This window comes from Proteus hauseri, assembly GCF_004116975.1.
In the GTDB taxonomy this organism is placed as follows: domain Bacteria; phylum Pseudomonadota; class Gammaproteobacteria; order Enterobacterales; family Enterobacteriaceae; genus Proteus; species Proteus hauseri.
The window spans coordinates 3229601-3287271 of sequence record NZ_CP026364.1 but is presented as its reverse complement, the minus strand read 5'-3'; the positions used below and the strand labels follow the sequence as shown (position 1 = coordinate 3287271).

The window sequence follows — 57671 nt, the reverse complement described above, 5'->3', positions numbered from 1 at the left end:
CAAATATACTTTCTGATGCTATGCTGATATTTAATGAGGATTTAGTCAGTGCAGAAACCCCAAAAGAAAAGCTCCAAAAAGAAAGTGAAAATGGTTGTTTAAAAAACCAAGGTACCAAGCGCAGCATAAACAAAAGTTGCAACAGTCCATAGCCTAATAACATTTTGGCAAAAAAATCGATATGGTTATTATTGATAGCTAAATAAGCACTGCAGGCAACAAATGCAGGCGCTAATTGAATTCCAAATGATAAACGTAATTTTTCATCCATCAAGCCATCACTTCTTATTCTTTTTAATATTGCAGGTTCTAAACTTAACCAAGAAAACACACCTGCACCAAAAAAGAGGATCCCCAAATCATTGAAACCAAATACTCCACATGCCATAGCACAGATGAAGTTATTAGCGACTGTAGGTAAATATAAAACGGGTGTTGTGGCTGCTTTAGGATATTCACCTTTCCACTGATAGCCAACTAACCAGCAGGCATAGAATAACTGTGCAATAGCCCCTACACTAAAAAGGATTAATGGCATAACAGAAAAATATGGATTTAATCCTATCGCAACTAAAACGGTCGTAGCAGGCAATAAACTAAAAAATCCGCCGGCGACAGGATGTTTTACCTCATCAATAATACTTTGTTTATTGCCGATGAATTTAATAATAAAAAACAATACTAAAACAAGCCAAATAGCACAACCAGTGCCAATAAACCCTTCGCCAATATAAGAAGGATAGCCATACTCTTGAGCTGCATATCGCCAAGCCATGCCTGTTCCAATCATACCCAACACAACACCAAAATAACCTGAGGTAAATTGTGCCGAAAGGGATTTTATTTTATTTATTAAGATCATATTGCTATTTTCACCCTAATTATGATTATAAAAATCAGTTACTAGACAAATCAATATCAAATAATAATACAATTTATCAAATTTATTTTGATAAAGCGCATTTAAAATATATGTTTAGTATTGTCATTTTAAGATTCTTTCACCCTTTGCTTCCCGATTATTCTGATGCCAGTAATAATACGATAGATATATCGTTATATTGTCCTTTGTTTTGGAGTTTATAAAAATGAATATCATGGCAAAAAAGTTGAGTTCACTTATCGTCGTTTTTGTAGTTCTTTTCTCTATAACTGGTTGCTCTAATATGAGCAAACGTGATCGTAATACAGCAATTGGTGCTGGTGCAGGCGCAGTGGGTGGCGCTATTTTAACTGACGGTAGCGCTTTAGGTACTATCGGTGGTGGTGTATTAGGTGGTGTTATCGGTCATCAAGTCGGTAAAAAATAACCCTATTTTCCATTTTTCTTGTGCTATGCTGGGTTTATATCACTATAAGCCCAGCATCGAACTATAAAATTAGGTAGAAACTATATAATTCATTTAGTGATTCACAATCCGTATTGTTGCAACATTACTCTTATGTTACTTCTGCTTTCTTTTATCGCCAACAATTGCTATCGTCGCGATAAGTTATCTCTTTATTATGATGATATTTTTACGCAGTAAATCTAGAGTTCATAAATATCAACTAAAAAACATATTTGTTTCCCAGTTAAAAACAGATCAATATCTTAATATTGAAGATAAAAATATTTTTCATTAGTAAAGAACCCTATTTTTAGACTGATTTATTGCAAAGCTTTTTTTTCAACTTGACTCTTTTTATCGATACCTTTCTACTTTCATTATTATAACGATTGAGGGTAATTAAATGATTATATTTATTACAGGTGCTTCTGCTGGTTTTGGTGAAGCTATCGCTCGACACTTTATTAGTCATGGTCATAAAGTCATTGGTACTGCGCGTCGTCTTGAAAAATTACAACATTTGCATAAAGAGCTTGGCGAGCAATTTTATCCTTTACAACTCGATGTTACTGATAAAAAAGCTGTGGCTGAAATCTATTCACATCTACCGGAAAAATGGCAATCTATAGATGTATTAGTTAATAACGCGGGTTTAGCGTTAGGCTTAAATACTGCTGATAAAGCCAGTCTTGATGATTGGGATACCATGATCGATACTAATAATAAAGGTCTAGTTCATGTCACTCGCGCAATTTTGCCTTTAATGGTAGAGAAAAACCAAGGTCACATTATTAATATTAGTTCAACCGCTGCATCTTGGCCTTATATGGGGGGAAATGTTTATGGTGCAACAAAGGCTTTTGTTAAACAATTTAGCTTAGGATTGCGCGCAGATCTTCAGGGCAAGAAAGTTCGTGTAACTGATATTGAGCCAGGCCTTGTGGGCGGTACAGAATTTTCATTAGTTCGCTTTAAAGGTGATGCCAATAAAGTTGAGCAAACTTATTCTGGTGCAAACGCATTAACACCAGAAGATATCGCAGAAGCCGTTTATTGGACGGCTACATTACCCGCTCATGTTAATATTAATACATTAGAAATGATGCCAGTAAGCCAGTCTTTTGCTGGATTAAGTGTTCATCGGCAAAACTAAGCGCACTGAAAATTCATTTTCTGTTAAGAAATCAGATATAATTATTAGTATAGAATAGTCATTGACACTGTAGCCGCATTTATTTTTAGAGGATATCAATCATGATAAGTATTTTTACCAAGAAAAAAGTAACTGGGACTTTATTGTTCCTCTCTTTATTCTTTGGTTTATCAGTGTCTTCTTTTTCTTCTGTTGCCTCAACAAATGTCACCATCAATGGCAATGGCTATGAAAACTCTTTAGATAAAGAGCAAGCGAGACAATTAAAAGAAGATTGGGATCAAAAACGAGACCTTCGTTCTCAAGTTAATGAGCGTGAAAAAATCGAATTTAATAAGCTAGATAAAGCAATTGATGAACGTGATGCATGTTTGAAAAGTGCCAATATCTATGCATATTGGGAATCAGAGACAAGACGCTGCTTAGATAGCAATACAGGCCGTCCAGTTAACCCATAAACTAAATCTGCGAAACAATGATGTTTTGCAATAAAACAAGGAGTGATTAATATGAAAAAATATCTATTTGCTGCCATGGTATCAATGTTTGCATTCGCACCATTAGCTGCTAATGCAGGTTGTGATGAAGTTGTTGATGCCATCCAACAAAAAATTGTAAACAATGGTGTACCTGCTGCTAACTTTACATTAGTTGTAGTAGAAAATGACCAAGTTGCACAGACTGAAGGTAAAGTCGTAGGTACTTGTGAAAATGACTCTAAAAAGATCATTTACACTCGTCATTAATCATTAAGATTTTTATGACTATATAAAATAACAAAGGGCGCAAATTTTCTTGCGCCCTTTTCAATAATTAAACCTATAGCGAACCTATTGATTCTAAATCTATTAATGCTTTCTGTGCATTGAAATTACAATTTGCTGTCATTTTATATAAGTTATATAAGCTAAAAAATAAAAACACCCAATGTGTTTCTTCATTAGGCGTTTAAAACGTAGCGAGTTATCGTAAAGTTCAGAGGAACAATTTACGCATACCTACCCAACTACTTATTTATAAATTCTTTATATCTAGTAATATGCTATTCAATATTATTGAATTTAGTCTTATCTATTAATTTAAGCTGGTTGAGCAATTTCTAGCTGACTTAAATCAAGATAACAAGAAAGGTCTCTTTCTTCAGGACGTAACAAATAAGGGATTTCACCAATTAGCGGCGCTTGAATATGCTGTGATAATCTTTCAACAATTTTCGCATAATAAGGTAACCCTGGGTTAATTCTATTAGCAACCCAACCAACTAATTTTAAGCCATCGTTTGCAATAGATTGTGCCGTTAAAATTGAGTGGTTAACACAACCAGGTTGAATACCAACAACCAATATAACAGGTATTTGCTCTTTAACGACCCATTCAGAATAAAAAGTTGTATCATCAAGCAAATAGCGCCAACCACCATTGCCTTCAATAACAACACATTCTGCTTTTTGGCTTAATTTATTTAATTCATTCGAAATCTGATTAAAATCAATTTCATTTTTACTTAAATAACAGTTCTCTAGCAAAATAGGATTAATTTCGTCGTAGCGAACTTCAACTGGTGAAGAGTTATGAATAATCTGTGCATCACGATTACGCTCGCCCTCTACCGTTTCATGTGATTCGGTTGCGATAGGTTTAAAACCCACTGCTGTTGACCCGCTGCGATTTAATGATTGAAGAAGTGCTCGGGTTACAACAGTTTTACCTACGTTGGTATCTGTCCCCGTAACAAACAAACGTGTTAACATATAATTTACTTCCGTTATGACAGATAAAATCAGGTTCACAAAAAATGACAGAGATTAGAGTTTAGGGTAACACCGTTTCTTGTGGCTTGAGATAGCTCAATTTTTTGGTTAATTGCTATAAAATAGAGAATTCAGTCATGATCAATTGTCATATTTACGGATATAAAACATTTTTCTTACGTTCTATTATGCTTATTTTATCCTTGCATTAATTCAATTAACAAAGAACCGTTATATAAAGCTTCTTTCACTAATGCAGCTGCAGGTAGCGTACCTTTATTACGAAGCTCAGTTTCTTCAATAATTAATGTCTGTGCATAACGAGGTAATACGTGATTTTGAATATTACGAAGAAGTAAGGGAAAGAATACTGACTTAGCTCGGCAAAGTGGCGAACCAATTAATATTTTATGAGGATTAAAGGTATTTACCATAACAGCAAGAATAAAACCTAAGCGATCAGCAACTAAGTTAATAATCTCTATTGCTTGTGTATCACCCACTAAAATAGCATCGCACAACGATTCAACAGTGATAGGATAACGGTTTAACAGCGAGTCTGGATTTTTTGTCGCTAAAAATTGCGCCTTTTTCAGCAAATAAGGAAGGGCTATTTCAGTTTCTAAACACCCTTTTGCACCGCAATAACAGCTATTTTGAGAGTCGATAACTTTTGTGTGGCCAATTTCTACTGCACTGTGACTATTAGAATGTAGCGTTCTTCCGCTGGTGATCACCCCAGCACCAACGATATCATCGATAACGATTTGTAAAACATCAGTTGTTTTTTTAGCTGCACCATAAAGTGATTCAGCCATTGTCCATGCGGTTACATTATGCTGTAAAAAAACAGAAACACCTGTTTTTTTATGGATTTGTTCAGCGAGAGGAATATCTTTAACACAATAATAAGGTGAACTATGAATAATACCGCTTATTGGATCAACAATTGCATTCATAGTGATACTAATTGCTGTTAAACGCTCAACATATGATTGATAACGTTCAAAAAATTCATCTATTGCACTTAAAAAATGATGTAGGAAATCTTCACTGTAACTTTTAGGAAAATCAAAGGTATCCTCAACGACTAAATGACTATCTAATTCGCGTAAGCTAAATAACAAATTACCGTCATTGATACGAATACAGAGAAAATGCCACCCGTTGCTCTCTAGTTTTAATCCAACAGCGGGCCTACCACGAAAACCTAGGCCAGAAAATTCTGTTTCATGAATAAGATGTGCTTCCACTAATTCCCGGGTAATTTTAGTAATACTTGCAGGTGCGAGCTCAGCTTTTTTAGAAAGGGAAATCCGAGAAATTGGACCATGCTCATCAATTAACCGGAAGACAGCGCCCAGATTAAATTGTTTTACGTGATCAATATGGCTAGGTTGGTTCCCCATTATATGTCATCCTTAATAGAAGCCTTAATTAATTCACAGCTCCAAATAAATCTTTTTATCGATTATGTCGCTAACTTGTGATTGTTGTACAATACTACATAAAAATCGGATCCTAAAACACAGGTGGATCAAGATTTTTGATAATCAAAGATATTTTTCAATAATAATTGTGTCAATCTATTTGCGGCAGCAGGAATTGTTCTTTGTTTATGAGAGACTAACCAAACCTCAGAAAATGCCTGAGAATTTGCAAAACGCAAGTAATGCACACCATCAACTTTCATCCGTGTAAATGATTCAGTTACAATTGATATTCCTAATCCTGCGGCAACTAATCCAAGAATAGTCATTGCTTCCCCAGCCTCTTGAGCTATTGTTGGTGTGATCCCCGATAAACTAAGTAGTTGAATTATTTCATCATAAAGCGCAGTACCGACATCACGTTCAAAAAAGACAAAGGGATATTGGCCAATATCATGAATATTCACGCCCGTTTCTTTATAAGCCAATAGAGGATGGCCTTCATACACAGCCAAAATAAAAGGTTCGCGAAACAATAGCTGGTGGTATAAGGTATCTGGCAACACCGTATTTCGCATAATACCTAAATCAATACGACCTGTGACCAACGGTGGAATTTGTTGTTTTGTATTCATTTGATGCATATGAATACCAACTTCAGGATAGTTTTCTCTAAATTGACGTAAACTTAATGTCACTAAATGCATAAACGGAGTAGTCGAAGTGAATCCTATCGAAATTTCCCCCAACTCACCTTTTTCCATTCGTGATGCTCGCATTGCGGCAGCATTAACTTGCGCTAAGACTTGATAAGACTCCTTTAAAAACATTTGTCCTGCGGGCGTTAAAGAAACTGAACGATTTGTTCTTTCAAGCAATCTCGCGCCAATTTCATTTTCAAGCGCTTGTATTTGTTGACTTAAAGGTGGCTGGGAAATATTTAATCGTTCAGCAGCCTTACCAAAATGTAGTTCTTCAGCTACAGCAATAAAATAACGCAAATGCCTAAGTTCAATATTCACAATCCCTCATCACACAATCAATGATACTTTAAAAGTATTATTCTTAATGATTAATATATTAGACAAAAAAATCAAATATTTCTAACATTGATACAAATCAAATTTAACTAATGGACGCTAAATTAATATGGATACTCAAGAAATAGGTAGAAAAAGCATAAAGCTAGATACCGATATACCACTAAATGCATTGAAAAAGTCCTCTCTCTCTGTTAATCCTAAACATTATATTCAGCGAGATGATGCACTTTATATAAAAGTGACGGTGTCATTTTTTATGGTGGGTCTAGCGACATTTGCCTTGCTCTATTTTGTTCAACCTATTTTGCCTGTGTTATCTGATGAATTTTCAATAAGCCCAGCAACAAGTAGCCTTGCCCTTTCATTATCCACTGCATTAATGGCATGTGGGCTATTAATTACAGGGCCTTTATCTGATGCTTTTGGTCGTAAAAATGTCATGGTGATCGCGCTTTTTTGTGCTGCATTTTTTACTTTATTAAGTGCCACCATGAATAGCTGGACAGGTATTTTGATCAGTCGTGCACTAGTTGGTCTTTCCTTAAGTGGCGTTGCTGCGGTAGCAATGACATATTTAAGTGAAGAAATTCATCCTGCTTATTTAGCGCTATCAATGGGTTTATATATTAGCGGTAATTCAATTGGTGGAATGAGCGGTCGGGTAATAACAGGAGTACTAAGTGATTATTATTCTTGGCGTTTATCTGTTGTTATTTTAGGAATTTTTGCCCTGTTAGCTGCAATTATATTTTGGAGAATATTACCGGCATCGCAGCATTTTAGGCCTTCAACATTAAAACCACGTAACTTACTTATCACCACTAAATTACATTTTAGAGATAAAGGTTTGCCTTTACTGTTTATTGAAGGCGGGTTATTAATGGGCGGTTTTGTCACTTTATTTAACTATATTGGTTATCGTTTATTAGATGCGCCTTATTCCTTAAGCCAAACTACTGTTGGTTTGATTTCTCTGGTTTATCTTAGTGGTACTTATAGTGCTTCTAAAGCTGGATTATTAACAACCAAATATGGTTTAGGCAAAGTGTTTATTGCCGGCATTACCATGATGTTAGTTGGAATACTTATTACATTAGTAGAATCATTACCTATCATTTTTATTGGGATGCTTATTCTTACCACAGGTTTTTTTGCTGCACATGCAGTCGCTAGTAGCTGGGTTGGACGTCGAGCTAAAAGAGGACGAGCTCAAGCATCATCGTTATATTTATTTACTTATTATGCAGGCTCTAGTTTAGCGGGCACTTTAGGTGGCGTATTTTGGGTTAACTTTGGTTGGCTTGGTGTAGGATTATTTATTGCATTTTTAATGTCAGCTGCACTATTAATTGCATTTCATCTGGATAAAGTGGCCCAATGATTCATCTAAAAGATAAATAGCGACTGATAATAGAATTGTTAATTTGCATTACTATTTTTAAATAGTAGACCATGTTCATATCTATAAGAATAACCGACATGCCTATTATCAAATTTTTTATCGCACGGCTCTCCTTTTGGTTTACTTATTTTTATCTAGTTTTAGAAGAAAACTGTCATTATCGAAACTGGGGCGTGACAAATGTATAGTAAAAAACGCTCACGCCAATAATTTGATGATAAAACAAACCAAAATAGAACTAAAAACAACCAAACAAGTAGAACCATAAGAAACATGATGAGAAAAATGCCCTTTTTACCTTATACTGTGTTTATATACAGTAATCGGCTTTTATTGCAATTTATCCCCTACTAAGCAATGTACTTAACTCTGTGGTTAATGTAATATTTAGAATTAAGACTAATTGTATGTTGTAACTAATAAAGGTAAGAATAATGAGTAAGTATGATTTGATAGCACAATTTAATCACTGTTTTAAACAATTGGAAAATGAGATAAATATTTTAAATCAACATCTTAAAACACTTACTTTATTACCTTCTGCTGTTTTCGAATTACCCGATGTGAGCAAAGATGAAGAACATGATGAAATCACGCAAATAACAGTATCTCCCTCTTATAATGAACAAGCACTTGAATTAGCCTTAAAAGTAATTGCGAATTTATTTATTTACGATAATGCCCCACATATTAGCAGCAAACGAGCAGTTCGTTTACCTGGCGCTCTTTGTTTTAGCACCAGTAATAGGGAATTTAAAGCGGTCGATGCCGTGGTTAAGCGTATTAATACACTTAAAAAGCAGTTGTCTTTAATTGTGACAAAAGAGTCTGGTATTTCTAAGGAAGAACGATTTGATTTTGTTCATAATCAATTAAAAGGATTAATTACATTAAATGCCTATCGTACCCTCACCCTACTTTCTGATCCTGATACTGTTCGTTTTGGTTGGGCAAATAAGAATATTATTAAGAATTTAACCCGCAATGAAATACTCGCTCAATTAGAAAAAAGTCGTGAAGCCAATCGCGCTGTTCCACCTTATACTAGCGAGCAATGGGCTGAACGACTTGATAAAGAGATTATTACTCTTTCTCAGCTGCCCGAAACTGCAAAATTAAAAATAAAACGACCAGTAAAAGTGCAACCTATTGCTAGAGTTTGGTATTCAGAAATTCAAAAGCAGGTTCAATATGCCTGTCCTCTACCTTTATTGGTATTTTACATCGATAAAGAGCAAGATTTTAAACCCGTTATTGGTGAGCTTTCTGATTACGATGTAGATAACATTCAAATCCGTCATCGCCCTAAAGCAAAAAGTTTAGAACTTATTATTCCGAGGATGCATTTATATCTTGAAAAATAGAGAGCCAATAGGCTCTTTCTATTTTGGTACTTATTGATATTATTATTTTACAATTAGCTTAATTGAACTGCCTTTAATAATAAGCAATAAATACTCGTGTAAATGAGTAAAATGGCTATCATCAATTTCTAAATTGATTGAAATTTTAATATCAGTCGTTAATAAAAAAATGACTTTTTCTCGACTTAATGTAATTTGCTTTATCGCATTAATTGTTTCGATATCAGATAAATGAGTCATAAACCCAATAGAATTATCAATATCTTCATCTTCTTCATCAAACCTTGAAAGAATTATAAAATGTTCAGGAGATACCGGGTCATCCCCTATTCCAATAATAGTGACATCGTCTTCAATGTAACAATTAACTTCCGTTGCCGTAAAAATAATGTCTTCATTCATATTTATTTATCCTAATATGATCTAAAAATCCCGCCATATTGACGGGATTGAGCATTTGAGCATTCATAGTTAACAAGAGGCTTTGCGCTCTTATTATTTCATGCTACCAACCATATCTTCTGGACGTACCCAGCTATCAAACTCTTCAGCAGTTAGGTAGTTCAGTTTCAATGCAGCTTCTTTCAGCGTTAAGCCTTCTTTATGCGCTTTTTTCGCAATTTCGGCGGCTTTATCGTAACCAATATGCGTATTTAGCGCAGTGACTAACATTAATGATTCATGCAGTAATTTATTGATACGTTCGCGGTTTGGTTCAATACCAATAGCACAGTGTTCATTAAAACTACGCATACCATCAGCAAGTAAACGAACTGATTGTAAGAAGTTATCAATAATCATTGGGCGATAAACGTTCAGTTCAAAGTTACCTGATGCACCACCAATATTGATTGCAACATCATTCCCCATGACTTGGGCACAAAGCATAGTTAATGCTTCACACTGAGTCGGGTTAACTTTACCTGGCATAATTGAACTACCTGGTTCGTTTTCTGGAATAGCGATTTCACCAATACCACAACGAGGGCCAGATGCTAACCAACGTACATCATTAGCAATCTTCATTAGCGAAGAGGCTAAGCCTTTTAATGCACCATGAGCATGAACTAATGCATCACACGTTGCTAATGCTTCAAATTTATTAGGTGCAGTCACAAATGGCTGACCTGATAATTCTGCGATACGTTTAGCAACACGAACAGCATACTCAGGATGTGTATTTAATCCTGTACCTACTGCTGTGCCGCCAAGCGCCAGTTCACAGACATGAGGAACAGAATTATCAATATGTTTAATGCTATTTTCTAGCATCATAGCCCAGCCAGAAATCTCCTGACCTAAAGTTAATGGCGTCGCATCTTGCAGGTGAGTACGGCCAATTTTAACAATATCGTGGAAAGCTTCTGCTTTCTCTTTGAATACTTTCAGCAGTGATTTTAGTTCAGGCAGCAAATCCTGACGTAATGCAATAACAGCAGCGACATGCATGGCTGTTGGGAACACATCATTCGAACTCTGACTTTTATTAACATCATCATTCGGATGGATTTTGCGTTCCATGCCACGGATACCACCAAGTATCTCACTACCACGGTTAGCTAACACTTCATTCATATTCATGTTTGATTGAGTGCCAGAACCGGTCTGCCAGATTGCTAAGGGGAATTCAGTTGGATGCTTACCAGCAAGAACTTCATCTGCGGCGACAATAATTGCATCAGCACGTTCTTTTGGTAATAAGCCTAAATCCATATTAACACCCGCCGCCGCCTTTTTAGTTAAAGCAAGCGCGTGGATAAGTGCAACAGGCATTTTTTCTACTGAAATACGGAAGTGTTCGAGAGAACGCTGCGTTTGTGCTCCCCATAACTGGTCAGCTGGTACTTCGATTTGCCCCATTGAGTCTTTTTCAATGCGAGTGGCTGCCATTTCAATCTCCTTAAGTACACAGAATAATTGATTAATCCCGAATCACTTTATAGTAAATAACTCGGATACAGTTATCATGCCATATATAGAATAATAAATATGAGAGCTAAAGCGAGCTTATGAAATTTATAACAGAATGAAATCTGTTGATTTTTTTGATGAAATACGATTAGCGTACTTATTTCATCTTTCACGTTTTACTCTTTTCGCTATCTTATTTATACCCACACTAATTATATGTTTATATTAAACTGAAGAAATAGCAACCCATCACAATTAAATATCGTTTAAATCTGAAACTGATAAAATCAAGTGTATTTAACTAATATCTTATATTGATTAATGTCCATAATCATTTCGCTTTAAACTCATTACGTTAGCAAGTAACTAAGTAAGTTCTGATTGCGATTTTATTCCACTAAATCTATATTTACAGTTAATATAGATGGCGATGTATATATGCAGATTATCTATATCCAAATTTAGTAATATTTATCACCAATTTATCGGGTTGTTTAAGGGTTACAAAACAGCTTTTATAACGTACATCGCCAGATGTACATTGAGGATGGACTAGAATTATGAAGAAATCGCTTGTCGCTGTTGGTGTCATTGTTGCACTTGGTGTTGTTTGGACCGGTGCATCTTGGTACATGGGCAGCAAAATTGAGAGCCGCTTACAACAAGAAACAGAACGCGCAAATGTTCAGTTGGCTCAACTAGCTAAAGAAAACCAACTAGGCATTGATGTTAAATTAGAAGTTCGTGATTACAAAAAAGGGGTTTTTTCTTCTAATGCGAACTTAGCTGTTGTTATTACAAAAATTTCAGATCCAGATTCAGACCAAGCATCAGACAACAAACCTGAAGAAATCCTGATGGCGACTGATATCGCTCATGGCCCATTCCCTCTTTCTGATCTGGCAAAATTTAACTTAGCACCAAAATTAGCAGCAGTAGATAGTACTCTGGTTAATAACGAAACTACCAAAGAGCTATTTAAACTGACTAAAGATAAATCTATTGTTGGCTCCCATACCTCTTTAGGTTTTGATGGTTCTGCATCAGGTGAAGTAACAATCAGTGCTATCGATTTTGCTGAAGATAAAGACAAAGTTAAAACGACGCCAATTACTATCGCGTTCTCTTCTGATAAAGATGCAACTAAAATTGCAACCTCGATCAAAAGCGATGAAATGATTATAACCAACCGTGATACTGAAGTTTTTACCATTAAAAATATCAATGGTACGATTTCAGGAACTAAAGTTAACAATGACCAATATCTGTTTAACGAGCAATCACTAAAACTTGCTGAAATCTCACATGTTAGTGATGATAAAGCGTCTAATTTCTCGCTAAAAGATATGTCTATCACGACAAAAAGTGATATCAAAGATAAACTGTTCTATGCCTCTCAATCTTATGATTTTAAATCACTCACTATCGGTGGCTTAGAATTTGGTGCAGGTAAACTTGCTTACTCTATTGATAAAGCAAATACAGATGCCATGTTGTTATTAACTAAAGCTTATAACAACTCATTGTTACCTTGGAATAAATACAACTACGACAGTTCAGATATGATTGAACAAGCTGTTCGTGATGTATTAGAAAAAGGTTTAGTTTTCCGTATTGACGATGCTTCTTTAACTAATACTAAAGGCACAACTAAGCTTAATTTTGCCATTGATCTTAATGCCTTTAGCATCAAAGATTTAGATAGCGTAAAAGACCCAGCTGAACTGTTTAATAAACTGTTTAAAAACATCAAATTAAACGTTGATTTATCAATGCCAATGTTAACTGAGTTCCGTAACACAACTCAGTATCTGGATGCGGCTCGTTATCAAGAAACGGCACTGACTGATGCTGATAAAGCAGAAATTCAGAAAGAAACGACTGCGGATATTGAGAAAATCAAAACTGAGTTACAACAAAACATCAATCAGATGTCTCAAGATGAAAAAAATGCATTACCTCTGATGTTGCTTTCTAAAGATGGTAACGCATTAAATCTAAGCCTCGATTATGCAGCTGATAAATTTACCATGAATGGTAAATCTTATAGCTTCAATGAGTTTATGGAAGTGACTCAAGCGCCTCAGATGTTAGGTCTGATTGGTATGCTAATTGGTGCGGGTTCTTCTTATGGTGATTATGATGAATCAGATTATTCAGAATACCCAGAAGCAGAATCTGAAGAAATGACTGAAGATCCAGCCATTCTTGAAGAAGAAGAAATTGTTATTCCTGAGCAACCTGCACAAGCTCAATAATTTTATTTCTTATCAGTTAGTTTGAACTAAAAAAACACCCCATCAGAAAATAATATGATGGGGTGTTTTAATATTCACACCAACGACTTAATTACATCAACACCCACTACAGTCTTTTTTGTGCCCTGCATCATCATTACAACAAGAATCTATTGTTTTATTAATAATTTCAGCAAGTTTATTTACTGTCGATATAATTGCAGGGAGTTGTTCACAAACATAACTACAATTTGGATGCTCTGTGTCAGGATCAGGTAGAACAGGTGGCAGCAAGCTATCACAGAAAATCTCTTGTAAAACTAATACAAAATTGGCAATCCCGGTGGTGTAAATATAAGAACGCCCTCCAGTCTGTGTCGCTAACCGAACGTATTCTTTGGTTATATTGTCTTTTGCTGCCATAGATGGAAAACGGTCAATATTTGTAGGACTATCATCCGGCGTACCTTGATAGGTATGCACCTTAATACCTTCCGTTCTTGCTACTAAAATCGCTTCATTATTTTTAGTGATCGCTGCTTTAGTTAAAACGCCCCCACCGCCTTCCATTCCTTCATCACCTAAAACAAAAATAGCGCGACGAGCACCATCACGCCAATCAAAGAATTTACTGACATCAATAACCGCGCGACATAAATCTTCTTTATTACCCGCGTGATCGCGCCCATCAGCTTCTTTAAATGGCTTTCTCGCCTGTAGTTCACTGGCATCAATACCTTGTGCAATTAAATAATCACTTACCGACTGATCAAATTTAGTACCATCCCAAGTACCTTCAATACCAAGGAATGTAACTCGAAGGCTTGATGGACAAAGTCCTAATGCCTTTTGAATAGCCGCATCAATTTGATTACTTAAATCTGTTGATTCATCAGACATTGAGCCACTAGTATCAATCACAACCACTAAATCTAACGCAATAGAACCATTCCCCGTCACAACTTGGGAGCCATACGTTGTATTTGTTGATGTAGGAGGAATAATTGATGTTTCTGGCAATTTAGCCGTAGATTTACTTGTTATATCATCATTTTTTTCAATTTCATTATCTGAAGTATTATTCATAATAATCCTTTATTTTGTTTAATTAACTATAGATAGTTATTCTTTATAAATAATTAAAATAATTTAAAAAATTTAATGCGCGGATATTATTAATTATTTTTCATTAAATTTAATCCACAATTAATAAAAGAGTTTTTCTTTTTTATATTTAACTATAAATAATTATCTTATTTAGAACCCTGTTTAAAATAAATAACTCATCAAAAATAAAAAATATTATTTATATATTAATAAACAGCTATATTATTTCCAACTTCCCTTCTATCAAACAAACTGATAGCTTACATCAAAAAAAATGATAAATTTATTTATTAGTAAATATTCTGATGTTTCAATTAGATTGATAATAAACGTCAGTTATATTGAAAAATGCAGCCAATAAATAAACCAAAAAATAAATTTAATGATATCTATTTGATAAATATTAATAAAAATAATTAAATTTAGTATTAAAAATAGACAATATTAATTGTATTGATGGTGAATAATATAAAAATAGCTCATAATAATGAGCAACTATTTATTATTACCTCAATTAAAAGAAAATCACTTAAAACGATAGATTTTCATTATTATTATTAAAAAGGAAAATAACGCGTGATTGACACACAGTTGCCTTTAACCGATTTACACCGTCATTTAGATGGAAATATTCGTCCACAAACTATTTTAGATTTAGCGCAACAACATAATATTGCGCTGCCTGCTTATGAATTAGAAGCGTTGCGCCCTCATGTGCAAATTACTAAAAATGAGCCAAGCCTAGTCAGTTTTTTACAGAAACTTGATTGGGGTGTGGCTGTATTAGCTGATTTAGATGCCTGTCAGCGTGTAGCTTATGAAAATGTGGTTGATGTTGTTAATGCGGGAATCGACTACGCAGAATTACGTTTCTCGCCTTATTATATGGCAATGAAACATCAATTACCTGTTGAAGGTGTAGTAGAGGCAATAATTGACGGTGTTCAAAGTGCCTTACAAACTCACAATGTGGATGTTCGTTTAATTGGTATTTTAAGCCGTACTTTTGGTGAAGGTGCTTGCCAACAAGAACTTAGCGGATTACTACAACATCAAGATAAAATTACAGCGCTTGATTTAGCGGGCGATGAACTAGGCTTTCCAGGACACTTATTTTTACCTCATTTTAATCGTGCCCGTGATACTGGTTGGAATATTACTGTTCATGCCGGTGAAGCCGCGGGTGCTGAAAGTATTTGGCATGCAATTAAAGAGCTAGGTGCAACACGTATTGGCCATGGGGTTAAAGCAATTGAGGATCCTCGTTTAATGGATTATTTAGCCGAGCACCAAATTGGAATTGAATCTTGCTTAACCTCAAATATTCAAACCAGTACGATTAGTTCACTGGCAGAACATCCATTAAAAACCTTTTTAGCTCATGGCATTTTGGCGTCATTGAACACAGATGATCCCGCCGTTGAAGGTATTGAATTAAAACACGAATATAACGTTGCAGCACCAGCAGCTGGTTTAACACCAGCGCAAATTCGTCAAACGCAAATTAACGGATTAAAAATGGCGTTTATTAGCCAAGCTGAACGTGAAGCGTTAATTAAAAAAGCAAGTTTGCGTTAATATTTTAAATTAAAAATACTCGCTAAATAAATTCAAACCACTTGTCTAACCGGTGGTTTTTTATTTCTATTTAATAATAAATGGAAAATTTTATCGTTCTTAAGCTAAAATAAAATCTTAATATCTTTTTTAGTTAGGGAATTGATATGTGGAACATTCATCCTACTCGCGGTCAATATCAATTATTATCACAATATTTATCACCGTTAGAAGCCGCAATTGAAGTCGGATTTCTTCAATCAGAAGGAATAGATGCCATTCTGTTAGATGAAAACATTATTTGGAATAATCAAATGTATGCCCAAGCAATGGGTGGTGTAAAATTACTGGTTAATCAAGAAAATTTTTCAATAGCTCAAACTATGCTAAATGAACTTCAGCAAGGAAAACATGCGATTAATGAACAACGAGAACTCTCTACAAGTCATTTAGATACTATTGTAAAAAACAATAAAGAAGATTACTTGAATATGTTTTTTGTTTTTTTAATTTTTTTTGTATTTGGTTTAGCTATTCCGTTTAAATCACAATAGAAGCCTTTATCGAATATACAAGATAAATAAAGTAATCACTTATTTATCATATAAAAAAGCACCGACTTATTTTTAAATCGATGCTCAATAATGAATGTGTCTAATAACAAATATATTGTTTATTATACAGCCACCAGCATAAACCTATTTATTTTCTATTTTTTTGCCTTGATTCGCATAACGCTGGGCTAATACCGCACAAACCATTAATTGAATTTGATGGAATAACATTAATGGTAATAACATAATACCCACTGTTGCCGCAGGAAATAATACATTCGCCATCGGCACACCATTGGCAAGACTTTTTTTAGAGCCGCAGAAAACAATCGTTATTTCATCGGCTTTATTAAAACCAAGCAATCGCGCACTATAAATATTAATCACAATAACTATCGCCAATAGTACACAGCTCACAACCGTAATAGTTAATAGCGACCAACCGTCTATTTTATGCCAAATACCTTCAACAACCGCCTCACTAAATGCCACATAAACCACGAGTAAAATAGAGGAACGATCTGTTCGATTTACTAATTTTTTATGTTTATCGACCCAACGTCCAATTAAAGGGCGAGACAAATGCCCGATAATAAACGGTACCATTAATTGCAGTAAAATAGATTGAATTGCACCCGCAGTATCAAAGTCTTCAGCAGAACCTTGAGTCTGCATTAAAAAACCCACCAGAATGGGTGATAGAAACACACCTAGAATACTTGAAGCTGATGCACTACAAATTGCGGCTGCAACATTACCACCAGCAACAGAAGTAAAAGCTATCGCAGATTGAACCGTTGCAGGCAGTGCACAAAGATATAAAAAACCCATATAAACAGTTGGTGACATCCATTCAGGTACAATGACTTGTAATCCTAATCCCAAGATCGGAAACAGAATAAAAGTACTCGTAAAGACAGTAAGATGTAATCGCCAATGACCTAACCCCGCCAATATTGCTTCTCGAGAAAGCTTGGCACCATGCAAGAAAAACAGCAGCGCTATCGCCCCTGTGGTGAGATATTGAAAAATCACTTTGATATCGCCTTGTGCTGGTAATAGCGTTGCCAGTGTTACCACACAAATCATTATCATTAGAAAAGGATCAAGTTTTAGTTTTTGCCACCAAGACATTAGATTTTGCGCTCCTTTTTACTTATAGCGTAATAGTTTGTTTTAAACGATTAGAAATTTCACCCGCTTCAATCAGGCGCATAATTGCTGTTGCTTGTGCTGGCGTAACCGGATTTTCTTCACCTAATGTAATAGCACGATAAATTTGATCGTAATAAGCAGAATAATGACCAGCAAGTGTAGGAATTGTCGTTGTCGCTAATTCACCTGACTCACCCAATGTAGTGAGTTCACCATCATTAGGATCCATTCCCCAATTATACATTTCTGTAGGTAGGTGGCCGGTTTTTAGCGCATCTTCTTGGGTATCAAGGCCATATTTCACATAACTCCCTTTTGTACCATGAACGGCAAAAATAGGCGTTTGAGCAGCAACAAGCATGGAGGCATGAAGAACAACTTTCAGATTGTCATAGTCTAATAGTGCATGAAAGTAGTCTGCATTTTTAGCATTAGGACGTAATTGAGCAATATCTGCGGTAATCGCTTTAGGTTCACCAAATAAACAAATAGCTTGATCTAAAAGATGAGGGGCTAAGTCATACCAAAGCCCGCCACCAATACCGGCATCTTCTCGCCAACGTTGACGAACAGTGGGTCGAAAGCGATCAAAATGAGCTTCGTAAGCAGTAACATCCCCTAATACTTTATCCGCTAAAAGTTTTTTAACCGTTAAAAATCCTGAATCCCAACGACGATTATGAAAAACAGATAAAAGCTTTCTTGCTTCGGTGGCTTGTTGAGTTAGCTTTTCAGCTTCTCCAAGCGTTAATGTAAAAGGTTTATCGACAACAACATGCTTACCTTTTGCTAATGCCTGAGAAGCAAGTGAATAGTGCGTATCATTAGGTGTTGGAATAACAATCAGGTCTAACGAAGGATCATCAAGTAATGCCTGCGAATTGGCATATACCGTCATATCAGGAAAATCTTGTTTAACTTTATTTTCATCAGAACTTGAAATTGCACTAAGATGCAAACCTTCTGTGGTTGTTATTAATGGCGCATGAAAGGTTTTACTTGCATAGCCATAACCGATGATCCCAACATTAAGTTTATCTGCCATTACCCCATCCTATTTTTTATTTTGTATTGCTTCTTCTGTTAACTAAAAATCACTTTACCTTTTACAGCTAAATAAATAATAACAAAGTTTGTGATAATATCGCGTTTAGTTGCTTGTACCCAAATAGAGATATTTAATTAATGAAATTAAAACCTAAGTTAAATTCTGATTATAGTCCGTCATCAAGAGCGCCTATCACTGGATGGTTACTTGCGCCCTTGGCTTATATGCTCTTATCGATTATAGGCTCAGGGTTGATGTCTGTACTGTATGTGATGAAATATTTTTCAGACTTTTCGATTCTCCACCAGCTTCCTATCCACTTAATGTCTAGCTGGTATCTTTCTGCTTTAACGACTTGGGTGATGTTTGCCTTTACCCTTTATTTAATTAGGCAATTTTTTTATCGCGCAAAGAATTTCCCTCGCTTATTTATTATCTGGTTGATGATAAATCTGCTGCTCGCAATTAAAAGTTTTGGTTTTGCGCCTGTTGATGATCAACTTGCCGTAAAATCGCTTTTATGGTCTGTGGCATCGACGGTCTGTTTTGTTCCTTACATTAAGTACTCCAAGCGTGTTCGTGAGACTTTCACACAAGATCGATAACTTCATACATTTCAGCTTGATATTATACTCGCCCGTTTAGCCTCTTTATTTTATGAGGCTTTTTCTCCATTTTTAACAATTTTGGCATAGCAATGACTGATTACTTGCTTCTATTCGTTGGCACCGTATTGGTAAACAACTTTGTACTGGTCAAATTCCTTGGTTTATGCCCATTTATGGGTGTATCAAAAAAATTAGAAACCGCCATAGGAATGGGATTTGCAACAACCTTTGTTATGACATTGGCCTCGATTAGCTCCTGGCTAATGGATAACTTTATTTTAGTCCCGTTAGACTTACTCTATTTACGCACACTCAGTTTTATTCTAGTGATTGCTGTTGTTGTACAGTTCACTGAAATGGTTGTTAGAAAAACCAGCCCAACGTTATATCGCCTATTGGGGATTTTCTTACCTTTAATTACGACAAACTGCGCTGTATTAGGGGTTGCCTTACTCAATATCAATCAAGCGCACACCTTTATGCAATCGGCAGTTTATGGTTTTGGTGCAGCGGTGGGTTTCTCATTAGTCATGGTATTATTTGCTGCTATTCGAGAAAGACTTGCTGTTGCCAATATTCCTGCACCGTTTAAGGGATCATCTATTGGTTTAATTACTGCTGGTTTAATGTCTCTCGCCTTTATGGGTTTTAGTGGTTTGGTGAAACTGTAATGAACTCTTTATGGATAGCAATTGGTATACTTGGTGCACTAGGCCTTATCTTTGGTCTTATTTTGGGATATTCCGCTCGTCGTTTTAAAGTGGAAGAAGATCCTATTGTTGAACGTATCGATGCCATTTTACCACAAAGCCAATGTGGGCAATGTGGACACCCGGGGTGTCGCCCTTATGCTGATGCAGTAGCTAACAATGGTGAAATGATTAATCGTTGTGCGCCGGGCGGCGAGCAAGTGATGTTAAAAATAGCCGAACTCATGGGCGTCGATCCTCAGCCACTTGATGGCGATGAAGAAGCATTAAATCCAATTAGAAAAGTTGCGCTGATTGATGAAGACAATTGCATAGGATGCACTAAGTGTATTCAGGCTTGCCCTGTCGATGCCATTGTTGGAGCCACACGCGCCATGCACACGGTGATTGAAGATTTATGTACAGGATGTGATTTATGCATACCGCCATGTCCTACCGACTGCATAACGTTAGTTCCAGTAAAAGTCACAACATCAAACTGGAAATGGGATTTAAACACTATTCCGGTTAAAAATATTCCTGTAGAACCAGAAGAAACACCCGAAGATGAACCGTCGTTAAAGACGGAGGATAATGCTCATGTTTAATCTCTTTTCACTATTTAAAAAAGATAAAATCTGGGATTTTAAAGGCGGTATTCATCCTCCTGAAATGAAATTGCAATCAAGCCGCACACCTATGCGCGTAGCACAGCTTCCTGATGAAGTGATTATTCCTATTCATCAGCATTTAGGTGTTCCGGGACAAGTTTGCGTTAATATTGGTGATCACGTATTAAAAGGCCAACCTTTGACTAAAGGTGTTGGTAGAACCTTACCTGTCCATGCTTCTATTTCTGGCACTATTACGGCTATTGAACCCTTTCCTAGTACACACCCTTCTGGCTTACCTGAAATTGCGGTAAGAATAAAATCTGATGGTAAAGATGAGTGGCGTGAAAAATTACCAATAGCTAATTACCACTCACAAAGTAGAGAAGCATTATTAAATCGCATTCATGACGCAGGTATTGCAGGATTAGGTGGTGCAGGTTTTCCTACGGCATCAAAACTCAAGGGAGCTGGTGATTTAGTTAAAACCTTAATTGTTAATGCGGCTGAATGTGAACCTTATATCACCGCAGATGATCGTTTAATGCAAGAACATGCCGATGAGGTGATTACGGGTTGTCAGGTATTAATTCACTTACTTTCACCTGACGAAGTGTTAATTGGTATTGAAGATAACAAACCTGAAGCTATTGAGGCCTTAAAACAAGCATTAAACGCAGTACCTGATGAAAAGCGTATCTTTATTCGAATTATTCCAACCAAATACCCATCGGGTGGCGCTAAACAGCTCACCAAAATATTAACCGGTAAAGAAGTACCTTCTGGTGGACGTTCATCAGATATTGGTGTGTTAATGCAAAACGTGGGTACGGTTGTCGCAATAAAACGCGCCATAATTGATGATGAACCATTAATTGAACGCGTTGTTACCATAACCGGTAACGGAACCAAAACACCGGGTAATTTTTGGGTACGATTAGGTACACCTATTCATAATGTTTTAAAACAAGCTGGCTTTGTAGCGGGTTCAGAACAAATGGTCATTATGGGGGGGCCTTTAATGGGTTTCACCCTACCAGACTTAAATGCTCCAGTAGTAAAAATCACCAACTGTTTATTAATTCCTTCAGTTGATGAGATGGATACAGATAATCTTGAGGAAGCCTGTATTCGTTGTGGTCATTGTGTTGATGCTTGCCCTAGTGGCTTATTACCACAACAGCTTTACTGGTTTAGTCAAGGTAAAGAGCATGAAAAAGCAGAACAACACAATCTATTTGATTGTATTGAATGTGGTGCTTGTGCTTATGTCTGCCCAAGTAATATTCCGTTAGTGCAATATTATCGCCAAGAAAAAGCTGAAATTCGTGAAATTGCGGCTGAAGCAAAACGAGCTAGCGAAGCTAAACAACGTTTTGAAGCGAAAAAAGTGCGGATGGAGCGAGAAAAACTTGAACGTGAAGCTCGCCATCAACGTGCAGCAGTTAAACTTGATGATAAAGAACAGAGCGAAATTCAATCAGCGCTGTCTCGTGTAAAAGAAAAACAGAGCATTGGTAAAATTATCGCGGTGAAGGCTGGCGAATTACCTGATAACGCAGCCGCTATTGCAGCACGTAAAAAACGTAAAGAAGAAGCAAGGGCTCGACAAGCAGCTAAAGTAGCTGAACAAGAAATACTTTCATCATCGGCAGATAACAATGTCGCAGCGGAAGAAATCGACCCGCGCAAAGCTGCTGTCGCCGCTGCACTTGCCCGTGTTAAAGCTAAAAAAGCCGCACAGCAAGCTGAAACTGCAACAACCGTAGAAGAAACGACAGCAGCAAGCGTTAACGATGCAGTGGAAGAAATCGACCCGCGTAAAGCTGCTGTCGCGGCTGCATTAGCCCGTGTTAAAGCTAAAAAAGCCGCACAGCAAGCTGAAACTGCGACAACCGTAGAAGAAACGACAGCAGCAAGCGATAACCCTGCGACGGAAGAAATCGACCCGCGCAAAGCTGCTGTCGCCGCTGCACTTGCCCGTGTTAAAGCTAAAAAAGCCGCACAGCAAGCTGAAACTGCGACAACCGTAGAAGAAACGACAGCAGCAAGCGATAACCCTGCGACGGAAGAAATCGACCCGCGTAAAGCCGCTGTCGCTGCTGCACTTGCCCGTGTTAAAGCTAAAAAAGCTGCACAGCAAGCTGAAGTTGAACTAAAAAATAGTGGATCACCTGCACAAAGCCCTGATGCTGAAATCGATCCGCGTAAAGCGGCCGTTGCCGCCGCCATTGCGAGAGTCAAAGCAAAAAAAGCTCAACAACTCAGTGCTAAAGAAGAAGTCACCTCGGATTAATAACAAATGAAATTCAGACCAATACAAAATAACAGTAGTAAGCTAAAAATTGCGAGCTCACCTTTTACGCATAATCAGCAATCCACCAGCCAAGTGATGCTGTGGGTTGCCCTCGCTGCGTTACCAGGTATCTTTAGCCAAATCTATTTCTTTGGTTTAGGCACAATCTACCAAATTGTGTTAGCAATCATTGTGGCACTAGTAGCAGAGAGCCTTTGTGTATGGCTAAAAAAAGAAGATCCTCGCACTTATCTTAAAGATAACTCGGCCTTACTTACTGGCGTGCTATTAGCAATTAGTATTCCTCCATTAGCACCTTGGTGGATCATCGTATTAGGAACTTTCTTCGCCATCGTTATTGCTAAGCACATCTATGGCGGATTAGGGCAAAATCCGTTTAATCCTGCAATGGTAGGTTATGTTGTATTGCTTATTTCATTCCCTGTACAAATGACTTTATGGATGCCCCCAATAGAACTACAAGCTGTCTCTTATAATATGATGGATAGCTTAAGTCTCTTTTTTAGTGGCCATACATCATCAGGTTTAACACTAGAAGATTTAAGACGTTCAGTAGATGGCATTACACAAGCAACTCCTCTCGACAGTTTTAAAACTGGCTTATTAACACATTCTATTGATGAAGTATTAGCAACGCCTATTTTACAGGGTGAATTCGCAGGTATTGGTTGGCAGTGGGTTAACATCGCCTATTTAGTAGGAGGAATTATCCTACTTTATAAACGTATTATTAGTTGGCATATTCCAGTAGCAATGTTAGCAATATTAGCGCTGTGTTCTGTTATTAGTTGGGGAATTGACCCTACTCGTTATTCTCAACCACTATTACAGCTTTTCTCTGGCGCAACGATGCTTGGCGCATTTTTTATTGCTACAGATCCAGTTAGCGCATCAACCACACCAAAAGGTCGTTTAATTTATGGTGCTATCATTGGCTTATTAATTTGGGTTATTCGTGTTTATGGTGGATATCCTGACGCGGTGGCATTCTCAGTGCTATTGGCCAACATCGCAGTACCTTTAATTGATAGCTATACCCGCCCCCGTGTTTACGGGCATTAATGCCAAGGAGAAAATGATGATCGATATACTAAAACGTCATGGGTTAACATTAGCTATCTTTGCGGCTTGTACAACCGGACTAACCGCTGTTGTTTATCATTTAACCGCGGATACTATTGCCGAACAAGCCGCCTTAGAAAAACAGAAATTGCTCGATCAGGTTATCCCTCAATCTATTTATAATAATAATCTTTCTAACGATTGCTATATTTTAACCAATAAAGCATTAGGCAATGATAAACCTCATAAACTTTATGTGGCACGTTTAGATGGCAAACCTGTAGCTGCAGCCCTAGAATCAACCGCACCTGATGGTTATTCCGGTGCTATCGAGTTATTAGTTGGCGCTGATTTTCAAGGTAAAGTACTTGGTGTTCGCGTAACAACCCATAATGAAACTCCAGGGTTAGGCGATAAAATAGAGACTCGTATTTCCGATTGGATCAACTCGCTGAGTAATAGATTCATTTCTGGTGAAAGCGATCCTCGCTGGGCCGTTAAAAAAGATGGTGGAGATTTTGATCAATTTACAGGTGCAACGATCACCCCTCGTGCTGTAGTTAATGCATCAAAACGTACAGCATGGTTAATGCAATCATTACCTGAACAAATAGCAACACTGCCCGTTTGTGAGGAACAATAGAATGAATTCAATTAAAGAGCTATTTTCACAAGGGTTATGGAAAAATAACTCTGCATTAGTGCAATTGCTTGGTCTTTGCCCTTTACTGGCGGTTTCATCTACTGCGACAAATGCTTTAGGACTCGGTTTAGCCACAACATTGGTATTGGTATGTACCAATGTGGCTGTTTCTAGTTTACGTCGTTGGGTTCCTTCTGAAATTCGTATCCCAATTTATGTTATGATCATTGCGTCTGTTGTTAGCGCCGTACAATTGCTTATCAATGCTTATGCTTATGGTTTATATCAATCTTTAGGGATCTTTATTCCTCTAATTGTTACTAACTGTATTGTTATTGGCCGAGCTGAAGCCTTTGCTGCTAAAAATGAAGTATTTCCTTCCGCAATTGATGGTTTAGCGATGGGATTAGGCGCAACAGCTGCACTGTTTGTATTAGGTGCATTACGTGAAATTTTAGGTAACGGCACACTTTTCGATGGAGCGGATTTACTCTTAGGTGAATGGGCACAAGTGTTAAGAATTGAGATAATTCATTTAGACTCGCCTTTCTTACTTGCTATTTTACCACCAGGTGCATTTATTGGTTTGGGCTTTATGTTAGCCGCCAAATACCTGATTGATGAAAAACAGAAAAAACGTTCATCAGCTGCAACTAAAATCTACCAAAAAGAACAAGGTTGTGGCAGCCATATCGTTAAAAATTAATTTGTGAGCACAATGAATCAAGTAAAACGTATTGAAATTCTAACTCGGTTGCGTAATGACAATCCACACCCTACGACAGAGCTAAAATTTGACTCTCCGTTTGAGTTGTTAATCGCCGTGTTATTATCAGCACAAGCGACAGATGTGAGCGTAAATAAGGCAACGGCAAAGCTCTATCCTGTTGCTAATACACCTCAAGCCATCCTGAATTTAGGTGTTGACGAGGTAAAAAAATACATTAAAACCATCGGCTTATTTAATACCAAAGCAGAAAATGTGATTAAAACCTGTCAGATTTTGGTAGATAAACACCATAGTGAAGTGCCAGAAGACAGAGATGCATTAGAAGCATTACCAGGAGTAGGAAGAAAAACGGCTAATGTGGTTCTTAATACCGCATTTGGTTGGCCAACCATTGCCGTTGATACTCACATTTTTCGAGTCTGTAACCGCACAGGCTTTGCGCCCGGTAAAAACGTTAATGAAGTTGAGCAAAAACTACTAAAAGTTGTTCCTGAAGAATTTAAAGTAGATTGCCATCATTGGTTTATCCTTCATGGTCGTTATACCTGCATTGCACGAAAACCACGGTGTGGCTCTTGTATTATTGAAGATCTCTGCGAATTTAAAGAAAAAACGGATCCAGAGTAATATTTTACTGTTTTTCTGATGCATACTACTTGCGTCACTACGCACAATCGAATAAAACTATTGCCCACTTTTATTATTAAAACTGCCGACTTTCCGGAAAAATATGTTTCAAGACAATCCGCTGCTTGCACAGCTAAAACAGCAACTCCATGCCCAAACACCGCGCGTGGAAGGCCTTGTAAAGGGAACAGATAAAGGCTTTGGCTTCCTTGAAGTTGATGGTCAGAAAAGCTATTTTATCCCACCTCCTCAAATGAAAAAGGTTATGCACGGCGACCGTGTTCTTGCTGCCGTTCATACCAATAATAATAAAGAATCTGTCGAGCCAGAAGAACTTGTAGAACCTTTTTTAACACGTTTTGTCGGACGCGTTCAGAAAAAAGAAGGTGATAACCGTCTGTGGATCATCCCAGACCATCCTTTATTAAAAGACGCTATTCCTAGCCGTCCAATTCAAGGTTTAGATCATACTTTTGCTGATCAAGACTGGGCTGTGGCTGAAATGCGCCGTCACCCACTTAAGGGCGGCAAAAATTTTCAAGCTGAATTAACCCACTTTATTACAGATAAAGATGACCATTTTGCCCCTTGGTGGGTAACATTAATGCGTCATCAATTAGAGCGTGATGCGCCAGAAATGGGCGAAGAAGCATTAACCCTACACGATGTTCAACCTCGTGAAGATTTAACGGCCCTCTCTTTTGTTACTATTGATAGTGCATCAACCGAAGATATGGATGATGCGCTTTATATCCGCAAAGAAGACAATGGCCAGCTGACACTGTTTATCGCGATTGCTGATCCTACCGCTTATATTCTACCAAATAGTGAATTAGACAAAATCGCAGCACAACGCGCTTTAACTAACTATTTGCCAGGCTTTAATATACCGATGTTGCCACGTGAGTTATCCGATAACATCTGTTCATTACGTCCAAATGAAAAACGCCCTGCACTAGTTTGCCAAGTGTCTATTGCGCAAGATGGCGCATTGCTTGAGGATATTAATTTTTATTCAGCTTGGGTAGAGTCTAAATCGAAACTGGTTTATGACAATATATCTAACTGGTTAGAAGGCGAAGCCACTGATTGGCAGCCAGAAAATGAAGTTGTTCATCAGCAAGTGATGCTATTAAAAGAGATGTGTGAAAAACGTCACCAATGGCGTGAAACACATGCGTTAGTCTTTAAAGAGCGTCCAGATTACCGTTTTATTCTTGATGAAGGCGGTAATGTATTAGATATCGTAGCGGATAAACGCCGTATTGCGAATCGCATTGTGGAAGAAGCGATGATCACTGCGAATATCTGCGCGGCTAAAGTGTTAGAAAAAGAACTCGGCTTTGGTGTTTATAATGTTCATACTGGGTTTGATCCACTCTATATTGACCAAGTTGTTCAAACATTAAAAGACAATGGTGTAGAAACCACATCAGAAAGTTTATTAACCTTAAATGGTTTTTGTCAGTTGCGTCGCGAACTCGATAATCAACCAAATCAGTTTCTTGATAGCCGCATTCGTCGTTACCAAAACTTTGCAGAAATCAAAACAGAGCCCGGTCCTCACTTTGGTTTAGGCCTTGACGCTTATGCCACTTGGACATCGCCTATTCGTAAATACAGTGATATTTTAAATCACCGTTTACTCAAGGCAATAATTAGTAAAGGTGCCGCAGAAAAACCGCAAGAAGAAGCTTGTATCCGTATTGCTGAACGTCGTCGTGCAAACCGCATGGCTGAACGTGATGTAGGTGATTGGTTATACGCGCGTTTCTTAAAACCTTTTGCTGGTACTGACACGCCATTTAATGCAGAAATTATCGATATCACCCGTGGTGGTATTCGCGTTCGCTTAGTTGAAAATGGTGCAGTTGCCTTTATTCCTGCGCCATTCTTACACTCAGTACGCGATGAAATTCAGTGCAGCCAAGAAACGGGCACAGTGATTGTTAAAGGAGAAGCAGCTTATAAACTCAATGATATCATTCCGGTACGCATTGAAGACGTTAAGCTTGAAACCCGAAATATCGTTGCTCGCCCTATTTAATCGGTAATAAAACAAGATACAATAAAGCTGATGATTCATCTGAGTCATCAGCTTTTTTTATAGATACATATCAATATGTTAAAAGCATTGAGTTTAAAGGAAATATTTTATGGTTAGCAAAATAATTAAGGCAATGCACACCATAAATTTAGTTGAATATAAATGGAATACCAACAATGAAAGACAAAGTACAAATTAGCCGTTTCTTAAGCTATATCTTACGCCATTCCCCTGAAAGTATTGGTTTATCACTCAATAAACAAGGATGGGGTGAAATCTCAACATTAATTCAGTTAGCACAGAAGCAAGGTACACAGTTAACACGCAAATTAATTGAAGATGTGGTAGAAACCAATGACAAAAAGCGGTTTGCTATCTCAGAAGATGGGCAATTTATTCGTGCGGTTCAAGGTCACTCGTTAAAAGCCACCGTTGATTATCAACCTATTAAACCCCTTAAAGCGCTTTATCACGGCACAGCAAGTCGTTTTATAGAGAGTATTTTTGACAAAGGTTTAATGCCTAATGGTCGCCAATATGTGCACCTTTCTGAAGACTATCAGACAGCGGTAAATGTCGGTCATCGACACGGAAAACCAGTGGTATTAACAGTAAATAGTCAGCAAATGTTTGAAGATGGGATCGAATTTTATCAAGCGGATAATGGTGTATGGTTAACATCATCTGTGCCTGTGAAATACCTAAAAATTAATAAAATACAATAAAATTATACTTTTTAATCACAAAAGTATGGAGGCTAAAATGAGTAAATTAATTTCATATTGGAAAGCACCTCATATTGCTTATCATAATAAAGAAAGAGGCTTTTATGTTATTTATGGTAAATATAATCATTTAAATAGAGAAAAAAAATCGAATAAATGCATAGGGTTATATTGGGATAATTTTCCTAAAGTAAATGATGTTTTAGCACCTATGGTGGTTCCAGCGGATATTGGAAAATCGATCCTCGCGGGCTTACTACAAGATGCCGCCAATAAAAAAGAGGGAGTAGTGCTACAAAATATTTTAGATGCGATAGATTATTTTAAGCCCGATAATAATAGAGATAGTGATGTAGAATAAGTTATGAAATTCAAAAAGGTGACATTGTCACCTGCATATTATTATTTTTCTCTTAGTAGAGCGTGTTATTGATTTTTACAGATTAATCAGGATACCCTGTAATGGTTATTTTTGTTCCCGCCTTATTTTCTTCAAACAGAAAATCAGTGCTTCCACCAGAAAACTGCTGTTCAATCACTAAACGGCGTGGGCTCTCCCATTTATACACCACAGAAATACTTCCATCAGCATACTCTTTTTCTCGATTAACGTTCAGTTTTAACGTTTTTTCTAGGTATTCTTCATCATGTTCATTGATATACTTTTTATAAGCATCAAGAAGACTCATTCCTTGATAAACACAATAGGTTCGCGCCCCATTTTCATAAATTTCGTCCATCGTTTGTTTTGGTGATGAACAGTATTTATTTTCTGTCGCCAGCATATCTGTTTTATTTTCAGCCAAAAGTGCCGAAGAATATAGCATCGCAAATATCATCAAATACGTTTTCATAAAACACCTTTTAAAAAGAATAATCTATCTAATGATAATAAAAATGCGCCAATTTTTATTAAAAATCAGCGCACTAGTATTTAATTGGATTGCGAGTGAATAATTTTATCAGCCACCAGCAAGTTTAACTTTCATTCCTTTGGCTTCTAATAGCGATTTAATTAAATCTCGCTTATCGCCTTGAATTTCTATCATGCCATCTTTAACACTACCACCACAACCACATTTCTTTTTTAATTCTGCAGCCAATTTGGTCAGTTCAGCATCCTCTAAATCGATACCTGAAACCACGCAAACTCCTTTGCCTTTGCGTCCACTGGTTTGACGCTGAATACGGACAATACCATCGCCAGCAGGACGTTCTGGTTTTTGTTCTTCTTCTTTAATTCGTCCTGTATCCGTGGAATAAACCAGACGGGAGTTATTATCCATGTTGAACTCCTTTTATTGCTGTATTTATTTGACGCAATGTTTCTAATGGATTTTCACTACGAGTGATTGGTCGTCCTATCACCATGTAATCAACACCAGCAATAATAGCTTGTTCTGGTGTCATAACTCTGCGCTGATCACCGACATCACTGCCTGTAGGTCGAATTCCGGGGGTCACTAATAAGAAATCATCACCACATACCTGTTTAAATCGAGTTGCTTCATGGGCTGAACACACAACACCATCAAGGCCACACTCTTTTGTTAGTAGCGCTAAACGCTCTGCTTGTTGTGCTGGCGTTAGTGTAATACCTAATTCAGTGAGATCAGATTGATCCATACTGGTAAGCACCGTCACTGCAGTTAATAACGGCGCATCGTTACCAAAAGATACAAGGCTGTCTTTTGCTGCACGCATCATGCGGCTACCACCACTAGCATGAACGTTAACCATCCACACACCGAGATCAGCGGCAGCGGCTACAGCTCGAGCAACTGTATTTGGAATATCATGAAATTTTAAATCTAAAAAAATTTCAAATCCTTGCTTTTGTAACTGGGTAACAAATTGAGGACCAAAACGGGTAAACATCTCTTTGCCTATTTTTAGACGACAAGATGAAGGGTCGATACGTTGAGTAAAATCCAACGCACTTTTCTGGTCTTCATAGTCTAATGCCACAATAACGGGCGCGCAGGTGAATTCGGGCGATTTTTTATCACAGTGATATGACATTTTAGGGCCTTTATTTATAAAGAGACTATTTTAGTGAAAGTGACATTGTCACTGACCATCTAAGCCACGAATTGGCTTAACGGTATCCCACGAACGGCAGGATGGACAATGCCAATATAATGCATGAGAGGTAAAACCACATTTATGGCAACGATAATCAGGCTTAGTACGTATTTGTTCACCCACCATATAACGCAACAAAATCAGGCTCTCTTTTGCTCGGCCTTCTTCTGCTTCAGATAAGTGATAACGCATTAAACGATAGAAAAGCCGCATAGTAGGATGGCGTTCTAATTGACGATTAATATAAAGCTGTGCCGCTTCGATGCCTTCTCTGGCTTCAATAATATCAGCAAGGTAAAGCTCTGCAATTGCGCCACAATTGCTTTCGACACATTGACGTAAATAACTTTCCCAACGTGGATCATTATTATTTTGGGTTTGAAAACATTCAAATAGCATTGGTAGCGTTTCGCTTACCATCTCTTTGTCTTGTTCAATAACTCTCATCAATACATCGATAGCTTTTTGTTTTTCATCGCGGGCAATATAAATACGACCATACATAATAGAGACTCGCGCACAAAGTGGGTCTGTTTGCCCTGCTTTTTGCAAAAAACTCAATGCGCTATCCAGATTATCGCTACTCATTTCTTGCAAAGCTAATTCACAATAAAAATGTGAAATTTGCTCTTTTAATTCATGTTGACCAAGTTTAACCAGCTTCTCGGCTGTTTCTATCGCTTTACCCCAATCACTCGTAAGTTGATAGATAGCCAATAGTGATTGTAATGCACTTTGGCGAAAATCTTGTTCATCAATAAGTTGTTGAAACATATTTTCAGCACGATCATACACACCCGCAGCAACATAATCGCGACCAAGTTGCTGAACCGCTAACAGGCGTTGTTCAAAAGATAATGCGGCGCTTTCCATTAAGGATTGGTGGATACGAATGGCACGTTCGACTTCGCCTCGAGAGCGAAAAAGATTACCTAACGTAAGGTGAGCTTCAAAAGCAGAGCTGTCTTCTTTAAGCATCTCAAGAAAGAGATCGACCGCTTTGTCTTGTTGATCAGAAAGTAAGAAGTTAACACCTGCCACGTATTCTCGTGATAAGCGGTCGGCATTCTGCTGTTTATCCTGCTGGGCACCGCGGCGTCCCATATACCAGCCGTAAGCCGCAGCGACAGGTAATAACAGAAACAGCAATTCTAGCATCAGCTATCGTCCTTATTTCGCAGCAGAAGCAACAGTTGGACGATGTTCTTGGCTTTCTTGTTTAGTTTGGCTACTTTCAAGACGTTTAATCTTACGTTTTGCTCTTACTAAAGACAGACGTACTCGTAAATAGAAAAGACCACTGACAACCCAACCGAGTACAAAACCAACACCAAACAGCGTTGCCAACAAGGTAGAAATACGATATTCACCTTGTGCAATAAGATAATTAAAAGTAACTACCTGATCATTATTCGAGCCTAAAGTCATGGCAATGACTACAACGGCAAAAACAAGAATAACCAAAATAAAAAGTAGGACTTTTTTCACATTATTTCCTTTTTTATTCGCTTTTCTTTAGAGGACAGATAAAGGTAGCATTTTCACCACTCACAAAGAAAGCCATTTCTTAGAATCATCTGATTTTCGTATATTTTTTCATATAAATAGCGAAAAATAAATTCTGTATCTTAAAAATACGGTTTATCGTCAGGATTTGAGTAATAAACGCGACTCAATCAACTTAAATGCTATCCAAACAAGCACAGCACTAATAAGAATACCGACAATAACATCAGATGCCCAGTGCATTCCCAATACAATACGCCCAACAGTGACATCCATTCCCCATAATAACCCGAATGATGCTAAAAAATAATGACGGCGCAACATAAAAAAGGCAAAAACAAATAAAGCGAGTGTAGCAGCAAACAAACTGTGCCCTGAAGGAAATGCATATCCTGTTTCTGCTCGCCAATGTTTTAATTGCCATGCAGGAATAACTGCCGAGTTAGCTAATCCTTTATGTAATAGTTGCTCTCTTTCAGGTCTTGATACTTGATAAAAATACTCTGTAGAAATATGCAAATTTTCACTTACCCAAACCACATAAGGTCGTGGCTCTTTTACCGTATTTTTTACCGCAACTTTAATTAATTGCCCTATCGCTAATGTTGCTAATACAATCAGCGCCAACTGAACAAATGCTTTTTTAGGGAGCTTCAAGATAAAAAATAGCAATATAAAACAGATAACCAGCGTTAAAGCGCCCCAAGGTTTCGCCGCGCTATCAGCGAACCATAGCGTTGTAATACCGCCAATAGGATGATCTGTTGGTTGCCAATGCCAGCCAATAGATAATAGCACCACGGGTGGCAACAACATCACAATACTACCCAATAAGATCAAAAAAGTTATTTGCTTATTCAATCGATTAATCCTTTTAAATTGCCATTGTTTGCGAATCTATAAATTAAACTCAATTACCATAAACGATGTTTATTAATAAATAAATCATTATGCAAAAAGGCGCAAAATCTGATAATTTATAAAGGTGTGTATTTATAAGTGTATGTGTAGATTTTTCCTTGTTTATTTAACATGGAAATATTTCAGTGTTTTATTTCTCTTCGTTCATCCCACTAAAACATATAGTATGAATGAGAGTATCACCTGAAATTAAGAGTCAAAAAATAATGAAATTAAAACGTATCGCAGAAGCAAAACTACCAACACCATTTGGTGAGTTTTTAATGGTTGGTTTTGAAGAAATCGCAACTGGAAAAGATCATGTCGCCTTAATTTATGGCGATATCTCAGGCTCAGAGCCTGTTTTATCCCGTATTCATTCTGAATGTTTAACGGGAGATGCCCTCTTTAGCCTACGCTGTGATTGCGGTTTTCAATTAGAAGCTGCACTTTCTCAAATCAGCAAAACGGGTCGTGGTGTATTACTGTATCACCGTCAAGAAGGCAGAAATATTGGGCTGCTGAATAAAATTCGTGCTTATGCACTACAAGATAAAGGCTTAGACACCGTTGAAGCAAATCTTGAATTAGGCTTTAAAGCTGATGAACGTGATTTTACTCTATGTGCTGATATGTATAATCTTTTAGGTGTACACGCGGTTCGGTTATTAACCAATAACCCGAAGAAAATTGAAATTATGAAGGCTGCGGGTATCAATGTTATTGAGCGTGTGCCATTAATTGTTGGACGTAATCCGAGTAATGCACATTACCTTGATACAAAAGCAGATAAAATGGGTCATCTATTATTTAAAAAAGCACAGTGATTCATAATTAAATTTCTTCATTCCGGGTAGCAATTACCCGGATCCTTATTCTGACCCTCATTCTTTATTTCCCTATTAAATCATCACCTCAGCTTGTTTTATCTTATTTATTATCCTATTTTTTATTATTAAATTATATCATGTGCCTTTTTATCATATGCCATTTCATTGACTATCTATCTGATTTTCAGCTATTTTTTAAATAAATAAATTATCGATTTAGGAATACATTATGCCAATGCAATTTTCAGGTAGGCTTTTCGGTGCACTTTTATTAGTGGGCACATTATTAACAGGTTGTGATGACAGCAATAACAACACTTATTCAATCAAAGTTGGTGTAATTAATGGTGCTGAGCAAGATGTCGCTGAAATAGCAAAACAAGTTGCTAAAGAAAAGTACGGTTTAGATGTAGAACTCGTTGGCTTTAGTGGCTCTTTATTACCTAACGATCCCACTGAACATCGTGAATTAGATGCTAATGTTTTTCAACATCGCCCTTTTTTAGCTCAAGATAATCAATCTAGAGGTTATAACTTAGTTGCTGTAGGCAATACCTTTGTATTTCCAATGGCGGGTTATTCGACAAAAATCAAACACCCTTCTGAATTAAAACCAGGAGATACTATTGCAGTTCCTAACGATCCGACAAATTTAGGTCGTGCTTTACTATTGTTACAAAAAGAAAAGTTAAAAAGTTAGTAACATTAAAAGAAGACAGCGGTTTATTACCTACAGCGCTCGATATTACTGCAAATCCTCTTAACCTAAAAATTATGGAATTAGAAGGTGCACAATTACCACGCGTATTAAACGATCCTAAAGTAACTGTAGCGGTAATTAGTACTACCTATATTCAACAAATTAACTTATCACCAACCAAAGACAGTATTTTTATAGAGGATAAAAACTCACCCTATACCAATATTATTGTGGCAAGAGAAGACAACAAAGGCGCTGATAATGTGCGTGATTTTATAAAAGCTTACCAATCACCTGAAGTCGCAACCGCCGCAGAGACTATCTTTAATGGGGGGGCTATTCAAGGCTGGTAATATTTTAATAATATGATTGGTCACTTATTATTAATATGTGACCAAATCATTTACCTAGAGCACCAGAATACATTCGTCTTATTATAAATAAAGTAATGTCATTATGTATCTTTGATTAAAGTATCATAATATATTTATTCATAGTTTATCTTTGTTATATTAATTTATAATAATATTTTTAAATTAATATAAATTAACCACCTTAGATTTTTTTATAAGATAATTAAGATAAAAAATCATTGTAGAGTTTAATTTCATAAAAATAGTTACCACTTATAGATATATACTCTTTTTATTTTCAATTGATTTTCAACTTACAACATTAGCATAATAACAAACAGCTTATAATTTAATAGAAATAAAAATCAGTAAGTTAATTTCACTTCATTATCTAACATGAAAATTAATTTATTATTTTCATCTGTCTTAACTGAAATATTAGCACCATTACCATATTGATCGCGAATAACACAATCCATTTTTTCCTCTTTTTTACTAGAAGAAAATGGAACTCCAAATTGTATACTATAAGTCCAAAAACATAATCCTGATCTTTCGTGATTTTCTGATATTACTGGGATTGGTAATGTATTATTAAAATGAAAATTTTTTGTATAATAATCAGAAAAACGGTAAGAAATAGATTGATCCGTTGATGTACTTATTGATTGATAATTACCATTATGAACATAATAAAATTCTTTATTTTCTTCACATTCTGCGAATGTTGTTATTTCTCCTCCACTACCATTAAATGCAAGGTAATACTTAGACAGTGTTCCACCTGGTATCGATACATTTTTCTCTACCACTGGGTATAATAACGGATCGATATCCATATCCTCTTTTGTAAAAACTCGTGTTGGTAAAACCGTTAATGTTACAACACTCTGGCGATCTCGGTTAAAATCACTTCTAAAGGCGGTTGTATATTCTTTACCATTTATATTACATTGCGCACAGAGTTTGAAAGGATCCATAATTTTATCAACAGAAACATACCATACACATTCTGAAAGATTTCTTTGAACAAAAATATTTTCACTTTCAGGATAAACATAACCTTTTGACTCTCTAGAAATATGTATATCTTGATTTAACGGCTTATTACTATCATCAACAATACGAATATTTTTATACATTTCCTCTTCTGATATTTTAAAATGTTTAGATTCTTTATCTAACACAAATAAAGAAACGCCGATAGGAACTTGATGCTTACCATTGACATAAAGATTTGATTCTTGATATATATAATTAATATAAAATGTAAATTGTATTACTTTATTAATATCTTTCCAACCACCTGTATAATATTGGATTTGTTCATCACCTGATACAACTGTATCCCCTTCAACAATAGCATCATTTGAAACAATTACATTACCTTCAATTTTTGCATTACCCCGAATAATAGCGTTACCTTTAACAATAGCGTTTTGTGTAACTACAGCAGAATCATATATTGAGGCATTATCAGATACTTTAGCATTACCTGAAATGATCGCATTATCATAAATTTTAGCATTATTTGATACTATTGCATTTTCTGTCACTCTCGCATTACCAAATACCATAACATCATCATAAATAAAACAACCATCTTCCCGACTTAAATTACTTTCACTTTCAATCCATCCTCCTGGACTACCAGTATAAACTCTTTTTATTTTAAACAAAGTAATTCCATTATATACTTTGGATTCATTAGTAATAATATATTTTTTCATAATATACCTTTTTATTTATTTTAAATTAAGGTTAAAAAATATTACAAATAAAAAACAATTACAATAATATAAAAAAATAAATAAATCAGATAGAATTAAATAAAAAAGAAATATATTAATTTAAAATAGAAAGGCAGTATTTAAAAATTAAACACTGCCTTTTATAAAAAACCAAATATTCTATATCTGTTATTAGAATATTATTTATAACATATTTCTAATAACATAATGCAATATACCACCATGTTGGAAATAAGCTAATTCAGTTTGGGTATCAATGCGACAACGTGCCATTATAGTTTCATTACGGTTATCAGCAAAAGTGATATTAACTGCAACATTTTGTCCTGGCGTTAAATTATTAAGACCCGTTATCTCAATCTTCTCATTACCTTTTAAACCTAATGTTTTACGCGTCACGCCATTTGGAAACTCTAATGGTAAAACACCCATACCAATTAAGTTAGAGCGGTGAATACGTTCAAAAGAACCCGCAATAACCACACGCACACCTAATAAACGTGTTCCTTTGGCTGCCCAATCACGACTAGAGCCAGAACCATATTCATTACCCGCTATAATCGCCAGCGGTGTTGCATCTTGCTGATAACGCATCGCTGCATCATAAATGGCTAATGTTTCACCTGTTGGAATATAACGCGTAAATCCACCTTCTACTTCAGGCACCATTTCATTACGAATACGGATATTGGCAAATGTGCCTCGCATCATCACTTCGTGGTTTCCCCGTCTTGAACCATAAGAGTTAAAATCTTTAGGTTCTACTCCATGTTCACGTAAATAGCGTCCTGCTGGGCTGTCTGCTTTAATATTTCCTGCGGGGGAAATATGGTCTGTAGTAACTGAATCACCTAAAATCGCGAGAATATTAGCTTGATGGATATCTTTAATAGGAATAGGCGTTTTAGTCATCCCTTCAAAGAAAGGAGGATGGCGAATATAAGTAGAATCTGGCTGCCAATTATAAACTGGCGTATTTTGTGTTTTCAGTGATTGCCAAGTTTCATCACCATCAAACACTGCCGAATACTCTTTATGGAACATTTCCGTTTTAACTTTTTCAACAGCGTCAGCTATTGCTTTACTATCAGGCCAAATATCTTTTAAATAAACCGGATTACCTTGTTTATCTTCCCCTAATGGCTCTTCAGTTAAGTCAATATTCATATTGCCTGACAATGCATATGCGACAACCAATGGTGGAGAGGCAAGCCAGTTGGTTTTTACTAACGGATGAATTCGTCCTTCAAAGTTACGGTTTCCTGACAACACGGCACCAATGGTTAAATCATTTTCTTTAATTGCCGTTTCAATAGGTGCAAGTAACGGCCCTGAATTACCTATACAAGTGGTACAGCCATACCCCACCAGATTAAAACCTAGCATATCAAGATAAGGGGTTAATCCTGCTAGTTTTAAATAATCTGTGACAACTTTAGAACCTGGCGCTAATGATGATTTGACCCAAGGTTTACGCTGTAAGCCTTTTTCTACTGCATTTTTAGCCAGTAAGCCTGCCGCCATTAAAACATTAGGATTAGACGTATTGGTACATGATGTAATTGCTGCGATAACAACAGCACCATCAGATAACTCAAAAGTGGGTTGTGAATCGATTTTAACTTGAGGAAACTGAGTAAGCGGTTTCTTATTGGTTTCAAGCTCAACGGCCGCTTTAAACGCTTTAGGTACATTAGGAAGATTAACACGATCTTGGGGACGCTTAGGTCCTGCAAGACTTGCTTCAACCGTTGCCATATCTAATGATAAGGTTGAGGTAAATATTGGTTCATCACCTACATTTCGCCATAAACCTTGCTCTTTGCTATATGCTTCAACCAAAGCAATTTCATCTTCTTCGCGCCCTGTGAGACGCAGATAATCCAACGTAATATTGTCGATAGGAAAAAAGCCACACGTTGCGCCGTATTCTGGTGACATATTGGCGATAGTTGCGCGATCCGCCAAGGGTAAAGAGGCTAATCCATCACCATAAAACTCAACAAATTTACCCACAACACCATGAGCTCTCAGCATTTGAGTCACTGTTAAGACTAAATCAGTTGCTGTGATCCCTTCTCGTAATTTACCAGTTAATTTAAACCCAACAACATCAGGGATAAGCATTGAAATAGGCTGACCTAACATCGCGGCTTCGGCTTCAATACCACCAACACCCCAACCTAATACACCTAAGCCATTTATCATCGTGGTATGTGAATCTGTACCCACTAGCGTGTCTGGGTAAGCAATATTACGACCATTTTGCTGTTCATGCCAAATCGCTTTACCAAGATATTCAAGGTTTACCTGATGACAAATACCCGTTCCTGGTGGCACAACCCGAAAACGTTGAAACGATTGCTGCCCCCAACGTAAAAAGAGATAACGCTCATAGTTACGTTCCATCTCTATTTCTACGTTGTCTGCAAATGCATTTTTTGTTGCGTATTCATCTACCATTACCGAGTGGTCAATCACTAAATCAACGGGGGATAACGGATTAACCTTCTCAACCTGACCACCCAGTGATTTGACGGCTTCACGCATTGCGGCTAAATCTACAACCGCGGGAACGCCCGTAAAATCCTGCATTAAGACCCTTGCTGGTCGATATGCAATTTCACGATCTGCGTGAGCTTTTTCCTGCCATGTAACTAATGCCTTGATGTCATCTTCAACGACCGTATCGTCATCAAGATAACGGACTAAGTTTTCTAATAACACCTTTAGAGATTTAGGAAGGCGTGTGATGTCTCCTAATTGGCGAGCAACTTCAGAAAGACGGTAATACTCGTATTGATGAGTGCCAACTAAAAGCGTAGAAAGGCTCTCTTTTTTTAAGTGTAACGACATAGCTCCTCCTTCTTATTTTTATACTGACAGCAATCTAAACCATCAAAATAGGTAAGGTTATCTATTAAACATACCATATAAAGGGGTATTTCGCTTAAAGATCACACAATTTGTTAAGGTGATGTTATCGCCATTATGTCGCTAATAAAACTTAATCTCTTTTTTTAAAGCTGATTAGGATTAAATGGCTAGGTTAATAGCCAAGAAAAGGATAATAAAATATGAATAACCACCACCCTGAATTACTGAAAAAAATCATAATGGCTGAAAGTTATTTTGCAGATCCCATCACACCACCTTTTCCACAATCCGTTGCAATTAACTCATTACATACACAAAATTTAAAAGATACCGAAGGGTTAGTGCAATTTATTATTGCATCACCAAAAACGTTTAATCAGACAGAATTAGCACGCATGACACAATTAAAAGATATTCAAATCGCACTTATTTCAATTATGGCTAATCATCTTCATGCGTTAAAAAAACATGATGAGCAAGCGTATTATCACCCTGAACACTGGTTAGAAACGTTAAACCATTTACCGCTTTTAGGTAGAAATAAAATAGAGACAAAAAAATTAAATAAACAAACCTTCGATTTTTCTGTTGCTCAGGCTTTTGTCCAAATATTACTGGGAGCCGCAATTAATGCAGCGTCACCCTCATTAAATGAATTTATCGAATTTTTACGTAAGCAAGGACAACAAATAGAGATTGGATTACGACACTCTTTTGATAGTTATAAAACCATTACCATTGCAGGTGTGACTGAAATATTAAATCATAATAATCATCTTATTTTTGTACCAAAGCTAAAAATTGTTAGTCTGCATTTTTCAACACAATCAGCAAAAATGTTATTAGCTAGCTGTACAGGGCGAAAATTCACCTTATCTTTGGAATACACCACTATTACGTCGGTGTTTGATGCAGCGGCTCTTGACGATCCACTTATTAACCAACGTTTTTATGCTTTCTTGCAGAAATATCGTCAGCTTAGTATTGAAAAGTCAGATGCCTTTTTTAGTGGGGATTTTTATCTAAAATAAAATTATTTTTGAACTTTTAACAACGCTTGAAGGCGGGAAATCCCCGCCCTTCAGTATTAAACTTTTTCAATATCAAACCAGAGGTAGCTCAATATCTTTAAATAACTCATCAATTTCTTCATGAGTACGTAATGCCACCGCTTGCTCTACCAAATTTCGGGTAAGATGAGGTGCAAAACGCCACATAAAATCGTACATATAACCACGTAAAAAACCACTACGACGAAACGCAATTTTAGTCGTGCTATAACTAAATTTATCACGCATATCAATAGCAACCAAATCGCTATCAAGTACAGGGTCAAATGCCATACTGGCAATAACACCAATACCTAAATGCAACCTCACATAAGTTTTAATGACATCGGCATCTGTCGCAGTAAAGACAATTTTAGGTTTCAAACCTACTTTACCAAATGCATCATCAAGATCAGAACGCCCAGTAAACCCATGGGTATAGGTGACAATATCATAGCAAGCTAGCTCTTTAAGAGTCACCTCTCGTTTTTGCGCTAATGGATGATCTTTAGAAACCACGACAATACGGTTCCAACGATAGCAAGGTAGCATAACTAAATCGTTATAAAGATGCAGTGACTCTGTCGCTATCGCAAAATCACTTTTTCCTCTACAGACATCTTCTGCAATTTGCGTTGGAGACCCCTGATTCATATGCAAAGAAACATCTGGATAACGCTCAATAAAACCTTTAATTACTGGAGGTAATACATAACGTGCTTGTGTATGTGTTGTCGCAATAGAAAGCGAACCACGATCAGGATAAGTATGTTCACCGGCGGCAGATCGAATAGCTTCTGTTTTAGATAATATTTCACGAGATAGTCTTACAATCTCTTCACCTGCGGGTGTCACATGCGTTAAATGCTTACCACTACGAGAAAAAATTTGTATACCTAGCTCATCTTCTAGCATACGGATTTGCTTACTGATCCCCGGTTGTGAGGTATACAAACGTTCAGCCGTGGTTGAAACGTTTAAATCGTTATTTACAACTTCAACGATATAACGCAACTGTTGTAATTTCATAGAGACGCTATCCCTTTAACAAAAAACGTATTATTCTGTTATTCCATTTATATTGATATAACTAAAAAGAATAATAAAGATGTAATATATAACCACTATATCACTTATTTCATTTCGGTCTAACGTAATTGATAAGGTTATTTATCCTTGGTTATATTAAATAGTTATAAGCTATAAGAATATGTACAAAAATAAAGCCGACCGAAGCCAGCTTTAAAATTAGGTTAATTTGTTGTCAAGAAGGCTATTTAATTACACCACACGCCATTCTAGCACCGCCGCCGCCTAATACTTCAGGGTGATCAGAATAGTTATCACCCCCCATATGGATCATAAGTGCTTTATCTTTTATCTGTTCCAATTTAGTGAGTCTTGGCGCTAATACAGCATAATCAGCCACACCTTTATCACTCACAACCAAACCAGGTAAATCACCCAAGTGTCCATCTTTATTATAAGGACCTAAATGCGTGTCTTTATTTTCTGGATCTAAATGACCACCCGCTTTTAACGCAGGAACAGGTTTACCCTCTTTCATATCGGGCTCACATGAGCCGTTAGCATGAACATGAAAACCATGAATGCCAGGTGCTAATCCATTAATTTTAGGCGTAAATAGCAAGCCATAATCTGTTTCAGTGATAGTAACAACACCGATATCATTTCCTTCTCCCGTAAGTAATGCTTCTTTTAACGTAACATCTAATGTGGCTGCACTTGCTGCTATTGAGGTAAATAAAAAACCTGATAATAACCAAGGTGTCAGTTTCATAGTATCTCCATTTTATAATTAGCAATTTAAACTATCGATTAAACAAAAATTTACTGTTAATACTATTTTAATCTACCTTAACTAGCATAACTGTAGATGCAAAAAAAGCGACTAACTCACGCTAGTCGCTTTTTCATTTATCGAGATATGTCAACGTTATTTGGTTTTTTCAACCCATTTGCCATCTACATAAAATGCAGACCAGCCAGTTGCTTTGCCATCTTTTTCTGAAGAAACATATTGCTGCTTTGTCTTACGACTAAAACGTACAATGGTCGGATTCCCCTCAGGATCAGCCACAGGGGCATCTGCTAAATAACGCAGTTTTTCTGCCAATCTATCTTTAAAACGAACCAACTCTTCAACTTTAGGTGCCCGTGTTTCTCGCGATTTCGGGAACGTATTCGCCGCTAAGAAAACACCTGCTGCACCATCTCTTAAGACAAAATAGGCATCTGACTTTTCACACGGTAATTCAGGAAGTGGTACGGGATCTTCCTTCGGTGGAGCAATTTCACCACTTTTTAATATTTTACGTGTGTTTTTACATTCATCATTGGTACAACCCATGTACTTACCAAAACGCCCCATTTTCAGGTGCATTTCAGAACCACATTTATCACACTCAATAACTGGGCCTTCATAACCTTTTAAGCGGAATTCCCCTTCTTCTACTTCGTAACCATCACATGCTGGGTTATTACCACAAACATGTAATTTACGGTGCGTATCGATAAGGTAGCTATCCATTGCAGTACCACATTTCGGACAACGACGGCGTGCTCGTAATGCGTTTGTTTCTGCATCATCCCCTTCAAGAATATTCAGTAACTCATCTTCAGGGATAAGGTTAATGGTTTGCTTACAACGTTCTTTAGGTGGTAATGCGTAACCTGAGCACCCTAAAAATACACCTGTTGTTGCCGTTCTAATTCCCATATGACGAGAACATGTTGGGCACTCAATAGAAGTGATAATCATTGGGTTTGGTCGCATACCGCCTTCTTCAGGATCTTTCTCTGCAACTTCTAATTGCTGACTAAAGTCTTTAAAGAACGCGTCTAATACCGCTTTCCAATCTTCTTCGTTATTTGCAACATGGTCGAGATGATCTTCCATTTGCGCAGTAAAATCGTAATTCATTAAATCGCTGAAGTTTTCTTCTAAACGATCTGTAACAATTTCACCCATTTTTTCTGCATAAAAACGGCGATTTTCTACTTTTACATAACCACGATCTTGAATAGTAGAGATAATCGATGCATAGGTTGAAGGACGACCAATGCCACGTTTTTCTAATTCTTTAACTAACGTTGCTTCACTAAAACGCGCTGGTGGTTTAGTAAAGTGCTGACTTGGCTCTAATTCAGATAATGATAATGTTGCACCTACATCAACAGCAGGTAAGGTTTTATCTTCATCTTTACTGCGCATAGCCGGCATAACTTTAGTCCAACCAGCAAAACGTAAAGTACGTCCTTTAGCACGTAATTTATAATCACCTGATTGCACAGTTAACGTTGTTGAATCATATTTTGCCGGTGTCATTTGACATGCGACAAATTGATTCCAAATCAGTTGATATAAACGCTGAGCATCGTTATCCATATCTTTTAACGATTCAGACGTTACGCTGATATCAGAAGGACGAATAGCTTCGTGCGCTTCTTGTGAATTCTCTTTGCTTGAATAAACATTTGGCTCTTTAGGCAAATATTTACTGCCAAATTTTTCACCAATATAATCACGCGCCATTTGAATTGCATCCTGACTTAAATTTGTCGAGTCAGTACGCATATAGGTTATATAACCGGCTTCATAAAGGCGTTGTGCTAACATCATGGTTTTCTTCACACCAAAGCTTAAACGCGTACTTGCGGCTTGTTGGAGTGTTGATGTAATTAATGGTGCACTTGGCTTGCTTGATGTTGGTTTGTCTTCACGATCTTTTACAACAAAAGCGGCATTTTTCAATGCATCAACAGCAACCTGAGTATCAGTCGCTGAAACTGGGTTAAAAGGCTTATCGTTGTAATGCGTAACTTCCATACGCAACATTTGCTCATCAGGTGTAAGCAAAGAAGCATGTAATTGCCAATATTCTTCAGGAACAAAGGCTTTAATTTCACGCTCACGCTCAACTAATAAGCGAACAGCCACAGACTGCACGCGACCCGCAGATAAACCACGCGCCACTTTTTTCCAAAGCAAAGGAGAAACCATATAGCCAACCACGCGATCCATAAAACGGCGTGCTTGTTGCGCATTAACGCGATCTATATTTAATTCACCCGGCGTTTGGAACGCCTGTGTAATTGCATTTTTGGTGATTTCGTTAAAAACCACACGACTAAATCTATCATCATCACCGCCGATAACTTCGCGCAAATGCCACGCGATAGCTTCTCCTTCGCGGTCAAGATCCGTCGCGAGATAGATGTGATCGGCTTTTTCAGCCAATGATTGAAGCTCAGCAACCACTTTTTCTTTGCCGGGTAGAATTTGATAATTCGCATCCCAGCCATTATAGGGATCAACTCCCATGCGGCTAACTAAGGCTGATTTCTCATCCTTTTTTACTTTTTTTACTTTTACGCCTTTCGTGGCGGATGAGTTTTCGCTCTTCTGGCTGCCAGATCCACTCTTTGGCAAATCACGAATGTGACCTACGCTGGACTTAACCACGTAGTCATTGCCAAGATATTTATTGATCGTTTTGGCTTTAGCCGGGGACTCCACGATAACAAGAGCTTTACCCATAATTACCTTTACCTAATTAAACTTTGTCATGACGGCATCATTCAATGCCATCAACTCAGAAAACTTTTAGAAATCTCTTTTTTATATTGCGTTAGTTTTGCAATATATCAACCTGTTTTTATTCAAAGCTTTTGTTTAAACGCAAAACTCGTTAAATTTTTTGAGGTATTTTAAACACCTCACCACTTTTTTCAGGTAACAGGTAAGACACTGTTTGCTACATATAGAGTAGCTGAGTTTTAAAAAAGCCACACTCTACCTGATAAAAAGTGAGGCGCAACAAATTATTTTTCTAAGGAGCACAAATTATGTCAAAACAAACTACACCGATCACAACAGAGATGCTACTTGAAAAAGCGAATAAAATCATACGTGAACATGAAGATTATTTACAAGGAATGCGTGCTGATTCTGTTGAGCAAAAGGGTAATGTCCTCGTATTTAAAGGTGAGTTTTTTTTAGATGAGCAAGGCTTACCTACAGCCAAAAGCACAGCTGCATTTAATATGTTCAAACATTTAGCACATCTATTATCAGACAAATACCATTTAGAGTAAGGTATTTTTTAAAATTTAACTTTGCCCTGACCATTACAGTTAAAATAGTGAGTAAAATTACGTCATTTAATTATTTTTATATCGGAATACATACACATCAAATAATGAATTGTTTTTATGCATTCATTATTTGAATAATAAAAGACGGAGCTACACTAGAGAGTTTAATATTTATATGATGAAATTCATGAAGAATTGATACTGTTGCTAAGATCACTATAGTGATTGTTTTGGTAAAGAGCACCTTACGATACTGGAGAAGATAACACTTTCCAGTATCGTAAAATCACGACTTAGACAAATTTGATATAATTATTACACCAATGGTTTTTGGCCACGTTGTAACCAACGCATCATCAGTTTATCTACGCTTTCCATTGCACCACCCGTAACGCGCTCAACCATGCGTTTTTTGGTTACATATTGAACAGAAAACACTTCATAATCATTGATGCGGTTAATTAACCAGTCGTCACTCACACCAACTTCATCAATTAAACCTCGGTTTAATGCTTCTGAGCCATACCAATATTCGCCCGTTGCGACGCTATCAATATCTAATGCTGGGCGATATTTGTGCACAAAGGCTTTAAACAATAAATGTGTTTCATTTAAATCTTGTTTAAATTTCTCACGCCCTTCATCGGTATTTTCACCCATTAAGGTTAGTGTACGTTTGTACTCACCTGCAGTATGCAATTCTACATCAATATCATTTTTCTTTAGTAAGCGATGGATGTTAGGAATTTGTGCTACTACACCGATAGAACCAATAATTGAAAATGGTGCTGCAACAATGTTATCCGCAACACATGCCATCATATAACCGCCACTTGCAGCGACTTTATCAACAACAGCCGTAAGTTTAATACCTTTATCTTTTAAACGCGTTAATTGAGCAGCCGCTAAACCGTAACCATGTACCATGCCACCTGGACTTTCAAGGCGCAATAACACCTCATCACCCGTTTGAGCAACAGATAAAATAGCACTGATCTCTTCACGTAATGCGCCAACTTCATGGGCATCCATACTGCCATTAAAATCTACTACATATAAACACGGTTTTATAACACCTTTCTTACCTTCTTTGGCGTCATTTTTACTCTGTTTATTCTCTTTTTTCTGCTGTTTTTTAAATGCTTTAGACCAAACTTTTAACTCAGCATCATCCATTCTCGCTTGTTGCATGATCCGCTGTTTTTCTTGGTAAGCTTCGCCAATATCCGTCACCTTTAAAGTGCCTTTACGATTTTGCTTTTTATTACCAATAATGACAAAAAACAATACAATAGCGATGATAGCCACAACCACCGTGACAATTTCGGCTAAAAATAGCCCATATTGCAAAATATACTCCACAAAGACCTCTTTTTAAGGTTAATCAAACTAATTGAGATATATGTGCCCTAGTTTAACGAAATTCTGCTTTAGCGCCACCTGCTAAAGAAAAATTCTGTTAAATAGCGCAGTGAGTTAAGAATAAAAGAAGCGGTAACTGGTCGTTAAGCGAATAAGACGTTACAATTTATTTACTTTCCACCAAACAGGATCTCACTATGTTGCAATATCAACCTACTCATGCCGTATTGAAAGATAAAATTATTCTTATTACTGGGGCGGGTGATGGTATCGGTAAAGAAGCCGCACTTACTTATGCGCGTTATGGTGCGACATTAATCTTGTTAGGTCGTACTTTATCTAAACTTGAAGATGTACAACAACAAATTATCGTATCTGGTGGACAAAAACCGATGTTGTACCCTCTCGATTTACTTGCCGCCACCGAACAAGATTATCAACAGGTTGCTAAAACCATTGCTAAACAATTTCATCATCTCGATGGTGTCTTACAAAATGCGGGTTTATTAGGCGTCGTAGAACCTATCGTTAATCAGCCTAGTTCGCTTTGGCATGATGTGATGCAAGTCAACGTTAATGCGACATTTATGCTGACCAAAGAACTCATTCCACTAATGCTAAAAGCGCCTCATGCTAGCTTAATTTTGACGAGCTCGAGTGTCGGGCGCCAAGGCCGTTATGGCTGGGGGGCTTATTCTGTATCTAAATTCGCCACAGAAGGCTTTATGCAAGTATTAAACGAAGAGTATATAGATAGTACTCTACGTATTAATTGCATTAATCCTGGTGGCACACGTACTGGCATGCGAGCCAGTGCATTTCCTGATGAAAATGCACAAAAACTAAAAACGCCTAAAGACATCATGCCGTTATATCTTTATCTGATGAGTGATGACAGTCTCAATGTGCGTGGACAATCTTTAGATGCACAACCAGGTAGAAAAGCAGGCCCAGCAGAATAATCCATCAAATACCCCATATTGAGGTAACACAAATGAGCGATGCACAACACCAACAACGCCAACAACGTTTAAAAGAAAAAGTAGATACCAGAATTGAACAAGCTCAACGCGAGCAAGGCATCTTTATGATTTTCACAGGAAATGGCAAAGGAAAAACAACAGCTGCAATGGGTACCGCGACGCGTGCAGTTGGACATCAAAAAAAGGTTGGTGTTGTGCAGTTTATTAAAGGAACTTGGGAAAATGGAGAGCGCAATCTTTTAGAACAAGCAGGCGTTCCTTTTTATGTAATGGAAACAGGATTTACATGGGAAACTCAAGATAAAACGGCAGATACACATGCCTGTTTAAACACATGGCAATATGCACTTAAGCTGCTTAATTCTTCAGAATATGATTTAGTTATTTTGGATGAAATCACTTACATGATAACGCTTAATTATTTACCACTTGAGGATGTTATCAAAGCAATAACATCTCGCCCCGCACATCAAAATATTATTATTACAGGCAGAGGTTGCCATAGAAGTTTAATTGAATTAGCAGATACAGTGACAGAAATGCGTCCAGTTAAACACGCATTTGATAGCGGTATTAAAGCACAAAAAGGAATAGATTGGTGACCTTATTCTACCCTATTTATATTATCAGAAAATGAATAATTATTTATATTAGTGCTGGTTCACTTAAAATGCCAGCACCAAATATTCTTCCAGTTTCTTGCATAAATTGAAAGTAAGCATCTTTATCATCGAATATATCATTTTGGATTTGTTGACTATAAATCATTGCCATTATCATAATATGCAAATGGTATTCATTATAAAAACCTTGTCTTTCATTCGCATCTCTTGATGCTAAATAAAGATCAATAATTTCATAAATAGCGCCCGCCTCCTCAATTAATTTTTCGTTATTAAAATCAATATTATTAAGTCTTGGGATAAAGTCATTTGTTCGAGTATTTTCTTTATTTATCCAACTATATTGATCACTCTCCGACTCTTTTAAAAGATCGTGCTCTGAATAAAAATGAATACCATATGGATATCTTGCTAAAAATTCATGGAACTCATCTTGTGAAAAACACTTAGTTAAAACATTCCCTATTCCGGTATTCTTCCAATCGGGTAAATAAGTAGGTATAGGTTCATTTAACGGCACATCACAACGGAAAACATTATTATCAATAAATAATGCATCTGAACTATTAATTGCACCACTAACCAGTCGTCCATCTACCCATACAGGGCGTTTGTCTAAATAAAAACGTTGGCTGTTTTCTTTTGATGCAAATACAGAAGTAAAGCTATAGTAAATATCCCTAGCGGGATTAATTATTCCGCCATGATTTCCAGGGTAAATCATAAAAGTATTTTTCTTTCCATTAGCTTCCACTAATATATGTTTACCATTCTCTAATTTTATCTTTTTAATTTCACCATAATTAATCAGAAAATGAGTATTATCAATTTTAAATTCCAATGGGACTGTGCTGTTATTACTAATATAAAACACACCTGATTGTGCTATTGCGGTTGGATTAATTGGATCATCACAACCCACGGTAAGAGAAATTGCACATAACACTGTTGTTAAATATAAATAACGATACATATTATCGCGCATACCTTATCGTAATCGTAAAATATAATTATAATATCAACACAATAATTTTTATTGTCTTGATATAAACATAATAGTTTTATTTATAATAAAAAGAAAGTCATCAAAAAAAGAAGCCCTCATAAAATACGAGAGCTTCTCTATTAATAATGAAATTTTAAATTAAAAAAATAAATAATTATTCGTTTAATTATTTTTTATTTCCTGCTGATTGACGACGGCTTGATACTCTTTTGGCTGGCGATGTTGATGTACGAGCTGATACTTTTGTATGACGTTTAACTGCTCGACGAATTTGATTTGCCTTAATTCGACGTTGATCTTTCTCTACCGCTACTTTAGTAACCGTTTCATCATTTAATTCAACCAACTGACGCAAGTAGTTAATTTGCTCAAGTCCTAATTCAACCCAACCACCGCGAGGCAAGCCTTTAGGTAAATCGATATCACCATAACGGACACGAATAAGACGGCTAACCTGAACGCCTACTGCTTCCCACATACGACGAACTTCGCGGTTACGACCTTCTGTTAGAGAAACGTTGTACCATTGGTTAATTCCTTCACCACCGCGATAGGAAACAGAACGGAATGAGGCTGGACCATCTTCTAATTGCACGCTTCGAGTCAATTGACGAATTTTTGCATCATCAATTTCACCAAAAACACGTACAGCATATTCACGTTCAACTTCACGGCTTGGATGCATTAAACGGTTAGCTAACTCACCATCTGTAGTAAACAGTAATAAACCACTAGTATTTACATCTAAACGACCTACCGCAATCCAACGAGCATGATTTAAACGCGGAAGACGTTGAAAAACCGTTGGGCGTCCCTGAGGATCGCTACGGGTACATAACTCGCCTTCTGGTTTGTAATAAGCCAAAACACGACAAACATCTTTTTGTGCTTCGCGAATGCTTAAAATACGACCATCTAAACGAATTTTAGCAGTTGTAGTAACATCGATACGATCACCGAGAGTAGCTTTTACGCCATCAATGCTGATACGACCTTCTTGCAGATAGCCTTCTATTTCACGGCGTGAGCCATGACCCGAACGAGCTAGAATTTTTTGTAATTTTTCGGTACGTTGCGATTTATCGCTCATGAAACAACCTCATGTGTCGCCTTCACAGGCGTCATAAAATAAAATTAATTTTTTAAAATCAATCAAGTAAAAACAACCCTTGTTTACAATATCTTTTAACAACATATTATTTAACAAACAAAGGTTTATGATTCAAGGTGAACACTGTTGATAACAAAGCTAAATACCAACAGCGCTAACAAAAATAGTGCCAACAAAAACCACTTTTAACTACCTAAACGCGCTTATCTAGGGTTAATGGCTATAACCAACTTAAAGGCATATATCGTGACTTTTGTCGCAACGTATAAATTTAACACAAGCAGCCGTTAGCTTCACGTTTTATATCTTTATTACGCGATAAAAGCTGTCCACCAGAAGAATGCTTACTTGTTATTTAATACTTATTGAAAAGGTGTGATATCACCCGTTCCTTCTCGCACAATAACAGGGCTATCTTCGGTTAAATCAATCACAGTGGTAGGTTTTTGCCCTAAATAACCACCGTGGATCACCATATCAACCTGTTTACTGAGTAAATCGTTGATCTCTTCAGGATCAGACTCAGCAAAATCATTGCCTGGTAAAATCAGGCTAGTTGACATTAATGGCTCACCTATTGCTTCTAATAATGCTAATGCAATAGGGTTAGACGGAACACGTAAACCTATTGTTTTACGTTTCTCATTCATTAAACGCTTAGGTACATCTTTGGTCGCTTTTAAAATAAAAGTGTAATTTCCCGGAGTGTTATTTTTAATTAACCGAAAAACTACATTATCCACATAGGCATAAGTTGCTATCTCAGATAAATCACGACACATTAAAGTAAAATTGTGATTTTTATCTAATTGACGAATACGACAAATTCTCGTCATTGCATCTTTGTTATCTAAACAACAGCCAATGGCATAACCAGAATCTGTTGGATAAATCACCACACCGCCTTTGCGTAAAATATCAGCACTTTGTTCAATTAAACGAGCCTGCGGATTATCAGGGTGAATATAAAAAAGTTGGCTCATACATCCCTCAACGACTTTCTGATGTTACTCCTGCCATAACGTCCAAACAGGTTCGACGCCACCGGGTAACCATAAATTACGTCCTAATTCTATCCACGAACAAGGACGATGAAAATCAGAACCTAACGATGCTTTTAACTCAAAAGATTGCGCTAATGCACCGTGTTGTTCTCGTTCTTGTGGTGGCTGTTGACATTGTGCCACTTCGATAGCATCGCCACCTTGTTGTTTAAAATAAAGCGTTAAACGCTTTAACCACTTAGAGGATAGACCATATCGACCTGGGTGTGCTAACACAGCAACACCACCAGCGGCATGGATTGCCGTGACAGCGTCATCAATAGAGCACCATTGTGGTGGAACATAGCCTGTTTTACCCTTAGCTAAGTAACGTTTAAATACTTTATTAACAGAGTCTACGTGCCCTGCATTAACTAAAAAGCGAGCAAAATGTCCTCTTGTCACTTGTCCGCCTTGTGCTAACGCTTTTGCACCTTCCCAAGCATTTGGAATGCCCGCTTTTGCCAAACGCTCACCTATCATTTTAGCGCGTTCTTCTCGGCATTGGCTTTGTGAGGCAAGGCAACTTTTTATCACATCATGCCCAATATCAATATTAAGCCCCACAATATGGATTTCTATATTCTCCCACAAAGTCGATATTTCGACACCTGATATCAGGGTCAGAGGAAGATTTTTTTCTGTGATATAGCGAGTTGCGGGTTCAATTGCCGCCGTTGTATCGTGATCGGTTATTGCTAACACATTAATCTGACGCTCTACTGCTCTTTCAACTAACTCTTCAGGTGAAAGCTCGCCATCTGATGCGGTAGTGTGGCTGTGTAAATCATAAATCACTCGTAAATCAGATAGCCGTTCTGTCATTGGTTCTCCTTTTATAACCGCTAACAATACAATAATTTTTAAAGAGTATGCCACAAAGTACTTGACGAACCCAATTAGATCTAGTTTACTAGTACACAACACGAGCTAGTTCGTTAATTGCTACTTATGATTATCTTTAAGGAGATCTTATGAACACCTATCAACATTTTATCGCTCTTTGGTGGCGCAATCCTATGTTATGGGCGGTTTGATCTCCGGCTTAGCGCCAGTGATATCAAAAACCCGCCTAGGCGGGTTTTTTTATGCGCCAAAACAAGTACGGCAAGCCACAAATAAAGACAATCAAAATAGAGCGATACAATGAATACATCACACAAATTCTCATTTAAAACCAAGGCAGTATCTTTACCTTATCACAGCGAGCCTGCCTTGATTTTCAATACATTATGTGAAAATCGCGGACACACATTATTATTAGAATCAGCTCAAATAGAAACTAAAGCCAACTTAAAAAGTTTATTAATTGTTGATAGTGCATTACGCATTAGCGCATTAAAAAATCAGGTCACTATCGACGCGTTAACGGTTAACGGCCAAGCCCTATTACCAGGCATAAAAATCGCACTAAAAGAACAAGCAACGCTGATATCAGAAACAGTACAGCAGTGTGTGTTTACTTTTTCAGCTACACAACAAAATATTGATGAAGAGAGCAAACTTAAATCCGCCAGCGTATTTGATGCTCTGCGTTTCTTTTTAAGTAATTCCAACGCTAATGATGCCCAGTTTATCTTTGTTGGTGGCTTATTTGCCTATGATTTAGTCTGTGGTTTTGAACCTATTGTAGATTTAGATAGTGCTTTTTCTTGCCCTGATTACTGTTTTTATTTAGCAGAACAATTAATTGTTATCGACCATCAACATCGCGATAGCCAGTTAGTTTCAATTTCATTTACTGACGATAAAACTGAAAACCAGCGTATTCAAGTGCGTCAACAACAATTAATTGAGCAGACAAAACAACCGTTAAAACAGCTGGATCGCCGCCGATTAACAGCCGAAGAAGCCGTGGTACGCGGCAATATGAATGATGATGGCTATGGCGATATTGTTGAAGCAATGAAAACCTATATTCGTCGCGGCGATATTTTCCAAGTTGTGCCTTCTCGCCGCTTTCAAGTGGCTTGCCCCTCACCACTTGCTGCTTACCAAGTATTAAAGGCGAAAAACCCAAGCCCTTATCTATTTTATATGCAAGATCCACTGTTCACCGTTTTTGGTGCTTCACCTGAAAGTGCATTGAAATATCAAGCAGCAGATCGCCAAATTGAAATCTATCCAATTGCCGGTACTCGACCAAGAGGACGCAATGCGGACGGCTCTATCAATCAGGATTTAGATAGTCGTATTGAATTAGAAATGCGTACAGATACCAAAGAACTTTCAGAACACTTAATGCTGGTTGATCTCGCTCGCAATGATTTAGCGCGAATTTGCCAAGCAGGTAGTCGTTATGTTGCTGAATTAACTAAAGTGGATCGCTACGCTTTTGTTATGCATTTAGTCTCTCGCGTTGTCGGAAAATTGCGAAATGACTTAGATATTTTTCATGCTTATCAAGCTTGCATGAATATGGGAACACTTTCAGGTGCGCCTAAAGTCAGTGCGATGCAATTAATTGCACGCTATGAAAATACCAAACGTGGTAGTTACGGTGGTGCTATTGGCTATTTTACTGGTGCTGGAGATTTTGATACTTGCATAGTTATTCGCTCTGCTTATGTCGAAAATAATATTGCCACTATTCAAGTTGGTGCCGGAATTGTGCTTGATTCAGATCCAAAAATGGAAGCTGAAGAGACAAGAAACAAATCACAAGCCGTTATTAATGCCATTTTACAAGCACACACTGTCACGACAGCACAAGGAGCTTACTAATGGCGACTATTCTACTCCTCGATAATATCGATTCGTTCACATACAACTTAGTCGATCAATTGCGCAGTAATAATCATCAAGTGGTTATTTATCGCAATAATATGAGTGCCGATTTTATTGAACAAAAACTCAATGAATTAACTCATCCTATTTTATTGCTGTCACCCGGACCAGGGGCTCCCTCACAAGCAGGTTGTATGCCTGAATTATTGCAACGAGTACTAGGTACTTTACCTGTTATTGGCATCTGTTTAGGTCATCAAGCCATTATTGAAGCTTATGGTGGCAAAGTTTCTTCTTGTGGCGAGATCTTACATGGTAAAGCGACATTAGCTCAGCACGATGACAATGCTATGTTTGAAAACTTACCTAACCCACTACCTGTAGCCCGTTATCATTCGCTTTCTGGCGAACAAGTGCCTGAAGAACTAATTATAAATGCGTGGTGCGATAACACCGTTATGGCGGTGCGTCACCGTCAACATAAAACCTGTGGTTTTCAGTTTCATCCTGAATCAATTTTAACCACGAAAGGCGCACAACTATTAGAACAAACTATCGCATGGGCTCAGACGCCTAAAGGAGACGCATAAAATGGAAACTATCTTCAATAAATTATTTAGCGCACAACAATTAACGCTAGAAGAAAGCCAAACTCTTTTTAGCGCAATTATTCGTGGTGAATTAACTGAATCACAATTAGCGGCAGTATTAATTAGTATGAAAATGCGTGGAGAACATCCACAAGAAATAGCGGGTGCCGCTCGTGCTTTACTTGATAATGCACTGCCTTTCCCTCGTCCTGATTATACCTTTTGCGATATTGTTGGTACCGGTGGTGATGGTGCAAACAGTATTAATATTTCAACAGCAAGTGCTTTTGTTGCTGCTGAAGTAGGTATTAAAGTCGCAAAACATGGCAATCGCAGTGTATCTAGCCGTTCTGGTTCTTCTGATCTATTAGCTGCCTTTGGCATTGCATTAGATAACAGCGCCGCTGATGCTCGTCGATTACTTGATGATGTTAACGTCTGTTTTTTATTTGCCCCCCAATATCATAGCGGTTTTCGCTTTGCGGCATCTGTTCGTCAACAACTTAAAACGCGCACACTTTTTAATGTGTTAGGACCGTTGATTAACCCAGCTCGCCCACCATTAGCATTGATTGGAGTATATAGCCCAGATTTGTTACTCCCTATTGCTGATACCCTTAAAGTATTAGGTTATGAGCGTGCAGCCGTTGTTCATAGTGGCGGTATGGATGAAGTTTCATTACATGCACCAACACAAGTTGCTGAGCTTCATAATGGTGAAATCATCCGTTATGAATTAACACCAAGTGATTTTGGCCTACGCCCTTGTGCAATGTCTGATCTTGAAGGCGGAGAACCTGAAGTAAATCGTCAATTACTGACTGATTTACTGCAAGGACAAGGTAAACGAGCGCACACCGAATCTGTTGCAGCCAATGTGGCGTTATTAATGCGTTTACATGGTCAGGAAGATCTAAAAATAAATACCGAAATTGCCATGCATACTATTTACAGTGGCAAAGCCATCAATCGTGTAAACGCACTAGCGGCAAGAGGATAAACTCATGACTGTATTAAATGCCATTGTTAAAGATAAAGCTGAGTTTCTGGTTGCTCGCAAAGCGGCTCAACCACTATCAGAATTTCAGCACCAAATAACACCATCAACACGTTCGTTTTATCAGGCATTAACGCAGCCTCAAACGGTATTTATTCTAGAATGCAAAAAAGCATCACCCTCAAAAGGATTGATTCGGGCCGATTTTGATCCAGCAACAATTGCTAAAATTTATCAGCCTTATGCAGCTGCTATTTCAGTTTTAACTGATGAAAAGTATTTCCAAGGAAGTTTTGATTATCTACAACAAGTGAGTAATGCTGTACATCAACCTGTTTTGTGCAAAGATTTTATTGTTGACGAATATCAAATCTATTTAGCACGTTTTTATCAAGCTGACGCTATTTTATTAATGTTATCAGTGCTAAATGATAATGAATATCGTGCACTTTCAGCTGTTGCTCATCAATTAAATATGGGCGTATTAACGGAAGTCAGTACAGAAGAAGAGCGTCAGCGTGCAATTAATCTTAATGCCAAAGTCATTGGTATTAATAATCGCGATTTACGTGATCTTTCTATTGATTTAGCTCGTACTCAACAGCTTAGCCAAGGTTTACCGCAAGACGCCATTATTATCAGCGAATCAGGCATTCATACCCACCAGCAAGTTAAAGCACTCAGCCAATTTGCGAATGGTTTTTTAGTCGGTAGCGCATTAATGTCGCAAGAAAATATCGACCAAGCAGTAAGAGCACTTATATTGGGAAAGCATAAAGTGTGCGGCTTAACTCGTACACAAGATATTAAAACGGCATATCTTGTGGGTGCTTATTATGCAGGGCTTATTTTTGCAGAAAAATCACCACGCAAGGTGACATTGTCACAAGCAAAAGAATTAATCACACAAGCCCCGATGAGTTACGTTGGTGTATTTCAAAATCAACCTCTTGAACTT

52 protein-coding genes and 2 pseudogenes (2 of these 54 running past the window's edge) are annotated in these 57671 nt (G+C 37.2%); 29 read left to right on the top strand and 25 right to left on the bottom strand.

The window, feature by feature from the left end; translation table 11 throughout:
• Nucleotides 1-862 carry the 5' portion of a dicarboxylate transporter/tellurite-resistance protein TehA gene (gene tehA / locus PH4a_RS15045; protein ID WP_129040852.1) on the bottom strand. Its footprint begins 137 nt before the window's first position, so 862 of the gene's 999 nt are visible here — the first part of the coding sequence; its start codon is at nt 860-862; the stop codon falls past the left edge of the window.
• Nucleotides 863-1088: 226 nt separating this feature from the next.
• Between tehA and osmB the strand changes: the two genes are divergently transcribed.
• The 4 genes from osmB to PH4a_RS15025 all read left to right on the top strand — a co-directional run bounded on the left by osmB (nt 1089) and on the right by PH4a_RS15025 (nt 3230).
• Nucleotides 1089-1310: an osmotically-inducible lipoprotein OsmB gene (gene osmB, locus PH4a_RS15040; RefSeq protein WP_064719868.1), complete on the top strand. Its 222-nt coding sequence runs from the start codon at nt 1089-1091 to the stop codon at nt 1308-1310.
• Between the two features lie 424 nt (nt 1311-1734).
• Nucleotides 1735-2484: a bifunctional NADP-dependent 3-hydroxy acid dehydrogenase/3-hydroxypropionate dehydrogenase YdfG gene (gene ydfG, locus PH4a_RS15035; protein ID WP_129040850.1), complete on the top strand. Its 750-nt coding sequence runs from the start codon at nt 1735-1737 to the stop codon at nt 2482-2484.
• 101 nt (nt 2485-2585) lie between these two features.
• On the top strand, nt 2586-2942 hold the full coding sequence (locus PH4a_RS15030) for a DUF1283 family protein (protein WP_129040848.1): 357 nt from the start codon (nt 2586-2588) through the stop codon (nt 2940-2942).
• 51 nt (nt 2943-2993) lie between these two features.
• Complete coding sequence (locus PH4a_RS15025) at nt 2994-3230, top strand: DUF1161 domain-containing protein (RefSeq protein ID WP_064719865.1); 237 nt, start codon at nt 2994-2996, stop codon at nt 3228-3230.
• 333 nt (nt 3231-3563) lie between these two features.
• Here PH4a_RS15025 and bioD read toward each other — a convergent pair whose 3' ends face one another.
• The 3 genes from bioD to PH4a_RS15010 all read right to left on the bottom strand — a co-directional run bounded on the left by bioD (nt 3564) and on the right by PH4a_RS15010 (nt 6687).
• On the bottom strand, nt 3564-4235 hold the full coding sequence (gene bioD / locus PH4a_RS15020; RefSeq protein WP_064719864.1) for a dethiobiotin synthase: 672 nt from the start codon (nt 4233-4235) through the stop codon (nt 3564-3566).
• A 197-nt stretch (nt 4236-4432) separates the two neighbouring features.
• Nucleotides 4433-5644 carry a sugar metabolism global transcriptional regulator Mlc gene (mlc, locus tag PH4a_RS15015; RefSeq protein WP_129040846.1) on the bottom strand — a complete coding sequence of 404 codons (1212 nt, stop codon included), beginning with the start codon at nt 5642-5644 and terminating at the stop codon, nt 4433-4435.
• Between the two features lie 128 nt (nt 5645-5772).
• Nucleotides 5773-6687 carry a LysR family transcriptional regulator gene (locus PH4a_RS15010; RefSeq protein ID WP_129040844.1) on the bottom strand — a complete coding sequence of 305 codons (915 nt, stop codon included), beginning with the start codon at nt 6685-6687 and terminating at the stop codon, nt 5773-5775.
• Between the two features lie 127 nt (nt 6688-6814).
• Between PH4a_RS15010 and PH4a_RS15005 the strand changes: the two genes are divergently transcribed.
• Together PH4a_RS15005 and tus are read left to right on the top strand one after the other, a co-directional pair.
• Nucleotides 6815-8089: an MFS transporter gene (locus tag PH4a_RS15005; protein ID WP_129040842.1), complete on the top strand. Its 1275-nt coding sequence runs from the start codon at nt 6815-6817 to the stop codon at nt 8087-8089.
• A 455-nt stretch (nt 8090-8544) separates the two neighbouring features.
• Nucleotides 8545-9474, top strand: coding sequence for a DNA replication terminus site-binding protein (tus, locus tag PH4a_RS15000; RefSeq protein WP_129040840.1), 930 nt, complete (start codon nt 8545-8547; stop codon nt 9472-9474).
• Between the two features lie 42 nt (nt 9475-9516).
• On the opposite strand, the gene PH4a_RS14995 is transcribed toward tus, so the two are convergent.
• Nucleotides 9517-9876: a hypothetical protein gene (locus PH4a_RS14995; RefSeq protein WP_129040838.1), complete on the bottom strand. Its 360-nt coding sequence runs from the start codon at nt 9874-9876 to the stop codon at nt 9517-9519.
• A gap of 93 nt (nt 9877-9969) precedes the next feature.
• Nucleotides 9970-11364, bottom strand: coding sequence for a class II fumarate hydratase (fumC, locus tag PH4a_RS14990; RefSeq protein WP_129040836.1), 1395 nt, complete (start codon nt 11362-11364; stop codon nt 9970-9972).
• A gap of 581 nt (nt 11365-11945) precedes the next feature.
• On the opposite strand from fumC, the gene PH4a_RS14985 reads away from it, so the two are divergent.
• Nucleotides 11946-13643 carry a YdgA family protein gene (locus tag PH4a_RS14985; protein ID WP_064719857.1) on the top strand — a complete coding sequence of 566 codons (1698 nt, stop codon included), beginning with the start codon at nt 11946-11948 and terminating at the stop codon, nt 13641-13643.
• Between the two features lie 96 nt (nt 13644-13739).
• On the opposite strand, the gene PH4a_RS14980 is transcribed toward PH4a_RS14985, so the two are convergent.
• The gene (locus PH4a_RS14980; RefSeq protein WP_129040834.1) at nt 13740-14708 is read right to left on the bottom strand and encodes a VWA domain-containing protein; all 969 of its coding nucleotides are present in this window, start codon (nt 14706-14708) and stop codon (nt 13740-13742) included.
• Between the two features lie 597 nt (nt 14709-15305).
• Between PH4a_RS14980 and add the strand changes: the two genes are divergently transcribed.
• Both add and PH4a_RS14970 read left to right on the top strand, forming a co-directional pair.
• Entirely contained in the window at nt 15306-16307 is a 1002-nt protein-coding gene (add, locus tag PH4a_RS14975; RefSeq protein ID WP_129040832.1) for an adenosine deaminase, read from the top strand.
• 146 nt (nt 16308-16453) lie between these two features.
• A complete protein-coding gene (locus PH4a_RS14970; RefSeq protein ID WP_129040829.1) occupies nt 16454-16840 on the top strand; it encodes a hypothetical protein in 387 nt (128 codons plus the stop codon).
• A 144-nt stretch (nt 16841-16984) separates the two neighbouring features.
• Here PH4a_RS14970 and PH4a_RS14965 read toward each other — a convergent pair whose 3' ends face one another.
• Nucleotides 16985-17974 carry a bile acid:sodium symporter family protein gene (locus PH4a_RS14965; RefSeq protein WP_129040827.1) on the bottom strand — a complete coding sequence of 330 codons (990 nt, stop codon included), beginning with the start codon at nt 17972-17974 and terminating at the stop codon, nt 16985-16987.
• A gap of 22 nt (nt 17975-17996) precedes the next feature.
• Complete coding sequence (locus PH4a_RS14960; protein ID WP_129040825.1) at nt 17997-19040, bottom strand: oxidoreductase; 1044 nt, start codon at nt 19038-19040, stop codon at nt 17997-17999.
• A gap of 140 nt (nt 19041-19180) precedes the next feature.
• Between PH4a_RS14960 and PH4a_RS14955 the strand changes: the two genes are divergently transcribed.
• The 11 genes from PH4a_RS14955 (at nt 19181) to PH4a_RS14905 (ending at nt 29463) form a co-directional block, all read left to right on the top strand.
• Complete coding sequence (locus PH4a_RS14955) at nt 19181-19648, top strand: DUF2569 domain-containing protein (RefSeq protein ID WP_129040823.1); 468 nt, start codon at nt 19181-19183, stop codon at nt 19646-19648.
• A 92-nt stretch (nt 19649-19740) separates the two neighbouring features.
• Nucleotides 19741-20322, top strand: a complete 582-nt coding sequence (gene rsxA / locus PH4a_RS14950) for an electron transport complex subunit RsxA (protein WP_064719850.1) — start codon at nt 19741-19743, stop codon at nt 20320-20322.
• Nucleotides 20322-20948 carry an electron transport complex subunit RsxB gene (gene rsxB / locus PH4a_RS14945; RefSeq protein WP_129040821.1) on the top strand — a complete coding sequence of 209 codons (627 nt, stop codon included), beginning with the start codon at nt 20322-20324 and terminating at the stop codon, nt 20946-20948. The genes rsxA and rsxB overlap by 1 nt, the downstream gene beginning before the upstream one ends.
• Complete coding sequence (gene rsxC, locus PH4a_RS14940) at nt 20941-23247, top strand: electron transport complex subunit RsxC (RefSeq protein WP_129040819.1); 2307 nt, start codon at nt 20941-20943, stop codon at nt 23245-23247. Before rsxB ends, rsxC begins: the two co-directional genes overlap by 8 nt.
• A gap of 6 nt (nt 23248-23253) precedes the next feature.
• A complete protein-coding gene (gene rsxD / locus PH4a_RS14935) occupies nt 23254-24330 on the top strand; it encodes an electron transport complex subunit RsxD (protein ID WP_129040817.1) in 1077 nt (358 codons plus the stop codon).
• Nucleotides 24331-24346: 16 nt separating this feature from the next.
• Nucleotides 24347-24973 carry an electron transport complex subunit RsxG gene (rsxG, locus tag PH4a_RS14930; protein WP_064719846.1) on the top strand — a complete coding sequence of 209 codons (627 nt, stop codon included), beginning with the start codon at nt 24347-24349 and terminating at the stop codon, nt 24971-24973.
• A 1-nt stretch (nt 24974) separates the two neighbouring features.
• A complete protein-coding gene (locus PH4a_RS14925) occupies nt 24975-25679 on the top strand; it encodes an electron transport complex subunit E (protein ID WP_129040815.1) in 705 nt (234 codons plus the stop codon).
• Between the two features lie 12 nt (nt 25680-25691).
• On the top strand, nt 25692-26330 hold the full coding sequence (nth, locus tag PH4a_RS14920) for an endonuclease III (RefSeq protein ID WP_129040813.1): 639 nt from the start codon (nt 25692-25694) through the stop codon (nt 26328-26330).
• A gap of 103 nt (nt 26331-26433) precedes the next feature.
• Nucleotides 26434-28377: an exoribonuclease II gene (locus PH4a_RS14915; protein WP_129040811.1), complete on the top strand. Its 1944-nt coding sequence runs from the start codon at nt 26434-26436 to the stop codon at nt 28375-28377.
• Nucleotides 28378-28553: 176 nt separating this feature from the next.
• A complete protein-coding gene (locus PH4a_RS14910) occupies nt 28554-29102 on the top strand; it encodes an RNA 2'-phosphotransferase (protein WP_129040809.1) in 549 nt (182 codons plus the stop codon).
• 37 nt (nt 29103-29139) lie between these two features.
• Complete coding sequence (locus PH4a_RS14905) at nt 29140-29463, top strand: hypothetical protein (protein WP_129040807.1); 324 nt, start codon at nt 29140-29142, stop codon at nt 29461-29463.
• Nucleotides 29464-29545: 82 nt separating this feature from the next.
• On the opposite strand, the gene PH4a_RS14900 is transcribed toward PH4a_RS14905, so the two are convergent.
• The 6 genes from PH4a_RS14900 to pgpB all read right to left on the bottom strand — a co-directional run bounded on the left by PH4a_RS14900 (nt 29546) and on the right by pgpB (nt 33554).
• Nucleotides 29546-29956, bottom strand: coding sequence for a hypothetical protein (locus PH4a_RS14900; protein ID WP_129040805.1), 411 nt, complete (start codon nt 29954-29956; stop codon nt 29546-29548).
• Between the two features lie 108 nt (nt 29957-30064).
• A complete protein-coding gene (yciH, locus tag PH4a_RS14895; protein ID WP_064719839.1) occupies nt 30065-30388 on the bottom strand; it encodes a stress response translation initiation inhibitor YciH in 324 nt (107 codons plus the stop codon).
• Nucleotides 30381-31124 carry an orotidine-5'-phosphate decarboxylase gene (gene pyrF, locus PH4a_RS14890; RefSeq protein WP_129040803.1) on the bottom strand — a complete coding sequence of 248 codons (744 nt, stop codon included), beginning with the start codon at nt 31122-31124 and terminating at the stop codon, nt 30381-30383. Before pyrF ends, yciH begins: the two co-directional genes overlap by 8 nt.
• A 48-nt stretch (nt 31125-31172) precedes the next feature.
• Nucleotides 31173-32345, bottom strand: a complete 1173-nt coding sequence (lapB, locus tag PH4a_RS14885) for a lipopolysaccharide assembly protein LapB (RefSeq protein ID WP_064719837.1) — start codon at nt 32343-32345, stop codon at nt 31173-31175.
• A 12-nt stretch (nt 32346-32357) separates the two neighbouring features.
• Nucleotides 32358-32675: a LapA family protein gene (locus tag PH4a_RS14880; protein ID WP_064719836.1), complete on the bottom strand. Its 318-nt coding sequence runs from the start codon at nt 32673-32675 to the stop codon at nt 32358-32360.
• A gap of 159 nt (nt 32676-32834) precedes the next feature.
• A complete protein-coding gene (pgpB, locus tag PH4a_RS14875) occupies nt 32835-33554 on the bottom strand; it encodes a phosphatidylglycerophosphatase B (protein WP_129040801.1) in 720 nt (239 codons plus the stop codon).
• 266 nt (nt 33555-33820) lie between these two features.
• Here pgpB and ribA point away from each other — a divergent pair, with 266 nt between their 5' ends.
• Nucleotides 33821-34420: a GTP cyclohydrolase II gene (ribA, locus tag PH4a_RS14870; RefSeq protein ID WP_129040799.1), complete on the top strand. Its 600-nt coding sequence runs from the start codon at nt 33821-33823 to the stop codon at nt 34418-34420.
• Nucleotides 34421-34652: 232 nt separating this feature from the next.
• Nucleotides 34653-35476, top strand: a pseudogene (locus PH4a_RS14865) (MetQ/NlpA family lipoprotein).
• 365 nt (nt 35477-35841) lie between these two features.
• On the opposite strand, the gene PH4a_RS14860 reads toward PH4a_RS14865, so the two are convergent.
• The gene (locus PH4a_RS14860; RefSeq protein ID WP_129040797.1) at nt 35842-37206 is read right to left on the bottom strand and encodes an LbetaH domain-containing protein; all 1365 of its coding nucleotides are present in this window, start codon (nt 37204-37206) and stop codon (nt 35842-35844) included.
• Between the two features lie 204 nt (nt 37207-37410).
• Nucleotides 37411-40083: an aconitate hydratase AcnA gene (gene acnA, locus PH4a_RS14855; protein WP_129040794.1), complete on the bottom strand. Its 2673-nt coding sequence runs from the start codon at nt 40081-40083 to the stop codon at nt 37411-37413.
• A gap of 221 nt (nt 40084-40304) precedes the next feature.
• Between acnA and PH4a_RS14850 the strand changes: the two genes are divergently transcribed.
• Nucleotides 40305-41135: a hypothetical protein gene (locus PH4a_RS14850; protein ID WP_129040792.1), complete on the top strand. Its 831-nt coding sequence runs from the start codon at nt 40305-40307 to the stop codon at nt 41133-41135.
• Nucleotides 41136-41207: 72 nt separating this feature from the next.
• Here PH4a_RS14850 and cysB read toward each other — a convergent pair whose 3' ends face one another.
• The 3 genes from cysB to topA all read right to left on the bottom strand — a co-directional run bounded on the left by cysB (nt 41208) and on the right by topA (nt 45714).
• Nucleotides 41208-42182: an HTH-type transcriptional regulator CysB gene (gene cysB / locus PH4a_RS14845; protein ID WP_064719829.1), complete on the bottom strand. Its 975-nt coding sequence runs from the start codon at nt 42180-42182 to the stop codon at nt 41208-41210.
• Nucleotides 42183-42426: 244 nt separating this feature from the next.
• Nucleotides 42427-42954: a superoxide dismutase family protein gene (sodC, locus tag PH4a_RS14840; protein WP_129040790.1), complete on the bottom strand. Its 528-nt coding sequence runs from the start codon at nt 42952-42954 to the stop codon at nt 42427-42429.
• Between the two features lie 156 nt (nt 42955-43110).
• Nucleotides 43111-45714, bottom strand: coding sequence for a type I DNA topoisomerase (topA, locus tag PH4a_RS14835; RefSeq protein ID WP_129040788.1), 2604 nt, complete (start codon nt 45712-45714; stop codon nt 43111-43113).
• Between the two features lie 308 nt (nt 45715-46022).
• Between topA and PH4a_RS14830 the strand changes: the two genes are divergently transcribed.
• Nucleotides 46023-46271, top strand: coding sequence for a YciN family protein (locus tag PH4a_RS14830; protein WP_064719826.1), 249 nt, complete (start codon nt 46023-46025; stop codon nt 46269-46271).
• Nucleotides 46272-46586: 315 nt separating this feature from the next.
• Here PH4a_RS14830 and sohB read toward each other — a convergent pair whose 3' ends face one another.
• Nucleotides 46587-47633 (bottom strand): protease SohB, encoded by a 1047-nt coding sequence (gene sohB, locus PH4a_RS14825; protein ID WP_129040786.1) that lies wholly within the window; start codon nt 47631-47633, stop codon nt 46587-46589.
• 200 nt (nt 47634-47833) lie between these two features.
• Here sohB and PH4a_RS14820 point away from each other — a divergent pair, with 200 nt between their 5' ends.
• Together PH4a_RS14820 and cobO are read left to right on the top strand one after the other, a co-directional pair.
• Nucleotides 47834-48595: a YciK family oxidoreductase gene (locus tag PH4a_RS14820; protein WP_208730498.1), complete on the top strand. Its 762-nt coding sequence runs from the start codon at nt 47834-47836 to the stop codon at nt 48593-48595.
• A 32-nt stretch (nt 48596-48627) separates the two neighbouring features.
• Nucleotides 48628-49218, top strand: coding sequence for a cob(I)yrinic acid a,c-diamide adenosyltransferase (cobO, locus tag PH4a_RS14815; protein ID WP_064719823.1), 591 nt, complete (start codon nt 48628-48630; stop codon nt 49216-49218).
• 43 nt (nt 49219-49261) lie between these two features.
• Here the strand turns inward: cobO and PH4a_RS14810 are convergent, their stop codons facing one another.
• The 4 genes from PH4a_RS14810 to rnm form a co-directional block, all read right to left on the bottom strand.
• A complete protein-coding gene (locus PH4a_RS14810) occupies nt 49262-50224 on the bottom strand; it encodes a hypothetical protein (protein ID WP_244212898.1) in 963 nt (320 codons plus the stop codon).
• Between the two features lie 187 nt (nt 50225-50411).
• Complete coding sequence (gene rluB, locus PH4a_RS14805; RefSeq protein ID WP_129040782.1) at nt 50412-51335, bottom strand: 23S rRNA pseudouridine(2605) synthase RluB; 924 nt, start codon at nt 51333-51335, stop codon at nt 50412-50414.
• A gap of 383 nt (nt 51336-51718) precedes the next feature.
• Nucleotides 51719-52339, bottom strand: a complete 621-nt coding sequence (locus PH4a_RS14800; RefSeq protein WP_064719820.1) for an L-threonylcarbamoyladenylate synthase — start codon at nt 52337-52339, stop codon at nt 51719-51721.
• Between the two features lie 24 nt (nt 52340-52363).
• The gene (gene rnm / locus PH4a_RS14795) at nt 52364-53224 is read right to left on the bottom strand and encodes an RNase RNM (RefSeq protein ID WP_129040780.1); all 861 of its coding nucleotides are present in this window, start codon (nt 53222-53224) and stop codon (nt 52364-52366) included.
• 321 nt (nt 53225-53545) lie between these two features.
• On the opposite strand from rnm, the gene PH4a_RS14790 reads away from it, so the two are divergent.
• The 3 genes and pseudogenes from PH4a_RS14790 to trpCF form a co-directional block, all read left to right on the top strand.
• Nucleotides 53546-55123, top strand: a complete 1578-nt coding sequence (locus tag PH4a_RS14790) for an anthranilate synthase component 1 (protein ID WP_129040778.1) — start codon at nt 53546-53548, stop codon at nt 55121-55123.
• A pseudogene (trpD, locus tag PH4a_RS18345) lies at nt 55123-56716 on the top strand (bifunctional anthranilate synthase glutamate amidotransferase component TrpG/anthranilate phosphoribosyltransferase TrpD). Before PH4a_RS14790 ends, trpD begins: the two are co-directional and overlap by 1 nt.
• A 4-nt stretch (nt 56717-56720) precedes the next feature.
• Nucleotides 56721-57671: the 5' portion of a bifunctional indole-3-glycerol-phosphate synthase TrpC/phosphoribosylanthranilate isomerase TrpF gene (trpCF, locus tag PH4a_RS14775; RefSeq protein ID WP_129040774.1), read on the top strand. It continues 420 nt past the right edge of the window; the window shows 951 of its 1371 coding nt (coding positions 1-951); its start codon is at nt 56721-56723; the stop codon falls past the right edge of the window.

Coding starts and splice junctions, on each gene's coding strand:
- osmB (WP_064719868.1), top strand. CDS start 1,089: ATGAATATCATGGCAAAAAAGTTGAGTTCACTTATCGTCGTTTTTGTA.
- ydfG (WP_129040850.1), top strand. CDS start 1,735: ATGATTATATTTATTACAGGTGCTTCTGCTGGTTTTGGTGAAGCTATC.
- PH4a_RS15030 (WP_129040848.1), top strand. CDS start 2,586: ATGATAAGTATTTTTACCAAGAAAAAAGTAACTGGGACTTTATTGTTC.
- PH4a_RS15025 (WP_064719865.1), top strand. CDS start 2,994: ATGAAAAAATATCTATTTGCTGCCATGGTATCAATGTTTGCATTCGCA.
- bioD (WP_064719864.1), bottom strand. CDS start 4,235: ATGTTAACACGTTTGTTTGTTACGGGGACAGATACCAACGTAGGTAAA.
- mlc (WP_129040846.1), bottom strand. CDS start 5,644: ATGGGGAACCAACCTAGCCATATTGATCACGTAAAACAATTTAATCTG.
- PH4a_RS15005 (WP_129040842.1), top strand. CDS start 6,815: ATGGATACTCAAGAAATAGGTAGAAAAAGCATAAAGCTAGATACCGAT.
- tus (WP_129040840.1), top strand. CDS start 8,545: ATGAGTAAGTATGATTTGATAGCACAATTTAATCACTGTTTTAAACAA.
- PH4a_RS14995 (WP_129040838.1), bottom strand. CDS start 9,876: ATGAATGAAGACATTATTTTTACGGCAACGGAAGTTAATTGTTACATT.
- fumC (WP_129040836.1), bottom strand. CDS start 11,364: ATGGCAGCCACTCGCATTGAAAAAGACTCAATGGGGCAAATCGAAGTA.
- PH4a_RS14985 (WP_064719857.1), top strand. CDS start 11,946: ATGAAGAAATCGCTTGTCGCTGTTGGTGTCATTGTTGCACTTGGTGTT.
- PH4a_RS14980 (WP_129040834.1), bottom strand. CDS start 14,708: ATGAATAATACTTCAGATAATGAAATTGAAAAAAATGATGATATAACA.
- PH4a_RS14970 (WP_129040829.1), top strand. CDS start 16,454: ATGTGGAACATTCATCCTACTCGCGGTCAATATCAATTATTATCACAA.
- PH4a_RS14965 (WP_129040827.1), bottom strand. CDS start 17,974: ATGTCTTGGTGGCAAAAACTAAAACTTGATCCTTTTCTAATGATAATG.
- PH4a_RS14960 (WP_129040825.1), bottom strand. CDS start 19,040: ATGGCAGATAAACTTAATGTTGGGATCATCGGTTATGGCTATGCAAGT.
- PH4a_RS14955 (WP_129040823.1), top strand. CDS start 19,181: ATGAAATTAAAACCTAAGTTAAATTCTGATTATAGTCCGTCATCAAGA.
- rsxA (WP_064719850.1), top strand. CDS start 19,741: ATGACTGATTACTTGCTTCTATTCGTTGGCACCGTATTGGTAAACAAC.
- rsxB (WP_129040821.1), top strand. CDS start 20,322: ATGAACTCTTTATGGATAGCAATTGGTATACTTGGTGCACTAGGCCTT.
- rsxC (WP_129040819.1), top strand. CDS start 20,941: ATGTTTAATCTCTTTTCACTATTTAAAAAAGATAAAATCTGGGATTTT.
- rsxD (WP_129040817.1), top strand. CDS start 23,254: ATGAAATTCAGACCAATACAAAATAACAGTAGTAAGCTAAAAATTGCG.
- rsxG (WP_064719846.1), top strand. CDS start 24,347: ATGATCGATATACTAAAACGTCATGGGTTAACATTAGCTATCTTTGCG.
- PH4a_RS14925 (WP_129040815.1), top strand. CDS start 24,975: ATGAATTCAATTAAAGAGCTATTTTCACAAGGGTTATGGAAAAATAAC.
- nth (WP_129040813.1), top strand. CDS start 25,692: ATGAATCAAGTAAAACGTATTGAAATTCTAACTCGGTTGCGTAATGAC.
- PH4a_RS14915 (WP_129040811.1), top strand. CDS start 26,434: ATGTTTCAAGACAATCCGCTGCTTGCACAGCTAAAACAGCAACTCCAT.
- PH4a_RS14910 (WP_129040809.1), top strand. CDS start 28,554: ATGAAAGACAAAGTACAAATTAGCCGTTTCTTAAGCTATATCTTACGC.
- PH4a_RS14905 (WP_129040807.1), top strand. CDS start 29,140: ATGAGTAAATTAATTTCATATTGGAAAGCACCTCATATTGCTTATCAT.
- PH4a_RS14900 (WP_129040805.1), bottom strand. CDS start 29,956: ATGAAAACGTATTTGATGATATTTGCGATGCTATATTCTTCGGCACTT.
- yciH (WP_064719839.1), bottom strand. CDS start 30,388: ATGGATAATAACTCCCGTCTGGTTTATTCCACGGATACAGGACGAATT.
- pyrF (WP_129040803.1), bottom strand. CDS start 31,124: ATGTCATATCACTGTGATAAAAAATCGCCCGAATTCACCTGCGCGCCC.
- lapB (WP_064719837.1), bottom strand. CDS start 32,345: ATGCTAGAATTGCTGTTTCTGTTATTACCTGTCGCTGCGGCTTACGGC.
- ribA (WP_129040799.1), top strand. CDS start 33,821: ATGAAATTAAAACGTATCGCAGAAGCAAAACTACCAACACCATTTGGT.
- PH4a_RS14860 (WP_129040797.1), bottom strand. CDS start 37,206: ATGAAAAAATATATTATTACTAATGAATCCAAAGTATATAATGGAATT.
- acnA (WP_129040794.1), bottom strand. CDS start 40,083: ATGTCGTTACACTTAAAAAAAGAGAGCCTTTCTACGCTTTTAGTTGGC.
- PH4a_RS14850 (WP_129040792.1), top strand. CDS start 40,305: ATGAATAACCACCACCCTGAATTACTGAAAAAAATCATAATGGCTGAA.
- cysB (WP_064719829.1), bottom strand. CDS start 42,182: ATGAAATTACAACAGTTGCGTTATATCGTTGAAGTTGTAAATAACGAT.
- sodC (WP_129040790.1), bottom strand. CDS start 42,954: ATGAAACTGACACCTTGGTTATTATCAGGTTTTTTATTTACCTCAATA.
- topA (WP_129040788.1), bottom strand. CDS start 45,714: ATGGGTAAAGCTCTTGTTATCGTGGAGTCCCCGGCTAAAGCCAAAACG.
- PH4a_RS14830 (WP_064719826.1), top strand. CDS start 46,023: ATGTCAAAACAAACTACACCGATCACAACAGAGATGCTACTTGAAAAA.
- cobO (WP_064719823.1), top strand. CDS start 48,628: ATGAGCGATGCACAACACCAACAACGCCAACAACGTTTAAAAGAAAAA.
- PH4a_RS14810 (WP_244212898.1), bottom strand. CDS start 50,224: ATGCGCGATAATATGTATCGTTATTTATATTTAACAACAGTGTTATGT.
- rluB (WP_129040782.1), bottom strand. CDS start 51,335: ATGAGCGATAAATCGCAACGTACCGAAAAATTACAAAAAATTCTAGCT.
- PH4a_RS14800 (WP_064719820.1), bottom strand. CDS start 52,339: ATGAGCCAACTTTTTTATATTCACCCTGATAATCCGCAGGCTCGTTTA.
- rnm (WP_129040780.1), bottom strand. CDS start 53,224: ATGACAGAACGGCTATCTGATTTACGAGTGATTTATGATTTACACAGC.
- PH4a_RS14790 (WP_129040778.1), top strand. CDS start 53,546: ATGAATACATCACACAAATTCTCATTTAAAACCAAGGCAGTATCTTTA.